54 protein-coding genes and 1 pseudogene (1 of these 55 cut by a window edge) are annotated in these 57671 nt (G+C 46.2%); 26 read left to right on the top strand and 29 right to left on the bottom strand.

The features are described 5' to 3' along the window. Together QUA56_RS14050 and QUA56_RS14060 are read right to left on the bottom strand one after the other, a co-directional pair. Positions 1 to 1058 (bottom strand): tetratricopeptide repeat protein (locus tag QUA56_RS14050; protein WP_445242907.1); only part of this gene is annotated, 1058 nt, incomplete at its 3' end. 443 nt (positions 1059 to 1501) lie between these two features. Next, positions 1502 to 2722, bottom strand: coding sequence for an FtsW/RodA/SpoVE family cell cycle protein (locus tag QUA56_RS14060; RefSeq protein ID WP_333358511.1), 1221 nt, complete (start codon positions 2720 to 2722; stop codon positions 1502 to 1504). Between the two features lie 216 nt (positions 2723 to 2938). Between QUA56_RS14060 and QUA56_RS14065 the strand changes: the two genes are divergently transcribed. Then, positions 2939 to 7117, top strand: a complete 4179-nt coding sequence (locus tag QUA56_RS14065) for a zinc-ribbon domain-containing protein (protein ID WP_333358513.1) — start codon at positions 2939 to 2941, stop codon at positions 7115 to 7117. Positions 7118 to 7316: 199 nt separating this feature from the next. Here QUA56_RS14065 and QUA56_RS14070 read toward each other — a convergent pair whose 3' ends face one another. Beyond that, positions 7317 to 7520 carry a phycobilisome linker polypeptide gene (locus tag QUA56_RS14070; RefSeq protein ID WP_006634929.1) on the bottom strand — a complete coding sequence of 68 codons (204 nt, stop codon included), beginning with the start codon at positions 7518 to 7520 and terminating at the stop codon, positions 7317 to 7319. A gap of 37 nt (positions 7521 to 7557) precedes the next feature. Here QUA56_RS14070 and QUA56_RS14075 point away from each other — a divergent pair, with 37 nt between their 5' ends. After that, the gene (locus QUA56_RS14075; RefSeq protein ID WP_333358515.1) at positions 7558 to 7776 is read left to right on the top strand and encodes a hypothetical protein; all 219 of its coding nucleotides are present in this window, start codon (positions 7558 to 7560) and stop codon (positions 7774 to 7776) included. A 3-nt stretch (positions 7777 to 7779) separates the two neighbouring features. Here QUA56_RS14075 and apcB read toward each other — a convergent pair whose 3' ends face one another. The 3 genes from apcB to QUA56_RS14090 form a co-directional block, all read right to left on the bottom strand. Further along, positions 7780 to 8265, bottom strand: a complete 486-nt coding sequence (apcB, locus tag QUA56_RS14080) for an allophycocyanin subunit beta (protein ID WP_333358517.1) — start codon at positions 8263 to 8265, stop codon at positions 7780 to 7782. A gap of 176 nt (positions 8266 to 8441) precedes the next feature. Beyond that, entirely contained in the window at positions 8442 to 8927 is a 486-nt protein-coding gene (gene apcA / locus QUA56_RS14085) for an allophycocyanin subunit alpha (protein ID WP_333358519.1), read from the bottom strand. Between the two features lie 83 nt (positions 8928 to 9010). Beyond that, complete coding sequence (locus tag QUA56_RS14090) at positions 9011 to 9220, bottom strand: hypothetical protein (protein WP_333358521.1); 210 nt, start codon at positions 9218 to 9220, stop codon at positions 9011 to 9013. A gap of 203 nt (positions 9221 to 9423) precedes the next feature. On the opposite strand from QUA56_RS14090, the gene QUA56_RS14095 reads away from it, so the two are divergent. Both QUA56_RS14095 and QUA56_RS14100 read left to right on the top strand, forming a co-directional pair. After that, positions 9424 to 9714 (top strand): hypothetical protein, encoded by a 291-nt coding sequence (locus tag QUA56_RS14095; RefSeq protein ID WP_333358523.1) that lies wholly within the window; start codon positions 9424 to 9426, stop codon positions 9712 to 9714. Positions 9715 to 9763: 49 nt separating this feature from the next. Then, positions 9764 to 10966, top strand: a complete 1203-nt coding sequence (locus QUA56_RS14100) for a hypothetical protein (RefSeq protein WP_333358526.1) — start codon at positions 9764 to 9766, stop codon at positions 10964 to 10966. A 260-nt stretch (positions 10967 to 11226) separates the two neighbouring features. Here the strand turns inward: QUA56_RS14100 and QUA56_RS14105 are convergent, their stop codons facing one another. Next, positions 11227 to 11811 carry an endonuclease dU gene (locus QUA56_RS14105; RefSeq protein WP_333358527.1) on the bottom strand — a complete coding sequence of 195 codons (585 nt, stop codon included), beginning with the start codon at positions 11809 to 11811 and terminating at the stop codon, positions 11227 to 11229. Positions 11812 to 11911: 100 nt separating this feature from the next. Here QUA56_RS14105 and glpK point away from each other — a divergent pair, with 100 nt between their 5' ends. Beyond that, positions 11912 to 13399 (top strand): glycerol kinase GlpK, encoded by a 1488-nt coding sequence (gene glpK / locus QUA56_RS14110; protein WP_333358529.1) that lies wholly within the window; start codon positions 11912 to 11914, stop codon positions 13397 to 13399. A 74-nt stretch (positions 13400 to 13473) separates the two neighbouring features. Next, entirely contained in the window at positions 13474 to 13845 is a 372-nt protein-coding gene (locus QUA56_RS14115) for a c-type cytochrome (protein ID WP_333358531.1), read from the top strand. A 122-nt stretch (positions 13846 to 13967) separates the two neighbouring features. Here the strand turns inward: QUA56_RS14115 and QUA56_RS14120 are convergent, their stop codons facing one another. Both QUA56_RS14120 and QUA56_RS14125 read right to left on the bottom strand, forming a co-directional pair. Then, positions 13968 to 15488 carry an NB-ARC domain-containing protein gene (locus QUA56_RS14120; RefSeq protein WP_333358533.1) on the bottom strand — a complete coding sequence of 507 codons (1521 nt, stop codon included), beginning with the start codon at positions 15486 to 15488 and terminating at the stop codon, positions 13968 to 13970. A 372-nt stretch (positions 15489 to 15860) separates the two neighbouring features. Continuing rightward, positions 15861 to 16766 (bottom strand): AraC family transcriptional regulator, encoded by a 906-nt coding sequence (locus tag QUA56_RS14125; protein WP_333358535.1) that lies wholly within the window; start codon positions 16764 to 16766, stop codon positions 15861 to 15863. Between the two features lie 314 nt (positions 16767 to 17080). On the opposite strand from QUA56_RS14125, the gene QUA56_RS14130 reads away from it, so the two are divergent. From QUA56_RS14130 to QUA56_RS14140, 3 genes are all read left to right on the top strand, one after another. Further along, a complete protein-coding gene (locus QUA56_RS14130; protein WP_333358537.1) occupies positions 17081 to 18070 on the top strand; it encodes a hypothetical protein in 990 nt (329 codons plus the stop codon). Positions 18071 to 18181: 111 nt separating this feature from the next. Continuing rightward, entirely contained in the window at positions 18182 to 18691 is a 510-nt protein-coding gene (locus tag QUA56_RS14135) for a DUF3122 domain-containing protein (RefSeq protein WP_333358539.1), read from the top strand. A 324-nt stretch (positions 18692 to 19015) separates the two neighbouring features. Then, entirely contained in the window at positions 19016 to 19231 is a 216-nt protein-coding gene (locus tag QUA56_RS14140; RefSeq protein WP_015176895.1) for a hypothetical protein, read from the top strand. Between the two features lie 177 nt (positions 19232 to 19408). Here the strand turns inward: QUA56_RS14140 and QUA56_RS14145 are convergent, their stop codons facing one another. Then, on the bottom strand, positions 19409 to 20038 hold the full coding sequence (locus QUA56_RS14145) for a pyridoxamine 5'-phosphate oxidase family protein (RefSeq protein ID WP_333358541.1): 630 nt from the start codon (positions 20036 to 20038) through the stop codon (positions 19409 to 19411). A gap of 49 nt (positions 20039 to 20087) precedes the next feature. After that, positions 20088 to 20690 carry a glutathione S-transferase gene (locus QUA56_RS14150; protein WP_333358543.1) on the bottom strand — a complete coding sequence of 201 codons (603 nt, stop codon included), beginning with the start codon at positions 20688 to 20690 and terminating at the stop codon, positions 20088 to 20090. 120 nt (positions 20691 to 20810) lie between these two features. On the opposite strand from QUA56_RS14150, the gene QUA56_RS14155 reads away from it, so the two are divergent. From QUA56_RS14155 to rpmA, 3 genes are all read left to right on the top strand, one after another. Continuing rightward, a complete protein-coding gene (locus tag QUA56_RS14155; RefSeq protein WP_333358545.1) occupies positions 20811 to 21362 on the top strand; it encodes a TetR/AcrR family transcriptional regulator in 552 nt (183 codons plus the stop codon). Positions 21363 to 21759: 397 nt separating this feature from the next. Further along, on the top strand, positions 21760 to 22152 hold the full coding sequence (gene rplU / locus QUA56_RS14160; protein ID WP_333358547.1) for a 50S ribosomal protein L21: 393 nt from the start codon (positions 21760 to 21762) through the stop codon (positions 22150 to 22152). Between the two features lie 27 nt (positions 22153 to 22179). Continuing rightward, on the top strand, positions 22180 to 22464 hold the full coding sequence (gene rpmA, locus QUA56_RS14165; protein ID WP_293122646.1) for a 50S ribosomal protein L27: 285 nt from the start codon (positions 22180 to 22182) through the stop codon (positions 22462 to 22464). A gap of 244 nt (positions 22465 to 22708) precedes the next feature. Here the strand turns inward: rpmA and thiS are convergent, their stop codons facing one another. Both thiS and QUA56_RS14175 read right to left on the bottom strand, forming a co-directional pair. Beyond that, entirely contained in the window at positions 22709 to 22921 is a 213-nt protein-coding gene (gene thiS, locus QUA56_RS14170) for a sulfur carrier protein ThiS (protein WP_333358550.1), read from the bottom strand. A 140-nt stretch (positions 22922 to 23061) separates the two neighbouring features. Beyond that, positions 23062 to 24144, bottom strand: coding sequence for a thiamine phosphate synthase (locus QUA56_RS14175; protein ID WP_333358552.1), 1083 nt, complete (start codon positions 24142 to 24144; stop codon positions 23062 to 23064). A 357-nt stretch (positions 24145 to 24501) separates the two neighbouring features. Here QUA56_RS14175 and QUA56_RS14180 point away from each other — a divergent pair, with 357 nt between their 5' ends. Continuing rightward, entirely contained in the window at positions 24502 to 26379 is a 1878-nt protein-coding gene (locus tag QUA56_RS14180; RefSeq protein WP_333358553.1) for a DUF1565 domain-containing protein, read from the top strand. 789 nt (positions 26380 to 27168) lie between these two features. Here QUA56_RS14180 and QUA56_RS14185 read toward each other — a convergent pair. Beyond that, a complete protein-coding gene (locus tag QUA56_RS14185; RefSeq protein ID WP_333358555.1) occupies positions 27169 to 27846 on the bottom strand; it encodes a peptidoglycan-binding protein in 678 nt (225 codons plus the stop codon). Between the two features lie 246 nt (positions 27847 to 28092). Here QUA56_RS14185 and QUA56_RS14190 point away from each other — a divergent pair, with 246 nt between their 5' ends. The 3 genes from QUA56_RS14190 (at position 28093) to QUA56_RS14200 (ending at position 34555) form a co-directional block, all read left to right on the top strand. Further along, positions 28093 to 30018: an SdrD B-like domain-containing protein gene (locus QUA56_RS14190; RefSeq protein ID WP_333358557.1), complete on the top strand. Its 1926-nt coding sequence runs from the start codon at positions 28093 to 28095 to the stop codon at positions 30016 to 30018. Positions 30019 to 30677: 659 nt separating this feature from the next. After that, on the top strand, positions 30678 to 33296 hold the full coding sequence (locus QUA56_RS14195) for an SdrD B-like domain-containing protein (protein ID WP_333358559.1): 2619 nt from the start codon (positions 30678 to 30680) through the stop codon (positions 33294 to 33296). Positions 33297 to 33694: 398 nt separating this feature from the next. Then, positions 33695 to 34555: an SDR family oxidoreductase gene (locus tag QUA56_RS14200; protein WP_333358561.1), complete on the top strand. Its 861-nt coding sequence runs from the start codon at positions 33695 to 33697 to the stop codon at positions 34553 to 34555. Between the two features lie 270 nt (positions 34556 to 34825). Here the strand turns inward: QUA56_RS14200 and QUA56_RS14205 are convergent, their stop codons facing one another. Beyond that, positions 34826 to 35854: a hemerythrin domain-containing protein gene (locus QUA56_RS14205; protein ID WP_333358563.1), complete on the bottom strand. Its 1029-nt coding sequence runs from the start codon at positions 35852 to 35854 to the stop codon at positions 34826 to 34828. 379 nt (positions 35855 to 36233) lie between these two features. Here QUA56_RS14205 and QUA56_RS14210 point away from each other — a divergent pair, with 379 nt between their 5' ends. The 3 genes from QUA56_RS14210 to QUA56_RS14220 all read left to right on the top strand — a co-directional run bounded on the left by QUA56_RS14210 (position 36234) and on the right by QUA56_RS14220 (position 39744). Beyond that, a complete protein-coding gene (locus QUA56_RS14210) occupies positions 36234 to 37499 on the top strand; it encodes a pitrilysin family protein (protein ID WP_333358565.1) in 1266 nt (421 codons plus the stop codon). Positions 37500 to 37885: 386 nt separating this feature from the next. Next, positions 37886 to 39154, top strand: coding sequence for a pitrilysin family protein (locus tag QUA56_RS14215; RefSeq protein ID WP_333358567.1), 1269 nt, complete (start codon positions 37886 to 37888; stop codon positions 39152 to 39154). A gap of 347 nt (positions 39155 to 39501) precedes the next feature. After that, on the top strand, positions 39502 to 39744 hold the full coding sequence (locus QUA56_RS14220) for a helix-turn-helix transcriptional regulator (RefSeq protein ID WP_333358568.1): 243 nt from the start codon (positions 39502 to 39504) through the stop codon (positions 39742 to 39744). A gap of 217 nt (positions 39745 to 39961) precedes the next feature. Here the strand turns inward: QUA56_RS14220 and QUA56_RS14225 are convergent, their stop codons facing one another. Beyond that, positions 39962 to 40150, bottom strand: a complete 189-nt coding sequence (locus QUA56_RS14225; RefSeq protein ID WP_333358570.1) for a hypothetical protein — start codon at positions 40148 to 40150, stop codon at positions 39962 to 39964. Between the two features lie 162 nt (positions 40151 to 40312). Further along, positions 40313 to 40510, bottom strand: a pseudogene (locus QUA56_RS14230) (BrnT family toxin); the annotation flags it as partial. A gap of 235 nt (positions 40511 to 40745) precedes the next feature. Between QUA56_RS14230 and QUA56_RS14235 the strand changes: the two are divergent. From QUA56_RS14235 to QUA56_RS14245, 3 genes are all read left to right on the top strand, one after another. Continuing rightward, a complete protein-coding gene (locus QUA56_RS14235) occupies positions 40746 to 42566 on the top strand; it encodes an efflux RND transporter periplasmic adaptor subunit (protein ID WP_333358572.1) in 1821 nt (606 codons plus the stop codon). A 304-nt stretch (positions 42567 to 42870) separates the two neighbouring features. After that, positions 42871 to 44136: an ABC transporter permease gene (locus QUA56_RS14240; protein WP_333358574.1), complete on the top strand. Its 1266-nt coding sequence runs from the start codon at positions 42871 to 42873 to the stop codon at positions 44134 to 44136. Positions 44137 to 44214: 78 nt separating this feature from the next. Further along, positions 44215 to 45042 (top strand): methyltransferase domain-containing protein, encoded by an 828-nt coding sequence (locus QUA56_RS14245; RefSeq protein WP_333358576.1) that lies wholly within the window; start codon positions 44215 to 44217, stop codon positions 45040 to 45042. 127 nt (positions 45043 to 45169) lie between these two features. On the opposite strand, the gene QUA56_RS14250 is transcribed toward QUA56_RS14245, so the two are convergent. The 12 genes from QUA56_RS14250 to QUA56_RS14305 form a co-directional block, all read right to left on the bottom strand. Then, positions 45170 to 45790: a Uma2 family endonuclease gene (locus QUA56_RS14250; protein ID WP_333358578.1), complete on the bottom strand. Its 621-nt coding sequence runs from the start codon at positions 45788 to 45790 to the stop codon at positions 45170 to 45172. An 85-nt stretch (positions 45791 to 45875) separates the two neighbouring features. Beyond that, the gene (locus QUA56_RS14255) at positions 45876 to 46205 is read right to left on the bottom strand and encodes a DUF4926 domain-containing protein (protein ID WP_333358580.1); all 330 of its coding nucleotides are present in this window, start codon (positions 46203 to 46205) and stop codon (positions 45876 to 45878) included. Next, entirely contained in the window at positions 46206 to 46463 is a 258-nt protein-coding gene (locus tag QUA56_RS14260) for an SPFH domain-containing protein (RefSeq protein WP_333358582.1), read from the bottom strand. A 122-nt stretch (positions 46464 to 46585) separates the two neighbouring features. Further along, positions 46586 to 47377 carry a Uma2 family endonuclease gene (locus tag QUA56_RS14265; protein WP_333358585.1) on the bottom strand — a complete coding sequence of 264 codons (792 nt, stop codon included), beginning with the start codon at positions 47375 to 47377 and terminating at the stop codon, positions 46586 to 46588. 244 nt (positions 47378 to 47621) lie between these two features. Further along, a complete protein-coding gene (locus QUA56_RS14270) occupies positions 47622 to 48662 on the bottom strand; it encodes a DUF6745 domain-containing protein (protein ID WP_333358587.1) in 1041 nt (346 codons plus the stop codon). Positions 48663 to 48752: 90 nt separating this feature from the next. Continuing rightward, positions 48753 to 49007, bottom strand: coding sequence for a hypothetical protein (locus tag QUA56_RS14275; protein WP_333358589.1), 255 nt, complete (start codon positions 49005 to 49007; stop codon positions 48753 to 48755). 48 nt (positions 49008 to 49055) lie between these two features. After that, a complete protein-coding gene (locus tag QUA56_RS14280) occupies positions 49056 to 49286 on the bottom strand; it encodes a hypothetical protein (RefSeq protein WP_333358591.1) in 231 nt (76 codons plus the stop codon). 50 nt (positions 49287 to 49336) lie between these two features. Continuing rightward, positions 49337 to 50590, bottom strand: a complete 1254-nt coding sequence (locus QUA56_RS14285) for an FAD-dependent oxidoreductase (protein ID WP_333358593.1) — start codon at positions 50588 to 50590, stop codon at positions 49337 to 49339. A 172-nt stretch (positions 50591 to 50762) separates the two neighbouring features. After that, the gene (gene vapC, locus QUA56_RS14290; RefSeq protein ID WP_333358595.1) at positions 50763 to 51170 is read right to left on the bottom strand and encodes a type II toxin-antitoxin system tRNA(fMet)-specific endonuclease VapC; all 408 of its coding nucleotides are present in this window, start codon (positions 51168 to 51170) and stop codon (positions 50763 to 50765) included. After that, entirely contained in the window at positions 51167 to 51421 is a 255-nt protein-coding gene (locus QUA56_RS14295; RefSeq protein WP_333358597.1) for a hypothetical protein, read from the bottom strand. The genes vapC and QUA56_RS14295 overlap by 4 nt, the downstream gene beginning before the upstream one ends. 47 nt (positions 51422 to 51468) lie before the next feature. After that, positions 51469 to 51699, bottom strand: coding sequence for a hypothetical protein (locus QUA56_RS14300; RefSeq protein ID WP_333358599.1), 231 nt, complete (start codon positions 51697 to 51699; stop codon positions 51469 to 51471). A 51-nt stretch (positions 51700 to 51750) separates the two neighbouring features. After that, on the bottom strand, positions 51751 to 51888 hold the full coding sequence (locus QUA56_RS14305; RefSeq protein WP_333358601.1) for a hypothetical protein: 138 nt from the start codon (positions 51886 to 51888) through the stop codon (positions 51751 to 51753). 55 nt (positions 51889 to 51943) lie between these two features. Between QUA56_RS14305 and dnaK the strand changes: the two genes are divergently transcribed. From dnaK to QUA56_RS14325, 4 genes are all read left to right on the top strand, one after another. After that, positions 51944 to 54040, top strand: a complete 2097-nt coding sequence (gene dnaK, locus QUA56_RS14310; protein ID WP_333358603.1) for a molecular chaperone DnaK — start codon at positions 51944 to 51946, stop codon at positions 54038 to 54040. 124 nt (positions 54041 to 54164) lie between these two features. Beyond that, the gene (locus QUA56_RS14315; protein WP_333358605.1) at positions 54165 to 55307 is read left to right on the top strand and encodes a J domain-containing protein; all 1143 of its coding nucleotides are present in this window, start codon (positions 54165 to 54167) and stop codon (positions 55305 to 55307) included. A gap of 194 nt (positions 55308 to 55501) precedes the next feature. Further along, positions 55502 to 56476, top strand: a complete 975-nt coding sequence (locus QUA56_RS14320; protein ID WP_333358607.1) for an Rpn family recombination-promoting nuclease/putative transposase — start codon at positions 55502 to 55504, stop codon at positions 56474 to 56476. 140 nt (positions 56477 to 56616) lie between these two features. Then, positions 56617 to 57671: the beginning of a dynamin family protein gene (locus tag QUA56_RS14325; protein ID WP_445242908.1), read on the top strand. It continues 1381 nt past the right edge of the window; the window shows 1055 of its 2436 coding nt (coding positions 1-1055); the start codon lies at positions 56617 to 56619; the stop codon falls past the right edge of the window.

The following is a 57671-nucleotide window of genomic DNA, read 5'->3' on the forward strand; positions in this document are numbered from 1 at the left end:
GCGTACTCGATGGCTTTGGCGTAGTCGCCGAGGTTACGGTAAGCATTTCCCAGATTTCCCAGAGCTGTCCCCTCGCTGTAGCGGTCTTTAATTTCTCGGGCGATCGCCAACTGCTGCTGAGCGTACTCGATGGCTTTGGCGTAGTCGCCGAGGTTACGGTAAGCATTTCCCAGATTTCCCAGAGCTGTCCCCTCGCTTTCGCGGTCTTTAATTTCTCGGGCGATCGCCAACCACTGCTGAGCGTACTCGATGGCTTTGGCGTAGTCGCCGAGAGAATCGTAAGCAATTCCCAGACTTCCCAGAGCTGTCCCCTCGCTTTCGCGGTCTTTAATTTCTCGGGCGATCGCCAACGACTGCTGGGCGTACTCGATCGCTTTGGCGTAGTCGCCGAGGGAATCGTAAGCAATTCCCAGACTTCCCCGAGCCCACCCTTCGCCTTGGCGGTCTTTTATTTCTAGATAAATTATTAGTGCCTGTTGCCAAGACTGCAATGCAGCTTGAAATTGACTAATATCATACTGCTGAATCCCTTCCTTTAACAGTCGGTCTGCTTCGGCTTGCTGAGCTTGGGTTTGAGCCAAGGCCTGAGAATTGATGATTTTAAATTGAGAATTAGGGATAAACCGAAACTCGCCTACAGTCAGCCCCGCTAAGATTGAGATGAGTCCCGACAATCCAATTTTTTGCAGTTTCATAACTTTTGAGAGGCCTCTGGTTTGAGCATCCGCTTGACACATCAAGATATTGCTAATGCGATTTGCATGACGCGGTTCTGTTGACTGTTGACTGTTGACTGTTGACTGCAAGATAGCGACCTCTAACTGGAAGGAAGAGGATTGGACTAATAAATAGTCTTCTTTTAATTTCTCCCTACAAGGGAGAGGCTTTAAACCAATTCTTTCTGGTAACAGTAACGCGAATGCTGGAAAAATTGCAGCAGCAAGGGTTAATCGTTCGAGCTCGCCATCTCGGCATTTAATTCTTAACAAAGGTGTTTTTGCGTCCGCCTCCGATTTGTTTGGCTGCAACCCTCCAGCAGTATAGCAAGCGACAGCCATTTGCATCTACATAATGCTGTCTAATATTAAAGCCCAAATCAAATTGTCTGTCTTGATTTTCCTCCCCCTATCTACAGCAATACATTTGTAGCCAGAAAAGATATCATTAAGCGGTGCATCTATTTAGGAAAAAACTCAATGGCTAACTCAACTCCAGAAACACCGCAACCCGACAAAAAAGAATTAGCTAACATCACAGCTAAACCTCAAGAAAAACAAGAAGAGCCGCCAAATAAGGGTGACGGGCGGAAATAGTCGATCGACCTTCATCTCCTGCGATATAACTCCCGAACCGCCTTAAGAGCGCCTACTTCTGCTTTTCTCAACATTCGTGTTCTTCGCTACCAGAGCGGTTGCTATAAATTGGTATTCTGCCAGTAGTTCGAGAGTAAATAAACAAACCCGGTTTTTTCCAAAAATCTGGTTTGTTTACTATTGACAAATTATTCAGTTTGTGAAGTGGCGTTGTTCGATCGCAAATTCGGCTTTCCCGGCTTCTCCCTGCGTCCATCCAAAGAAACCACATCAGCCTCAGAACTCTCCCTAGCCACCCGAATCAGCAACCCCGACAACAACAAACTCGCCAACATCGAAGAACCCCCGTAACTAAAAAACGGCAGCGGCAAACCCGTAGTCGGCAAAACCCCCGTCGCCACCCCAATATTCAGCAGCGACTGTCCCACCATCACCACCATTACCCCAATCGCCACCAACTGAGACTCAACATTCCGCGCCCTCATCGCCACCCTCAAAGCCACCGTACCGTAAGCCGCCAACATCAGCAACAGCGAGAAACCTCCCACCAAACCAAACTCCTCAGCAAACACAGCAAAAATAAAATCGCTGTACTGAATCGGCAAATAAAATAACTTTTGCTGCGACATCCCCAAACCCACACCCCAAATGCCCCCTGAACCCACAGCCAGCAGACTTTGAATCAACTGATAGCCGTCTTGCATCGGATCGGCCCAAGGATTGAGAAAAGACATAATCCGGCGGCGCTGGTATTCCCTAAAACTAATACTTAAAACCGCCAAAAGCATTCCGCCCATAGCCGTTGCGCCCAACTGCAAGTAAGGCAAGCCCGCCGCCAAAGCCACTAACCACAAAGTCATCCCGCACAAAGCCGTGGTACTCAAATTCGGCTGCAACAAAATTCCCAACAGCATCGCACCGAAAATTAACAGCCAAGTCAGCCGAACTTTATTTGTCAACCGGGGCCAGTTGCCGAAAATGCGGGCGCTTTGGAGAACGAAAAACGGCTTGATCAACTCAGAAGGTTGAATAATCGGAACCGGGCCCAGAGATATCCAGCGAGTCGCCCCGTTGATGGTGGTTCCCACTCCCGGAACTAAGGTCAGCCACAGCAATCCCAGCAGCAATAAAACGCCTAACTGAGATGTTTTCATGATGTAGCGCAGGGGGGAGTACACCATCAAGTTAAAGCCGGCCAGCCCGATCGCCACTGCGATTAGCTGTCGTTTAAAATAATAAAGTCCGTCTCCAAATTCTGAATTTGCAATGGGATAGGAAGCCGAAAACAATGCTGTCAGTCCTACAAACAGCCACAGGAAAGTCAGCCACCTCAGCCAGCGGGCCTCAGCCGCCCATTGAGACGCGCTGGGGTCAAAAAATGGAATGAAGCGTCGAATGTCATTAGTCATAGGATTTCATAGCATAAGGAAGAATAGGACTTACGCAATGTAACGAAATTATGTCATCCTGAGCAACAAATCGGGCAATTTGTCAAAAAAACAGACTGTTTTTGAGGTGTAGCTACAATAAGGATTTCACTGATTGGTGAATAATCTAGCTTAGATGCTAGCACATTTTTTTCAGACAAGTTAAACTGTCTATTAGCGTTAGTATACAAGTGCAATATGTCAGATATTCACCTCTTGTTAGAAAAACTGAGTGAGAGAGAGATTTACCTTCTTGATTTAATGAGTGAGTATCCACTACGAATCGATAATGGAATATGGATACTGTACGAGATACCTATAAATGTAGTTGCTCATGGCAGAAATTACCTCAGAACAAAAATATTTAGAGAGCTTAGGACTCTTGAGGATATAGGTTTAACTGAAAAGCAAAACAATGAAATACATCTTAATCACCTAGGACAACAACTAGCAGAATATGTACAAGAGAGGAATCAAAAGCTTTATGAGGAATCAAAAACTCAGAGGGAAGCAGAGAGTAATGCAATAATCGAACTATACAAACAAGGCTTCTCCTATCAAGATATTGGAACTCAGTATAATATAAGTATAATCAGAGTGCGTCAACAAGTAGCAGAATATATACAAAAGAGGGATCGAAAGCTTTATGAGGAATCAAAAAGTAAGAGGGAAGCAGAGACTAATGCAATGATCGAACTATACAAACAAGGCTTCTCCTATCAAGATATTGGAACTCAGTATAATATAAGTAAAAACAGAGTGCGTCAACTTCTCTCAAAGAATCGTGCTTTTCGTGATTATTTGAGAGAAATAGAACAAAAAAAACAGGCAGAAGCTGAAGCTCAAAAACAAGAACAAGAAGAGAAAAAGAGACAAGAACAGCTAGCTAAAAGCTTAATTGTAGTCTATCCAGAACGTGTTGCTGAATTGTGGGACTATGAAAAAAACGGAGACCTCAGTCCTGCGGATGTGGGTACAGGAACAGGAAGTCTATCTGCTTGGTTTAAATGCCCAATTGATGGACATTCATGGCAGAAAAAACCAAACCATATTAGTAAAAGTTGGCATAGAGGGTCTAGTGGATGTCCTCAATGTGCTGGTAAAAATAAAAAACCAGAGAAACAGCCGACTCTAATTGAAGAGTATTCTGAACTGATTTCCAAGTATTGGGACTACGAGAAAAATGATCGGCTAGGTCTTAACCCATCAGAAACAACTCTCAGCAGCAATAAGAGAGCATGGTTTAAATGTCCCCATGATGGCAATGTGTGGCAGTCAAGCATTGTTTCGACAGTAAAGCAGCAGTGGTCAAAGGATAATACTGGTTGTCGAGTTTGTAATGGCACTGCTGAGCGTAAACGAGGTGAATGGAGCCGTAGAGAACCGATAGCTCTTGAATTTCCTGATGAGATTGCTAACTATTGGTTTTACAAAGCAAATGATGAGCTAAAAATCGATCCTATGAAGCTCACAACTGGATCGGCAAAAGAAGCTTGGTTTAAATGTCCTATTGATGGACATGAATGGGTATCATCTCTTTCTCAAATTAAATCATGTTGGAAAAAAGGAAATAGCGGTTGTCCAGCTTGTAGAGGATTCATTGCCACTAAAACCACATCATTAATTTCTCTGTATCCTGATTATGTTAGCCAGTATTGGGACTACGAGAAAAATAATGCTTTGGGTGTTTTTCCTGACAAAGTAACAAAAGGTTCCAACAAAAAAGCTTGGTTTAAATGTCCTATTGATGGATATGAATGGGAAACAAGTATAACGAGTATTTCTAGAGCTTCTTGGAGTCATGGAAATAGTGGATGCACTCGTTGTTTTGGTTGGAGTCTGGAAGCAATTCGTCAATTTGTAGCAAGTTTAGAAGGATACATTCCCAACCTAACTCAAGCTGAATTGTATAAAATATTTGAACAATCAGGTGCTTTAGGCACGAAAAATGCTGAAGGTCTCAAAATTGTTAAAGACATTATCAAAGGCAAACTCTCAGGGCAAAAACTACGAGATTTGATTCAGGGTAAAGAAGTCACAACCTCTGGTGGTGACAGCAACTCCGATGATAATCTCAAAGCTGATGATGAATTGCAAGTTGTTGATGCTGCGGATTCATCTCAGGGAACTCAAGGTTTTGAAACTAGCAGTGACTCTTCAGTACAAAATGAAGAACCTAGTGAACTACCAAGAATCAAAGTCCAGAAAAGTCTAGAATTTTTGAACAGTCAAATAGTTGCGTCAGCCGATCGAGAAGCTATTGATTTCTTTATCGCTTCTAGACGTAATCGAATTTGGGCAGAAGTATTTGAAGATGAATCTGCCGTTGAAAGCGTAGAAGCTTTTACTGAAGAAGGTTATGGTCGTCAGGTGCGAGATCAGTTTCTCGATGAATATACCCAAGCCCAGAATATGCAGATTCCCACAGGCTGGGGATTTCGCATCAATGGCAAAATTACACCGCCAAACTTAATGCAAAAGCTATCAGCGGTGAGGCTTCGCAATCAACAGCGAATGTTAAACCTCTCCTTAACTGGAACGGGTAAAACCATTGGTGGGATTCTCAGCAGTCGAATTATTGACGCTCATCTCACCATTATTATTTGTCCACTAGACACGATTCCCAACTGGCATACAGAAATCAAAGAAGTATTTCCAGATAGTCTCGTCACAACCAAAAACTTTAACCCTCATTGGATCGATATTGAGAGTGGACATCACTACATTATTTTGAACCATGAAATGTTTCAGCAGCCCTCAACCCCTGCTGATATTTGGCAACTGCTAGACCGCTATCAAATTGATCTAATTATTGTTGACGAGATTCATCGCTGCAAACACCGCAATGACGATCCATCCAAACGTCGGCAGATGGTTCTCGCGCTAATCACCAATGCAACGGAGAAAAATCCTAATCTTCATGTACTTGGCATGAGCGCAACACCTGTGATCAACAATCTCAAAGAAGGTAAAAGCTTGGTTGAATTAGTCACAGGCGTAGAACGTAAGGATCTTGGCGAAAAAGCCACACTCAACAACTGTATGCGTCTGCATCAAGCATTTGCAACTGTGGGCATCCGTTCTAAAGTCAAGCCGAAAATTAAAATAAATAAATTCAAAATTCCCGTTGACTGCACTCACCTAGTTGACAAGATTCGGGAAGAGGGGACTTCCCTCCTCAAAATGGAACAGATTCTTACCAGTGCAAGGATTCCAGCGATTCTCAATGAACTTCGCCCAAAAACTATTGTTTACACTCATTACGTTGAGGGCATAGTCGATCAGCTAACAGCAGCAATTAAAGGCGCAGGCTGGACAGTAGGTTTTCATATGGGTGGCGATAAAAGTGGACGCAACGATTTTATTAACGGCTCAATTGATGTTCTAATTGCCAGCAGTGCAATGGCTACAGGTGTTGATGGATTTCAAAAAGTTTGCGATCGGCTGATTCTGAATATTCCACCTTGGACAAGTGCCGAACTTGAGCAGCTAGAAGGGCGGTTAAATCGTCAAGGTCAAGTCCATGATACGCTCACAATTCTTATGCCCGTTACCTATGGTTTAGATGACGGCGAACATTGGAGTTGGGATGAAGGGCGATTAGCGAGACTGCAAAACAAACAGACAGTTGCCGATGCTGCCGTTGATGGTGTGATGCCTGATGGACAACTGCGAACAGAATCTCAAGCATTCCGCGATCTACGCCAATGGCTAGAACGCTTAAAAACTGGTGAGCAAAAGCCAATCGTTCGCCCCAGAATCTTTGTCCCTCTTCCAGACGCAGATCCCGCCGATGTTCAGCGCCGTAATATTAACTATGGTGACTTTAGCCGCATGAATGCTCGTTGGAATACTAGCTATAGTCACACCAACTATGAACGCTTACAGAATAATCCCGAAGAGTGGATGCAATACCACACACTCTATCAAGAAGCCAGAAAAACATGGTCTGTTCTTCCCTATCAAGAATCTATTAAATGGCTTCAAAAGCGCTCTGGTCTAGTTGTAGGGGATTTTGGTTGTGGTGAAGCACTGATTTCTAAAGCCTTAGCCGATAAACACACATTTCACAACTATGATTTCATTGCCATCAATGATAATGTCATCGAATGCGATGTAGTTCAAGTCCCCTTGGAAGATAGCTGTTTAGACGTTGCCATATTTAATTTATCGCTCATGGGCTTAAACAGTGCTGATTACATCCGAGAAGCCGCCCGTACTCTTAAACTCGATGGACAGCTTTGGATTTACGAAGTAACTTCACATTTCAAAAATCTGCAAGAATTCCTCAGCTTGATTGAGAGACTAGGTTTTAGAATCATTGATTCACATGAAAATTGGAAATTCTGGCATATCAGAGCCATCAAATCAGAGTAAATTAACCTAAATTATTCACAATAAGCAAAAAAATGGAGAGGAAAAGAGCCTAAAGATTTATAGCAACCGCCAAAGTGATTAGGAAGTTTTCCATTGGTGAAACCATTAATTTTATTTAATTTCCCTTCTTCCTTTAAATAACAAATAAAAAAGAGGTCGCGATCGACCTCTTGCCCCTCTACCAATCCATCCTCGGATTTTAAAGTAGACCCGTATTAGCTCCGGGCTTACCGGTAGCCAGTTGCACTTTAATAATTCTGCCGCCCATTTTCATAATTCTTTGCTGTTCCCGGAACCAGTTGTCGTAGGGAACGAGCTTAGTAAAATAGGTATTTTGCAATTCGCGCTGGGTGCGGATGCGAGTTTGACTGGGGACGCAAGCAGTCACTTTAAACATTCTCATGGGAAACTAACTCCTGAGTAGGTTTACAGATTATTAGATGGATTTTTTAAAGATTGAAGGCAGGGAGTTAGGAGTCAAAACTAGCTCGTTAAAACTCGTCGGGCTTTCTCGACAAGCCTTTGACGGTCTAGCAATCACTCTCAACTTCCCTGACCTCTTTTCAAAGCCAAAGGTAACAAGTGCAAAGTTAAAAGAGGCAAGAAATAAATGTTATTCCTTCTTCTTTTTTCCTTCCTTCCTTCTTCCTTCTGCCTGAGTGTTAGCTCAAGCCAGAGCAGATGTAGTCGAAATAGACGCCCATTTCTTTACCAGCGTCAGAACCGACCAAACCGGCGGTGACTTCTTTGATTGCTTGGATAGCTTGTACGGTAGAACCGATGGGCACGCCCAAGGAGTTGTAGGTTTCTTTCAAACCGTTGAGCACGCGCTCGTCGAGGATGGAAGGGTCGCCAGCCAACATAGCGTAGGTGGCGTAGCGCAGGTAGTAGTCCAAGTCGCGGATGCAAGCTGCATAACGGCGAGTGGTGTACATATTGCCGCCGGGACGAGTTACGTCAGAGTACAACAGAGACTTAGCAACTGCTTCTTTGACGATTGTGGCTGCATTGGCGCTGATGGCGGTAGCGGCGCGGACGCGCAGTTCGCCAGAAGCAAAGTAGTTCTTGAGCTTGTCTAGAGCGCTGATGTCGAGGTACTTACCTTGAACGTCAGAGGAATTGATAACGGCGGTAATTGCGTCTTGCATGGTTGTCTTGTTTCCTTGAAAGTGGCTGAGTCAGTCCAATTTTGGAGCTAGAATTTGGGATTTGGGATTTGGGATTTCAGATTTTTAAGTAGCTGGTTATTTGCAAAAGCTTTTAACTTGTTGCCGGCAACCGTCAATTTTTCAATCTAAAATCGAAAACCTAAAATCGAAATTCCTTACTGCATCGCACCGATAACGTAGTCGAAGTAAGAGGAAGCTTCGGAAGCGTCTTCTCCAGAAAGCAGCGAACTTGCTGCATTTTTCATAGCGCGAACGCCTTCGGCGACGGCTTCAATCGGGGTGCCGAGAGATTTGTACATTTCGCGGACGCCGACAATACCGATTTCTTCGATCGGAGTAATGTCGCCAGCTACGATTCCGTAGGTGATCAAACGCAGGTAGTAGTCGAGGTCGCGCAAGCAAGTTGCGGTCATTTCTTCGCCGTAAGCGTTGCCGCCGGGAGAAACAACATCAGGGCGCTTTTGGAAAAGTTGGTCGCCTGCTGCCTTGACGATGCGTTCGCGGGATTCGCTCAAAATTTGGGCGATGCGGACGCGGCGTTCACCAGAGGTGACGAAGCTCTTGATCCGATCTAATTCACCTGGGCTCAAGTAGCGAGCTTCGGCGTCTGCGTTGACGATTGATTTGGTGACGATACTCATCTTGTGTGTACCCGCTGGATATTTTGCTATACGAACTGCTCCGCGCTGAGCGAGCGACGGCGGGCGCTTTCATCCCGTATCTTTCATGCTCGAGCAGGAGCTTTGACGGGGAAGGCCGGACTTTCCACAGCCAGCAACTGTTGAAGTTGTTGGCGGGTGGCTGCCTTCGGTGTTTGACGGCGCTGGTTCTTCACGCCGGTGCGCTTGTGAGTGCCCGCACTAAGCCTGTCGCTTACAATACCACAAATGACTGATGCGATCGTAAATTTACGATCGAGATTGCAGCAGGTCACTTAGCGGCGATCGAGTGACTGTCGGGCAGTTAGTAAGGATATTATTGCTCCTCTGACACAACTACCTCTCGCAAGTATTTTGAGGCATTATGTTCACATTCTGAGTGTTACTGTAATAGTTTGTAATATTCCTTTTCATTTTTGGGCCCCCGCTGGGGTCTGATCAGTTAAAATCTCACGGATTTAAAATAGCTGAAATTATCTTGCAGCAATGGTTACAGGCGATCGAGTATTCAGGGAGATTGGTGGCGGGCGAGGGCGCGAAGCTCAAAGACTTTTCCCTGAGAGGGAGGGAAGCGGGAGATGGGGGGAGACAGCGGGGAGACAGGGGGGAGATGTGCGATCGTCTCACACTCACATTTTGCACCATTCTCAAGAACAGGCAAGATGCCTGTGAAGCGAAGAGTAGATGTTCTTGTGGGGTGGGCATCCTGCCCGCCCGTGAAAGGCTTATTAACAATGATGCAAGATATCAGAATCATCGGAAATGGTGACTTTCGAGCTTGTAGCTAGATTTGACTCTCACTTTTAATCTGGTGTGCCGTGAAAAGAAATCTATCAGCCTTTAAAAAAGCTTTGCAGTTTGGGATTAGCGGTGCTGTCGGGGGTTTCGCCGGCAATCTCATCACCGAACCTTTCATGCAGGGACTCACTGGTTCGGAATCTTTTTTTGACAGTGTATTTTCCACAGGCCGCTGGTTTGGATTGGTAGGCGGTGGCATTGCTACTGCGATTATGTTCGGCTATTATTACTATATCAAAGGCAAGCCTCAAATTAAACAAGCTTTAAAAAATGGCGGATTGTTTGGTTTAATTGCAGGAGCCATTTCTGGGGCGATCGCGGAAGGCATTTATAGCGGGATTGGCGATGGCAACAACGAATTATTGCGAGTAATTTGCTGGGGAATAGCTGGCAGTTTGTTAGGACTTGGACTTGCACAGCGGATTCCTAATTTGGGAGCGCTTCGCGGCACGGGAGGCGGCGGTGTTGGGGGTGTCTTGGGAGGCTGTTTGTTTATTCTATTTGCTTACAATTTATCCGGTACGGCGGGCCGTTTAGCTGGCTGTGCTGCGATCGGTTTTTGGATTGGAATTATGCTCGTTGTAGCCGAAACTTTGTTCAACAAAGCTTGGCTGGTAATTAGTTACGATACCGGAACAAATCGCACTCTCACTCTGGGATCGGAACCGGTAACTTTTGGCAGCGATGAAAATTTGTCTATTATCTGCATTCCTAATGTTTCGCCCTTGGCAATGCGGTTTCAGTTGGAAGCAGGTCAAATTGTTTGCGAGAATGTTGATAGCGGGGCGGTGAGTTATTTGCGATCGGGCGACCAAAAGAGAATCGGCAACTGTACAATTACAGTAGGAAACTCTGACTTGCCCGCTGCAACTTCTGCTCAGGTTCCGCCTAGTATTATATCACAAAAATCCGCAGCAGATTCTTTTACCACCGGTCAATTATTCCTGAAATTAGGAAGTCGAGTTATTTCTCTGAGTGCGGGAACTCAACTATTCACCTCTGACATACCGAGTTTAACAGCCCCAGCATCTAACGGTCTTGTAGCTATAGTCACTTCTCGATCGAGAAACGAGCTTTCGTTAGGATTGACCAATTTGTGCGATCGCGCTTGGTGGGCTACAGACATTCAAGGCGATCTAAAAATGGTAGAACCTGAAAGTACCTTAACTTTGGCGTTGGGAACTAAAATCGAATTCGGTGAATTAGACGGCGAAATTGTGTAAGTAAGCGAATAGAAACTGAGATATTGCATCATTGTCAATCAGCCTTTCACGGGCGGGCAGGATGCCCACCCACAAGAAAATTCAGTCTTTGTGGAACGGGCATCTTGCCCGTTCTTAACAGGATATCCGGCCCACCCCACAAGAAAATTCAGTCTTTGTGGAACGGGCATCTTGCCCGTTCTTAACAGGATATCCGGCCCACCCACAAGAAAATTTCCTCTTTGTGGAACGGGCATCTTGCCCGTTCTATTCGTTCTTATTCAAGCAGAACTGCCGCTAACTCCAGTAATGACCGCCGCACCAATCAAATGAGCTAAACGCAAAGCTTCAGGAACTTTCCCAGTGTCTGTCAAACGCTGAAGCACCAGCGCAATTACTTCGGGTTTTTCGCCGCAAACTTGAAAAAAGAAAGGTTCAAAAGCGTGAATTTTACCAGCGCGGCGCAACAATTCTAAACGGTATTCCGAGTCGGGTAAATGGCCGAGGGCTTTTTCAACAGCAGCTAAATCTGGTTGGCGGCGCATGACAGCAACGCAAGGAATTTGCAGCCGCGATGCTAACTCGGGAAGGTCAATAATATTGAAGCCGCCGAAAGCAATTCCGTCAAGCAAAACCAGATGCAATTGCGGCAGAAATTTGCCTCCGAGGAGTAGCCCAGAAATAGCATCCGTGGCATCTAATCCGTCTGGGAGGACTTGTCCCCACACCATTCCTTCAAATCGAGTTCCCCCGCAGACTACGCCCGCGATCGACACCAGACTGCCGCTTGTCCGAGAAAACGGAGCGTCGTCAAAGCCAATAACCTTAATTGTGCGATCGAGTCTGAGCAAATCTGCCAGTTTCAACTTGTGGAGTTTCCTAAGCTAAAGTTTTTGAGATTAATTTGACTTCTCGATATAGTATCATATACGTTAAAGACCTCATTACTAAAAAATTTTTAGACAATTGGCAAAAAAATACGTAGCAGCGATCGATCAAGGAACCACTAGCACCCGATTTATCATATTCGATCGCCAGGGACAGATAATTTGCAGCAACCAACAAGAACACCAGCAGATTTATCCGCAACCGGGATGGGTTGAACATAATCCCGAGGAAATTTGGCAGCGCACCCAAAGCGTCATTAAAAATACCCTAGAACTAGGTAAAATCGACCCCAAAGATATTGCGGCCCTCGGCATTACCAACCAGCGCGAAACTGCAATTGTTTGGAACAAAAACACGGGCAAATCCTACGGTAATGCGATTGTGTGGCAAGATACCCGCACTCACCAAATTTGTACTAGCTTAGCAGAATTTAACGGCAAAGATCGATTTCGATCGCGCTGCGGTTTGCCGTTAGCAACTTATTTCAGCGGGCCAAAAATCAAGTGGATGCTGGACAATATCGCAGGATTGCGGGAAGCGGCAAATCGAGGCGAGGCGATTTTTGGTACTGTCGATACTTTTCTGATTTGGCACCTGACTGGCGGCGCGCACATTACCGATGTTACCAACGCCAGCCGCACGATGCTGATGGATTTGCAAACCCTCGATTGGGATGCCGAAACTTTGGAAATAATGGCAATTCCCCGCCAGATGCTGCCAGAAATTTGCCCTTCGAGTCATATTTTTGGTACTGCAAAAGGATTGTTAGATGGTGTTCCAATTGCTGCTGCTTTGGGCGATCAGCAGGCTGCTCTGGTGGGGCAAACTTGTTTCAATGTTGGGGAGGCGAAAAATACTTACGGTACGGGCTGTTTTATGCTGCTGAATACGGGTGAGGCGATCGTCCCTTCAAAGCAAGGGTTGCTGACAACTGTTGCCTACAAGATGGGAGAATCGCCCGCTGTGTATGCTTTGGAAGGCAGTATTGCGATCGCCGGAGCTCTAGTGCAGTGGCTGCGGGACAATTTGGGCATCATCAACACATCTGCGGAAGTAGAAACATTAGCAAATACAGTTGAAGATAGCGCAGGAGTTTACGTTGTCCCGGCTTTTTCTGGACTCTACGCACCTTATTGGAAAGACAGCGCCCGGGGAGTAATTGCAGGTTTAACTCGCTACGTGACTAAGGCACACATTGCCCGTGCAGCATTGGAAGCTACAGCGTGGCAAACGCGGGAAATATTGGACGCGATGAATCAGGATTCAGCAGTGCAGCTTTTGTCTTTAAAAGTAGACGGAGGTATGGTGGGCAATCACACGCTGATGCAGTTTCAGAGCGATGTTTTGGGAGTGCCTGTCGTGCGGCCTGTGGTAGCAGAAACTACTGCACTCGGCGCGGCTTATGCGGCGGGTTTGGCGGTAGGTTTTTGGAGTCAGCTAGCCGAATTGCGCGACAATTGGGCGGTGGATTTTACTTGGGAACCGAAAATGCCGATCGCACTTCGCGAGCAAAAATATCGCTTTTGGAAAAAAGCAGTTTCCCGCACATTTGATTGGGAAGAATGAATCGCTGAGTCAACCCCAAAATCCGTATTTAGTGATATCATTAAATCCAGCACTATTTTTCAACTTGCAAATAGATGATTTCCCTAACTAACTTAAAAAAAATCTTCACCGCCTTTCTATTAATACTGACACTGGCATTTGTAGAAATCGCCACTAATTCCCAAATGGCGATCGCAGATACAGCTACAAATCCCGCAACCGCAGCCGAACTTTTCAGCGCTAACTGTGCAGGTTGTCACATCAACGGCAGCAACATTATCAGGCGCGGCAAAAACTTGAAACAAAAAGCCTTAAAAAAATACGGCATGGATTCCATCGCCAACATTTCCAACTTAGTAACCAACGGCAAAGGTATTATGCCCGCTTACAAAGATCGTTTGACGGAACAACAAATTATCGATGTTTCAGCTTACGTGCTATCTCAAGCCGAAACCGATTGGAAATAGCACCTCGGTAGATTACAGCGTATTCCAGGTTTGTGAAGCGTAGGGACACGGCACTGCCGTGTCGAAAGGAGGGGAAGCTCACGATAGGCGGGTGTACTTCATAAATGTGGAATCTGCTGTATTTATATCTTAGGCAATCTTGCCACAGACATCAGATATTTCTTTACCGCAGGTTGAAGCGCGAACAGAGTTTCACTTTCGGCTTGGACTGTTTCAATTAGCGATCGTCTTAAAAGCGATTCCAGCGCCTTCAGCAATTCTGAATCCCGATCTTGCTGAATATTTGAGTACAAATTTTCATACCCAACAGGCTTGACTTCTTTCGCCATACTGTGTAATAGCTGAATTTCTAATGCTGATAAGCGATGAAACTGCCGAGATAACGTATCGCTATAATCTCCCAGCAACGGCCCATTTCTTAAAACGTTAGCAATGCTTCCGCCAAACATATCATTAATAGTTGTTGTTACTATTTTTAACGCTAAAGGATTGCCGCTGTAAGCCTCTATCAATTCTGAGTATTGACTTTCTTCAGACAAACCCTTATTTTTAAATATTTCCACTGTCGCTTGTCCCAGACTACCCAATTTTAATGACCGTACAGATTGATTTTGACCTTCTAACGCTGCAATTTCTTTAGGTTTTTCACAGCTAGTCAACACTAAGCAACTTTGATGCTGCAATTCTCCTACTTGTTTCAGAAGTTCCCCATATGCTTCATACCCTTTTCGATAGTTTCCTGTTAACTGCCCAGTGCAGAAAACAGCTTCCCACCCATCTAAAATTATCAAGCATCGATGCTTTTGTAAACAGTGAATCAGGCGCTGGATAGCCTCAGCGATGATTGTCGGTTCTATTACATTTGTGGAAGCAATTAGACTGTCCAGGGAAAATTCAAGCGGCTCTTGAAAAAAGTTTTTTTTATGGTGACTAAATAACCGCAATTTCTCTACATCGCTTAGCGGTCGATCGGATAAACATTCGATTAAATTTACCAGAGTATCTGCCAATAGAGGTGCATGACTGAGGTCGATCCAAATCAAGCACTCAAACTGGTCTTTAATCATATTTCTTAGCTTAGAGGCTAAAGCAGTTTTGCCAATGCCACCCATACCCAATATAGCAACTAAGCGAGAGTTTTCCTGTAAAATCCATTGCCTTAAGTTAGCAAGTTCTGTTGTACGCCCGTAGAAAATAGACGTATCTACCGCCAGCCCCCATTCAGTTCGATTTTCGATGGGAGATTGGAGAGTTTGGGCAGAATTTATCAATGTAGAATGCAATGTTTCTGGGCTACTCTTTTGTTTATAACCATATATTTCTAGCATACTTGGGACTTCTTTCCAGTCTTTAGGTTGTTGCAGCGTCAAAACTTCTATGTAGCGATACAGCCCTCTCGATAAATCTACTCTAATACCCGTGCATTTACGATGGAGTGCGGCGGCAATTTCCTGCGGACTATAATTGCAAAGCAATCCTCGCAGGTACGTTTTTTCTAAAGGGGTGAGTTGCTGATTTCTGCTGATAGCATATTCTTGCTTGGCCGCTGTCAAGTCTGCATATAACTGTTGGAGATTCCAGCAAGCCTCAGCTTCTATAAACTTCTGTGCTGGTATTTGTAAAGGTTTATTTTGCTGTGTCATGTATATTCATAATAAATAAACACCCCGTCAACTCGATTATTGTAGGATTTTGGAGAAATGGTATTACTTAGCGATCGCACCTTACCATTAGACTCCCACAGGACTTACGCACAGACAACGTAATTCTGTCATTGCGAGTGAAGCGAAGCCATCCCTTAGCCTTGCTACACCGTTGGAATGCGTAAGTCCTATCCCATTTGTTCCTAAACAAATTACCTAAGTGTCTAACTGCTGAGTACGCAAGTAGAATCTAAATGATTATCCCAGGCAAATGATTAAGCAAACGGGAGCATCCGAGTTTCTATGTAAGCGACTTTAATCTGTTTTGCCAGTCCAAGTCGAACACTTCCTTGCGATTTGAACATAATCTTGCTAAATCATGCGAAACTGTTTAGGTGAAATGCCTGTGTATCGGCGAAAGCACTTTGCAAAATGACTGGGATTGGCAAAGCCACACTCGATCGCAATATTGTTTATTGTCCATTCTGTCTGCTTCAGTAGTTGCTTCGCTCGCTCTACTCGTTGCTGAATTAAGTAGGCATGAGGAGTCATTCCAGTTGATTGCTTAAACAATCGACAGAAATAGTATTGACTCATAGCTAATTCGGCTGAAATTTCTGCTAACGATACATTTTCACTAAAATGCTCGTTGATGTATTCAATAGCTTGCTTCAGTTTGTATTTTGACAAGCCGTCTTCATATTCCCTCAGAGTATGCTTGCGGGTTGAGTAATATGTTAAGCAGTGAGCCGCTAGAGCCGTCGCCATTGAATCCGCATAAAAGCAACTATTATTTGGATCGTTTTCCAATACTGCTTGCAGTGCTAAGATAATTTGCCAAACTAACGGATCGGGTTTTTTAAGCGTCAGATTAACTTCAACTCGATCTGGGTTTACTGACTCGTAGGCGGCATGATTAAGAAATGTAGGATCGAGGTAGCAGTGAGTGATATCAACTTCCTGACTCCACCTAGCCTTAATAGGTGCGTAAGCAGGAAGTATTTCAATGCAACCCGTTTCATTCTGGTCATGCTGCACTAAGTGACGTTTACCATCAAAGGCTAATTCCACTTCTGTTGACTGCTTCAAAAATTGAACACAAATTATATGTTGAGAACCAGATGTTTCAGGAATTTCCATTGCAGGCAGTTGATAGCGTGCTAGATGAATATTTTTCCATCCCGCGTCATGACTGGAGTGAATGAGCGGGCGCGGAACAAACTTTGAAGTTGCATCTTGTTGAGAATAATCAATAGCTAAAGGTTTTTCTGTTAGCATCCTTTTCTGTCCTTCCAATACCTATGGATAAAATTTTTGTCCAGTAGCGACCTCATCGTTATAGCATTTCGATCTCTCATATGAGTTGCCGCTGGCCAAACCGGGCATACCTCACAACGCTTGAGAACCGCTATATAACTACGAGTTGTACGGAAACTTTCTGTATAATATGCCAAATTGAGTAATTCTCAGAAAAATACCTAATAAAAATACTAATAGCTGTTAGGTGACTTATCGGTCTTGAGTGTTTTATAAATGTAGAGAGCAGGATTTTCTAACACCTGCTGTCAAAAAAGTTAAGAGGACAGGTTAAAATGGCATCAGTTCAACTGACAAATCAGTTAACTACAAGTGACAAGAGTATCCCGACTCCTACTCCGAATGATTTCCTTCCAACCGCAACTCGCGCTAAAGATTACCTCTTAGAAGTAGAGTTAGTTAATCAGTCTATATCAATTGATCTTTTTAAAGGTCTGAACACTAGCTACGACCCTTACGTGCAAGTTTTTCAGATACCCAAAGGCACCAGGGGTGCGAATGTAGTAGCTGATTCGGGTACTCTTGTTGCTCAGGATGATGATGGCTACGGCGTCCCCGGAGGAAACTCAAAAATACCGAGTCCTACTGCCCAATACTTCAATGGTGCTCCTCCCCCGCTTAAAAGTGTGCCTGGTGTGGACTATGTAGTCCGCGTGACTAGCTATGATGCGTTAACATCACTTCCTCAGCCTTTCACATTACAGGTTTCAACTGACAGTGGCAATGTCGCCTTGAAAGACCCCGTAACAGGTGCGACTTTAAATGCACAAGGCAACATCATCGGGGGCGGTAGCGGGGACCCTCTAACAGGCAATCTTCCCGTCCGGCGTTTCTATGACAAGCAGGCAGGATCGCATTTTTATACCGCAGACCCGTCAGAGAAAGCTGACCGACTAAACAACCCTGCTCGTTACCAGAGTGAAGGCGATGACTTTATCGCTCCAGCCAACGGTAACGCAAAGGTTCAACGCTTCTTCAATACCGCATCAGGAACCTATTTCTATACGAATAAACCTACTGACATACAGTTTATTCGCGACAACTTACCCCAGTTCCGTGCTGAGGGGGAGGTTTTCAATTCATATAACACGGCAGTTTCGGGTGCAATACCCGTCTATCGTTTTACTAACCTGGCGAGGGAGCGGGAAAATCCGCAAAATATTACACACTTTTTCACCGCAAGCCAAGCGGATCGGGCGGCGGTACAGGTGAGGTCAGATTTCCGGGATGAGGGAGTTGCTTTTTATGCTCTTGCCCCCGTCTAAGCAGGCAGTTGGATTCATCTAGGTTTAAAATGAGTAGTAGGGTGCGTGCGACTCACCCTACTTTTTTTATCTATTAAACTTTTGAGTAACAAGCGATATTTTGGTCATCCTATGAACAATCTCAGTACAAAACCTTCCCTCTTCAAGGCTTTAACTGTAATTAGCTTGTGTTTGTATCTAATCTTAGCTGTCAACCCGCCCGCTTTCGCCTCGATTCACAAATATCCAGAAACAGCCGACAGAGTAATGTTTCGCTCGGTACAAAGCCTGCGCGATACTGACGATAAAGCCTGGCAAGTGGTTTTGTACAAGCGAGTAAAGTCGGGAGTAGTTAACTCTTTGAACCTGAGATTAGTAGGATTTCCCGGAACAGAATTGCAGCACCCGGTTCCGTTGAAAGTTGCTGCTGGCGATCGGGAAATTGGCACGGCAAAAGATATTTGGAACGAGTCGGATTTGCCGATTAATGTCGGAGAATACGATTTCAAATCAATAATTACAAAATTGGACAGTAATCGACCTTTGCGGTTTAATTTCCCCGTGAAAAATCAAAAAGAAACAGAATTGCTGGTTCCTCCTTTTGCTGTGAGAGAATGGCGGCTGTTGTTAGATAGAAACTAAATATACCAATTTAATCGCACTCTACATTTAATATCGATACAATTGCCAATGTCACAAATCGCTATGTTTAAATATGCCTTAAGGTAGATGTAAGGTATTTGAAGGATAATGTTATCTGACAAAAACTAAAGATCCCAATTTAATCGCACTCTACATTTAAAATCGCTACAGTTTCATTGATGTATCAAAAATAACTTTATTTACATAGACCTTAAGATAGATTTAACCTATTTGAAGGGTAATTATGAAACAAACTAAAAGTTGAGTTAGTCGGTTGACAAAACTTCAGTGTTTTAACGTAGGTGTATTCAGGGTGAAGCTACTATGACTTTAATCAGTAAAATTGTCCGAAAAGCTTTGGCAACAGGTTACTTAACGGTTGAGGCCGAAGAACAGTTGCGACAGCAGTTGCAGATGACTAAGTACGGCCTAGAAGATTTTGAGGCTTTTATTAATTTGCAAAAAGAGGTGATGGAAGGTAGGGTGAAACAGCAAGCTTTGGAATTGTTGCGATCGCGCAAATGTTCTGCGACGGCTTAAATCCAGTTCGATCGCCCTTTTGAAGATAATTAAGGGCGATCGTTGGCAGTCAGGACTTTACTCCTTATTGATGAGGACTCTTCGTGCTCACTACAAACCACACGGTAAACCACAGGGTCGATCGCACTTTGGGATAGCATCAGTATCGGCTACTTACTTCAATACTGTTCTTGCTTGTTAATTGATCGGCGCCGGTGGATCGGGAGTATTTACGTTATTAGGGTTTTTAGCTGCTAAAAGTTTCTCCAACTCTCTAATTCTGGTCTGCATTGCTTCTACTTCCGTTTCAGAATAGCGAATCGGAATATGCTGCGGACAGTTCCAATCCCAGCCATCAATTTCAAATACGATCGCTCTTTCCACAGTTGCATCATAGTCTGTATCCCGAACTCGGGCAAGTATTACTGGATCGTCTTCCACAACGCGGGCGCGACCGAGAATCTTGAGGCGCCGGCGATGACGGTAATCCATTAGGAACAAAAATGCTTTATCATTTTCAGCAAGATTTCCCACAGAGATATATTGCACATTGCCACGAAAATCCGCAAATCCCAAAGTTCTCGGATCGAGAATCTTTAAAAATCCTGCTTTCCCGCCGCGAAACTGAATGTAGGGATAGCCACTAGAACTCACAGTGCCTAGATAAAATCCTTCCATACTGGAAATAAATTGCTCTAGATCGGGATTGATGGAATTATTATCTGCACCTTTAGCCACAAAGCGTTCATAGTTCTCGCGGGAACCCATTTTTTCTTGCATGGCTTTCACTGCGGGAGTAAAAGCGATCGTACCAAATTGACGAGGCATAAAATCTAACTCCTTGTCTACTTATTTAACTCGGCGATGTTCAAAATGCCTAGATTCCCAACATAGGAATATAACCAGAGAGTTGCTTCACCCGATCGATCCAATTCAAAACATTGGGATAAGCATCGAGTTCAATCTTGCCATCTCTCGCTAAAGCGATATAGGGATAGATGGCCGCATCTGCGATCGTGGGATGCTCAAACTCTAGCCAAGTGCGCGTACTCAAATGCCGGTCAAGTTGCGTCAGAATAAATTCGGCTTTTTGGGTTGCCCGTTCAATATTGATGTTAGTTCCAGCCCCAAATAAATAGTAGAGACGAGCATTTTCTGGCCCTTGTCGCACTTCACCCGCAGCAGTTGACAACCAGCGAATTACTTGGGCCATCGGTAGTGCATCCAGAGGCAGCCACTGCTCACCACCGTATTGCCGCGCCATATATACGAGAATGGCTTGAGCATCGGCAAGTTGTGTCTCTCCATCCACCAGCAAAGGCACTTGCCCGAAGGGATTCATGGCTAGGTATTCTGGCGACTTGTGTTCGCCCCCCATCAGATCGACTCCGATCCATTCATATTCAAGGTTGAGCAGGGACAGCATCAAACGTGCTTTGTAGCTGTTACCAGAGATTTCATTACCGTAGAGCTTAATCATGGTGTTCCTCTTTTGATTGCGAATGTGAAAGGTTAGCCTTTTTTGTACCGTTCGTTCGGTACAGTCATTGTAGCGAACGAACGGTACAATTGTCAATAGATAAATTCCACGACATTGCCCATGTCTAAACAAACCTATATCCCATCTTTGCTCAAACTGTTTTGCCAATTTGGTTATGAGGGTGTCACCCTCTCCAAAATTTCCCAAGCCACGGGGTTGGGGAAAGCCAGTCTCTACCATCACTTCCCTGGTGGGAAGGCCCAGATGGCTGAGGCTGCCCTTGTTGAGGTTAATCATTGGCTAGAGACGAATATTTTGCAGCTCGTCGATGGCCCAGAAATGCCGATCGCCAAATTTCAGTTTATGTGCGAGGAAGTGAGTCAGTTTTTCGATCGGGGACAAAATTCTTGTCTTTGGGCAGTTTTGGTAATGCAACAATCGAGTGACGATCTCTTTCACCCACAAATTAGTTGGGGATTTTCTCAGTGGATTGAGGCGATCGCTAAAGTTCTGATTTCAGCAGGATTGGATGAAACTTTGGCCAAGGAACGCGGAGAAGATGCGATCGTTGCCATTCAGGGGGCATTAATTTTGTCCCGCGGATTGAAAGATTTTGCTCCCTTTGAGCGAGTTTTAAAGCAATTACCGCAACAACTCTGTCATGGCATTTGAAGCTGACAGAATTATTGTGCTTGTGCAAAATCAAAAATGCGCTGTCTAATGGTATGGATGGCGACCTGCTATCGCGCCGCCATCCGATGTTTGGGACTCCTATTTATTGGCATTGCTAGAGTTTTTAGCTGCGATCGCGATTAAAGCTATCAAAACTTTCTGTTCTCAAACTAACAATTAGAAAAGATTAAGTGCCTTTTACCTTGACAAAACTCCAACAATCCGCAATAATGATAGATTGTCTGTCTAAATCCGGCTCGGATCAGGTCAAGACATTCCAAAAGCTGGAAAACAGTCATCAGTCAAAAGTTCTCAACAATTGCCAACTGACAATTGCCAACTGACAACTGACAACTGACAACTCAGCTACCTGTACGGCAATCTCAACCACCATCCCATGACTTACGCAATCATTGAAACCGGCGGCAAACAATTTCGGGTAGAACCAGGCCGCTTCTACGACATCGAACTGCTTCACGTCGAAGCTGAATCCAAAGTCACCATTGACAAAGTATTTCTGATCCAGCACGAAGACGACGTTCACATCGGCCAGCCTCTAGTAGAAAATGCCACAGTCGAAGGAACTGTGCTGCGGCATTTCCGGGGCCGCAAAGTCCTCGTCTACAAGATGAAGCCGAAAAAGAAAACTCGGAAGAAAAAAGGACACCGCCAAGAAACAACTCGGTTTATGATTGACTCTATTACAGTCAATGGTGTTGTTTTGGCCGCGAGAGATTTGTCTCAAGCAGTTGTTGAAACTCCCCAAACCGGCGAAATTGAATCAGAATAAACAATAGTAAATAAAGTTGAGGATACTATGGCCCACAAGAAAGGTACAGGCAGTACACGTAACGGACGCGACTCTAATTCTCAGCGTCTGGGTGTCAAAAAGTACGGCGGTCAAGTTGTCAAAGCTGGCAACATTTTGATCCGCCAACGCGGCACTAAAGTTCACCCCGGTAACAATGTTGGTATCGGCAGAGATGATACTCTGTTTGCTTTGGTTGACGGCGTGGTGACTTTTGAAAGAAAAGGCAAGACTCGCAAGAAAGTGAGCATTTATCCTGTGGTTGCACCTGTGGCTGAAGCTGTCGCAGTTTAATTATATGCGTTCCTGGGTTCTGCCTGGGAACGCATCTCTAGAGGCCCTGCTTCCTGATTTTCTATCTCAATATACCAATGTCCCTGACTTCTTTAAGAAGTCGGGGATGTCGTGTTTGGTAGACAATTTTTGTGAGAAATTCGGAATGATTTAACCGCAGAGGCCACAGAGGGCACAGAGGAAGAGAAGAGAGAGATGAATCATTTGGATGCCAAGGGATTTGGTATGATTCGCTAATTTGTGGCTAGCCTCCTCCGACGATTGTGACAACTTCTAGGATGTCGCCATCTTTTATTTGTGTGGTTTCCCAAAATTGTTTGTGCAGGATTTCGCCGTTGTACTCCACAGCTATTAAGCGCGGGTTTAATCCTAGTTGTTCTAGTAATTTTGGTAACGGTGTGTCGATCGCACAATTGCGAGTTTCTCCGTTAACTTGCAGCGCAATTTGATTTATCATTAGTTATTAGTTATTTGTTATTTGTTATATCAAATCCGGTGGCATCGGTATTAATATTACCCACAGTCAGGACACCGCACCGTGCCGTTTCCCTACAATTATATCCGGGTAGGGAAACGGCATTGCAGTGTCCTCGGTTACTAGGTTTTTCCGTGCAAAGCTTTCTGAGCTTTCAGATTCTGCATCCGAATCAACTGCGAGATGAAAAACTGCGTGACTAAAGTAGGCTGTTCTGCTTCCATAATCGCCCGTACTGCGGCAACCCTTTGAGCTCCGGCATTCAATACTTCATCGAGGTTGTTGATATCAATTCCGCCGATCGCAAACCACGGAATCGGCGACTTATCAGCAGCATACCGCACATAATCCAAACCCGCCGCCTGTTTATCAGGTTTAGTAGGAGTGGAGTAAACAGGCCCAACTCCAATATAGTCGGCTCCCGCATCAACGGCTCGCTGCATTTCCTCGCCATTCGTAGTCGAACAACCGATGATGCGTCCCGGGCCGAGCAACTTGCGCGCTTCCGCCACAGGCAAATCTCCCTGTCCTAAGTGTACGCCGTCGGCATCGGCTGCGATCGCCAAATCCACGCGATCGTTCAGAATCAGCAAAGCATCGTAGCGGTGACAAAGTTCGCTCATTTTGCGCGCGTTGGCCAACTTTACCCCGTCGTCTGAGGTTTTGTCGCGGTACTGCACCAAAGTCAGTCCGCCTTGCAAAGCAGCTTCCACGACTCCCATCAAGTTGTCTCTCGGCGAAGTTACGAGGTATAACTGCGATCGAAGTAACTGCTGGTAGCGCCGGTAAGCCAGCAAATCGCTTTCGAGAGTATAAACCCGATAGCGCATCTGCTTAAAAGCCGCCCCCATATTCCGATCGTAAATTTTGCCATACTCTTCGAGTACCCGCAGAGCTTCTTCCACCCGACAGAAATTCGCCTCCAGTAGCTGCTGGATGCTCGAACGCTGCTCTTCCTGCGGGTGAGTCAACTCCGTACCCGGATCTGCCGGCGTATCCCTAGCACTGCGAAGTTCTGCGACGTGCCAAGCAGCCAATTCCTGGCGCAGTTGCTTGCACTCGCCAGCCAAATCGGCGCTGTTGAGACCAAACCTGCACCATTCTTCAATAATTCTCAACCCTTCGCGCGATCGATCTAAATTTGCATCTAAAATCCGGCAGAGGGCTGGCTGTGCCGGTAAAGTTCTGTTTTGTTTGTCGGTCATCAGAACCACCCTAATTATAATTAATCTTACCAATCAACCCGCTACATTCTCCCACGCCGTCATTCGATTTTAGATTTTAGATTTTGGATTTTGGATTGACCCCACGGATAAATTCGGGGGCTTGAGGATTTTAGATTTGAGATTTTGGATTGATTCCACGGATCGAGACGGGGGCTTGTACTATCAAGAAATTCTCGGTCAAGATCGTAGCAAAGCGATCGGCCTAATTTTTACTTCAACCGATTTAATTTAGACAAATTTTTAAGTTTTATTGAATTTGAGAAAAACGAAGCATAATAGATCAAACTTGATGAGAGTGAAATCGTTAAGCTGCATACCACACTTGGGAGGAGAGCCGTGAGGTTAGCAGAACAACACCAAAGATTAAGGGAGAACAACCCAAACAGGCGGGCGTATTTAAACTTCGATCGCGAAAACCCGACACGAAACATCGGAGGCGAAACTCGACTCACAGATAAGTTGCGTTTTTTTATGCTGATTTACTCACAACACACCGGGTGCAAAGAAAATCGATCGCAAAAATCTTGTCTGAGTTCTGGCCTTCTGCTCGTCTTTGCGATGACCGCCCTTTGCAACCATCAACCGTCAGTTATCGCTGCCGGAGTACCGGGAGTGCAGCTACTTTCTCAGATCCTGCAGAGCGACATCAACATACTGTACGTCAGTTCGACCGGGGGCAGCGACACAGGGGGCAACGGCAGCGATCGAGCTCCGTTCAAAACCCTTACCTACGCTTTGAGCGTGGCCCCGCCCAAGACAGCGATTTTGCTAGCGCCCGGTACTTACAGCGAGCAAACCGGCGAAAAATTTCCATTAATGCTCAGGTCCAGCGTGACAGTTCAGGGAAATCCCAACACTCGCGGTCAGAATATTGTCATCAAAGGCGGAGGATATTTTATCAGTCCGACTTCAGCGGGTCAAAATATTGCGATTTTAGGCGCAGACAGGGCCGGACTCAGCGGGGTGACGGTGACGAATACCAACTCTCGCGGTTACGCTTTGTGGATCGAATCGAGTTCTCCGATCGTTGTTAACAATACTTTTTCTGGCAGCACTCACGACGGCATTTCGGTAGTCGGTACTTCCAGGCCGACGATTGGCGGGAATGTTTTCTCGAAAAATGGAGCTAACGGCATCACGATTTTTGGCAGTTCCCAGCCGGAAGTTCGAGATAATGTGTTTGAAAACACGGGATTTGGGGTGAATGTAGCCCAGAACGCTTCGCCTCTGCTGATCGGCAACAAAATTACTCGCAATAAAGACGGCGTGGTGGTGCAAGCTGATGCTAGACCGGTGCTGCGTAACAATTATATCGAGAGTAACCGGCGGGACGGAATTGTGGCGATATCGAGAGCTCTGCCGGATTTGGGAACAGCAGCCGAACCGGGGGGCAATGTCATTCGCAACAACGGTCAGTACGATGTAAACAATGCGGCCAAAGGTCAAGTAATCCCAGCTTACGGCAATCAATTGTCGAGCAGCCGGACGACGGGCTCGGTTGATGTGGCGGGAACTTTTACCCCTGGGCCAATGGGGGCAAGTGCTTTGCAGCTAACGGCCGATCGACCTCCCAGCATCGGCGGCCCAGAAACTTCTCTCCCTGCTTACACTCCCGGGCGGCTAAGTCCCAGAGTAGAAATAGCGCCAATTTCGCCACCTGCGCCCGTTTCCAGGCGACCGGTGCAAAATCGACCCGCGCCGCGAAACGCCCAGTTGCGGCAAGAGCTTTCTCCGAGGAATGCCGCTGCTTCACCGGTAGTCCCAGGGGCGATCGCAATTCCCGTGCCCGAGCCTAATTCTCGATCGGTTTCGGAAATTTCGGTACAGCAACCAATTATTCCTCCCAATTTTGATAGTTCGACTGCGGTTTCTTCCGAGGGTAGATTGCCGGTTCCGGGCCGCAACATTCCTCTCGGAAGCGGCGGCTATGTACCTGCACTTTTAGGGGGGAATTCTTTGCCCGAGTCCCGGGAGAATTCGCTGTCATTCGATCGACCGTCTGCTTTGGGTTTGCGGTATCGAGTTGTGGTGGATGCCAACAGTTCGGGCGATCGACAAAAAATGAAATCTCTCGTTCCCGGTGCTTTTCGCTCTTTTTCCAGCGGACGACCGGTGATGCAAGCCGGTGCTTTTCGGGAACGCGAAAAAGCTGAGGAATTGGTACAAATGCTCTCCGCTAACGGTTTGAATGCTCGAATTGAGGACATTAAATAGTTATTGGAAATAGGGCATTGGGCATTGGGCATTGGGCATTGGGCATTGGGCATTGGGCATTGGGAATATCCTTTCCGGCTAATCACCGATAATGATTGTGAAGTGCGAGCTAGAAGCTCGCACTGTTAACCAATAACCAATAACCAATAACCAATAACCAATAACCAACAACCAACAACCAATAACCAACAACCAATAACCAACAACCAATAACCAATAACCAATAACCAATAACCAACAACCAATAACCAATCACCAATAACCAAATTTTAGGGCCTAGCATATCGGATGCCAGACCCTAAAAAGTTTGTAAATTAAGTTGATTCAAGTGGGTTTTTAGCTCTGCTGAGTTTCAGCAAACTACAACTAAGGTGGACTTTTTGGCAACTACTCTGCGGACGAGCTAGCTATCAGCGGAGTCTATTCAGACTTCTGTGTTTGACTGTGCGATCGCAACTTTTGATTTATGCAATAGCCTCAAGCCATTTAACAAATCTCGATCGCAATGTCAACCTTTCTTTGCTAATAAACTACACGGTTCAGGCGTTGCCTGCGGACTAGAGCCGATCGGGACAAATACTCTAATTCCAAATTTTTTATCCAAGTTTTTTGTGCTTCTTGGTTTTGCCCCTCATGTTTTTAAGTTAACACCAACTGCACGCATGACAACACTTTGTTTACCAAACTTGACACTTTTTGACGTGCAGAAATACTTCCAAAAGCGATTATTAACAATTTGTACGATCGCCCGATACCGCAACGTGCATAGCCGGCACTTTTCGCTTGCTGTCAACGCAGCAGAGCTTCCCAAGTTGCGCGGCCGACAATGCCGTCTGCTGGCAGTTGATATTGTCGCTGAGCCGCCTTGACAGCAGCTTGAGTTTCCGGGCCGAATACGCCGTCAGCACTCACGCGCAAAAATCCCTTGGCCCGCAGCCGTTCTTGCAAATCTCTGACTGCCGCCCCCCGCATTCGTCTTCTCAAAACTGGAAAATTTGTTGGCTGCGCTTGGGGGTTAATCTCTGAGTTGTCGGCAGTTGCAGGAGCGTTGGCGATCGGGTTTTCGATCGCGCTCGGAGCCGCCGGAAACAGCCGGTTCCAAGTATCTTGACCGACTATGGCGTCGGGAGCAAGGCCTGCTGCTTCCTGGAACTGAGATACAGCTCTAGCGGTGCTTTGCGAGAAAATCCCGTCTACAGTGTCAGGGTAAAAGCCCAACAATTTAAGAGCAGCTTGGAGTTCGATCACTTCCGAGCTGCGGCTGCCCAATTTGAGCGTGGGGCGGACGATCGCACCTGTTTGAGCGATCGGGCTGTTGCTGTTACTCTGTTCGGAGGTAGGTAGCTGTGCGGCAGCAGGAGTAGGGGCGATCGAGCCTATTGCCAATAAACCGCACAAACTCCAGCCGAAGAGCAAACTCGGAACCTCGCGGGCGTCATTCCAGCTTGCTGTCAAGTTTCGGGACATTGGGAATTCGACCTCTGCAAAACTGGTAGCGATCGTACATCAAATCTGGAAAAAATTTACGCATCGGGCATGGGGCATGGGGCATGGGGCATGGGGCATGGGGCATGGGGCATGGGGCATTTCTGATTCCCTGCCCTTCCCTCTCATAAAAAATTTTATCCTCTCAAATAGCTGCAATTGGCAAAAAAACTGCTAGATTGCCCTACAGAAAACATTGAACCGCGTTCATTGGGCCCCAGCAACACCATGTCCGAATCCACCCCCACCAGAACCGCCAGCCAAATAGACATCGGCAACGTCAACATCGGGAACTTCCAAGTCGGCAGCATCAGCGGCAACAAATACAACGACTTCAACGCCAACGGCCGCCCAGATCCCGGAGAAGTGCCAATTCCCAACTGGCAAATCTACCTCGACCTCAACAACAGCGGTCAGCCAGATTTTAACGAACCTTCCACCGTCACAAACGCGCAAGGCAACTACATCTTCGCCAACCTGCCGCCGGGCACTTACCAAGTTAGGGAAGTCCAGCAGCCGAACTTTCGCCAAACTACTCCAAATCCCGCACCCATCACGATTAGCAGCGGGACAAACGCTGGCAATATCAATTTTGGCAATAACTTCAACGCAGGGACGATCGCAGGCACAAAATTCAACGACATCAACAGCAACAGCCGCCCAGATCCAGGGGAACCACCGCTAGCTAACTGGCAAATTTACCTCGACCTCAACCGCAACAACAGGCTCGACGGCGGCGAACCTGTTACTTTGACAAACGTTCAGGGCAATTACGCTTTTGTCAATATTCCCGCAGATACATATTTGGTGAGAGAAGTCCAGCAACCGGGTTTTCGCCAAACCACGCCCGACCCCGCCCCGGTTAACGTTACTTCCAACGCCACTGTCAACAACATCAATTTTGGCAATGTCTTTTTTGTCGGCAGTATCAGCGGTCTCAAATACAATGACCTGAATGCCAACAGCGTCCGAGATGCGACAGACCCGCCTCTGACCAACTGGCAAATTTACATCGACCTCAACGGCAACAACAATCTAGACCCGGGCGAACCGAATACCATCACTAACCCCGAAGGCAATTATACTTTTGCGAATGTTTCTCCCGGCCGGTATTTGGTGAGGGAAGTCCAGCAACCGGGATGGGTACAGACTACGCCAACTCCAGGCCCGATCGACATTACCGGCAATACCAACGCTGTCGGCGTCAATTTCGGCAACAATTTTCCCACCGGCAGCATCAGCGGCTTCAAGTTCAACGACCTCAACGCTAACGGTATCAACGAACCGACGGAACCGAGAGTTGCTAACTGGCCGATTTACCTCGACCTCAACAACAACGGCGGCCGAGAGCCCAACGAACCTTCGACTTTAACAAACCCCCAAGGTAATTTCTCTTTTATCAACTTGCCCCAAGGCACTTATTTCGTGAGGGAAGTCCCGCAGCCCGGTTTTCGACAAACCACGCCAAATCCGACTCCGATCGCCGTGGGCAACGGCACAAATGCCACTAATCTCAGCTTTGGCAACGTGTTGGTAACGGGCACCATCAGCGGTGTGAAATTTAACGATTTTAACGCTAACGGCCGCCTAGATCCCGGGGAACCGCCGATCGCCAACACTCAAATTTACATCGACCTCAACAACAACAGCAGTTTAGATCCGGGCGAAGCGAGTACCTTCAGCGATGTTCAAGGCAATTACAGTTTCCGCAATGTTCCGGTAGGTGGTTATGTTGTCCGCGAAGTTCCGCCGCCCGGTTTCATTCAAACGACCCCGCCTGCGCTGGTTGTTGTCTCGGCAGACATTCGGGCTAGCAGCATCGATTTGCTGACGGGAGATACTGAGGATAGGTCGGCTAAATCCTTGAAGGACGACCCGCTGACGGATGGCAGCAGCTATGCGGGCGAACCTGCAGGCAATATTGGGGCGGATAGCTTGCTTTTGAGTTCGGGTCGTGATATTTATCGAATTAGTAAATTTTTGAGTGATGGATTTTTTGCGAATTTAGGCAATATTCCTAACTTTGGGCAACAGAATGTCGGTCTGGAGCCTAATCCACAAATTGGTACTTTTGTCAAGACAAATGAATTAATTAATGGGGCGATCGCTCACTCGTTTGTGCCGGTGGGCGCGAGAGATTTCTCGGTTATGTAGGGTGACACAAAACTCGATCGCCCCGCATCCCAAACCGCCGATAAAAATCAGGAAGAGGTTAAAGGGCGATCGCGTGATACCCTATTGTTGGCAACCTCCAACACTCAAGCCTAAGTTCCGGCAACTCCGAAGCTGGCTTGTATATTGGGTGCAATATTCAGAGGCAGTAGCATCTCTGTGAGTCAGAAACTATCAGACAGTTCCCCCAACCCCGATCGGCGTATTTCCAGGCAAAGCAAGTCATATCAAGTCCGGTAGCTCGATCGCTCATAGTTCGCTGTGCTTGGCAATCGCTGAGGCTGCGATCGCCAATGACAGCGAACCAGGACAAACAAGAACGATGCAGCCGGACTCGATCTCAGGGGGGAGAAGTCAGTCTTAGGCTTTTTAAAGCTCGAAACAGCAAGTATGTACGGACAGAGAAGGCGTGCAAATCTTGAAGATGTTGCCCTCAAATTGCCAGGGTTCTTCAAAACCTGATATACTTGCCAGCGACAAAGCTTGAGGCATTGTTGTGTGAGATGGGAACATTACCTCAAGTGCAGACGTATGTAAAATCGAGTAGCGTTTGTCAGCGACTAGCAAAAGCTACTCAGCTATTGACAAACCCATACAGTAGTCTGTAACTTACGTGGATTTAGGTGTGAAGGAGAGAAATCATGGCAGATTTAGATTTAACTAACGAAGAACGCATTGCCCAGCAATTACAGCCAGTTGTGGTTGGAAATACTGGCCCGGCAATTCTAGGCCTCAAGTTCAATGACCGAGACGCGGATGGCATCAGAGATTCTAATGAAGAAGGTCTCCGTGATATCACCATCCTCCTGGAACCAGCAAACACCAGCAACGGTGTATTTAATGCTAGTGCTGGGGAAGCCGAAGCCACGACGAACGTTAACGGTGCGTTCTCATTCATAAATCTTGTCCCTGGGAATTACGTACTCACCGAAACAAACATACCTGCTGGCTTCAGTCCTACTACTCCCAATCCCCTGGCTGTCACTGTTGTTGGAGACAGAAATGTCAACGTTTTATTTGGCAACACCGCAACTCCAGGCAGCCGGATCGTAGGATGCAAATACCTAGACATAGATGCCGACGGCTTCCGAGATGGGAATGAACCGGGCATTAAAAACGTCAGGATATATCTTGATTTAAATGGCGACGGTCAACTCCAAGCTGGTACGGAACCCAGCACCTTAACAGACAAAAACGGTCGATGGGAGTTTAATGTAGCACCCGGAACCTACAAGATTCGGGAAGAAAGGATCAGACGACAAGTTAATTCTGTGACCGGAGTAGAAGTTAACGATAACCCTCCGAACGCAGAACCTTTAGAAACACAAGATTTTCCCCAGAGCACTCCGCCCGACAACATTCCCGTACTGGACGTGACGGTAGCAGCCGGTCAAACCTTTGCCTGCGCTCAAGTTGGCGACACTCCGCTCTATCAAATTGAGGTTCAAAAATTTCGAGACATAGACCGCAACGGCTCGCGAAATATTGTTAATGGATCCTTGGAACCCGCCATTGCCCGAGTACCCTTCATTTTAGATGTGAACGGTGACGGTGACTGGGATTCAGGCTCAGAACCGATCGCAATCACTGATGCAAACGGAGTAGTTACCTTCAAAGATTTGCGAGCTGGCAATTACCAAGTGTTGGAAATTTTTCCATCTGTACTGCCGGCAGTAGTAGGTGGCGGTGTCCCAGGCAATTTAAATTTTCCAGTAGCAACCACTTCCAACCCCACTCTGGTTTCTGCACCAGGGCCGCAGGCGCGATTCCAGGCTACGATCAGCAAAGAGCAACCACTGATCGTAGCAGACTCAACCTATACACTGAAACCAAACGACCCTAAATTCGTAGACAACAACCGCGACGGCGTTCAACAAACAGGTGAAAGATCGATCGCGACCACTGGTGAGCGACCGATTTTTGCAGCGCCAACAAACACTTTGCCAGCGCCTAACCCCCAACCGTCACTTACCTTTTCTCCTGTTGGAGTTAATCAGGGCGTTGGAGATAATAGCGGTGTGGGCAACACTCGACCGAACATCAATATCTTCAAATACAATGACTTGAATGCCAACGGTCGCTACGAACCAACTCAGGGTGAATTGCCAATTAGCGGTGTTACCGTCTTCCTCGATGCCAACAATGATGGCACTCCCAGCGCTGGAGAACAGCAAATCCAAACAAATGCCCAGGGTAGAGGAGCCTTTACCAACTTGCCAACAGGCAACTATGTCGTCAGGGAAGTTGCACAGCCCAATTTCTCCCCTTCTACGCCCGATCGCGTCGATGTTACCCTCAATCTTCAGGACGCTAACGTTACCTTTGCCAACACACCCAACAGCACCATCACCGGTTGCAAGTTTGAGGACTTCAACCAGAACGGTTATCGAGATGGCAATGAGCCAGCTATTGCTGGTGTCACCATTGCTATCGATACCAACCGTGACGGTGTGTTGCAAGCAGGTGAACCCACTACTACTACCGATCAGTTTGGTACCTTTGCATTCACCAATTTGACCCCCGGCCTTTACAGCATTCGAGAAGTAACACCTTCTGGCTACTTCAAAACGACTCAACCGGTGGATGTTGTTCTCGGTGCGAATCAAACCTTTACTTGCGCTTTAGTAGGAAACTCTCGGTTTTATGATTTGTCGGTTCCTAAATTCCAAGACGACAACCGCAACGGTATACGGGATACGGGAGAACCGCCCCTTGCCAATATCCCATTTACTTTGGATTTGAACAAAAACGGCAAGTACGATCCTGCGACTGAGCCGCTGGTGAGAACTGATGCTAATGGTATTGCTCTGTTTCCTAATTTGTTGCCCGATACCTACTCGGTTTTGGAAGTTTTCGATGCGAGCGTTAGCAACCCGTTCCCGATCCCAACTGGGCCAAACCCTGTTAACTTTAACGTGCCGGGCCCTAACGCAGTGCCTACGACGCCTGTGACGACCCCAGACCCATCGGGAATAATAAGACTAAGCAGCCTCGATCCGGTGACTGGTCAATCTCAGGATGTGGCAACTGGTACCGATCCTCTGCTCGACGGCGGCTCGGTTGCTCAATCTGTTACCCCTACTAACAATTCGATCGTACTTGACGATCCTGGTCTGGCTTATGTTGATAATTTCGCCGCTTTGAAAGAGTCCGCACAGGCTTCGATCGTAACGTTTTTAGACGCTCAGAAGAAGGCTTTCGAGGAATCTGCATCAGTGTGGACTGATGCTACTCAGAAGGCTTCGCCTACCGGGTTTTAATGTTAGGTTGGGTTTCTAGTTTGAGACTCAGCAATTAGCAACTAGCTTGTTTAAACTGCACGTCAAATGATTTTTTGGCGTGCTTTTTGCTGTTTTGACAATAATTAGAGGCTCGCGCGGCGGGTTTATCGATTTCTTTAATTACCGGAAATATTTTTCGTGAAACCCGCCTCTACAACAAATATATCCCGATGCTCGTAGGCGCTGGTTTTACCGACAATCTTTGAGGAAAACTCACAATTTATATAAACCAGCCCGCCACAATCATGGGTTCGGCTGACGGGTTTATTTATCTGTTTAATTACTGTCTTTAGTCGTAGGGCGCGATCGGCAAAAAGAATGATTCCCTGCCCCAAGAAAACCTTTATTTATAGAGGTAGAAGTTAGAGGAATATGTTATGCCAACTCAACAACAAACCAATCCGGCTCAACATCAAGAACAGCAACCGGGTGTTGAATCCCAAATGACTCCGCAACCTCAATCCTTCGCGGAGGGATATCGCGGTAGCGACAAATTGCGGGACAAAGTAGCCTTAATTACCGGCGGAGACAGCGGAATCGGGCGGGCGGTGGCGATCGCATTTGCCAAAGAAGGGGCCGATGTGGCGATCGGCTATCTCAACGAAAATGAAGATGCTAACAAGACCAAAGAGGCGATCGAACAACAAGGCCGGCGCTGTATTTCCCTCTCCGGCGACATCGGCGAAGAAAGCACCTGTAAAAACCTTGTAGAACAAACAGTTAAAGAATTCGGGCACCTCGACATCCTCGTCAACAACGCCGCCGAACAGCATCCCCAAGTAAGCATCGAAGACATCACCGCCGAACAATTAGAGCGCACCTTCCGCACCAATATTTTCTCAATGTTTTACCTGACAAAAGCGGCTCTAAAACACCTAAAAGAAGGAAGTGCAATTATCAACACTACGTCTGTCACCGCTTACAAAGGCAACCAACAATTGCTAGATTACTCATCCACAAAAGGAGCAATTGTTGCCTTTACCCGCTCCTTGTCTCAAAGTTTAGCTGACAAAGGAATTCGCGTCAACGGAGTCGCCCCCGGGCCGATTTGGACGCCTCTAATTCCTGCAACTTTCCCTGAAGAAAAAGTTGAGAAATTTGGTGCAGACACGCCCTTGGGACGCGCCGGTCAACCCGACGAAGTTGCCCCCAGTTACGTGTTTTTAGCTTCAAAAGATTCGTCTTACATGACGGGTCAAATTTTGCATCCCAACGGCGGTTCTGTGATTAACGGATAAGATTTCGCTGTGAGTTTCACCAAAAATCTCTGATTCAGTCCAGGAAGCATCAAGCCAAAGAAACCGGGTTTTTTACCGAATCAGCGGGCTGGAACGAAGTGTTTTCGTAAAAAAAACCGGTTTCTGACCACCCGCGCGTCCTGGACTATAAATTAGAACATTTGTAAGTTCACACAAAACAGTAATCCCGCTACGTGGGTAGCGGGATTGATAGGTTGCAGTTTAACTATTCTCTAGTTTTGCTAGAGTGGAAATTAGCCGACTGCTGAATTAGCTCATGCTAGCCATTTCTTGCTGGAGCGTACTTTTGGCTGCTTTGAATTGAGTAGCCATTTGTTCCATTTGTGCTTCGCTAAAGTTGCGGCGAATTTGAGGGAACATATCGTTTTCTTCTTCTTTTACGTGATCCTGAACCGCTGTTTTGAGCAGTTTGATTTGGGATTTGAAATCAGAAGAACTGGGGTTGAGAGCCTTAATTTTGGCGAGCATTTGCTTCATTTCTGCTTGCTCGTCGTACAGTTCTTGAGTGTTGCTGTAGTAGCTCCGAATTGCTGGGTAAACAATTTGTTCTTCTGCTTCGGCGTGAACGCTGAGGTCTTTGTAAAGTTGACCGAAGAATTCTTGCAGTTTTTTCGGATCGTCGGTTTTTTCGATTTCCATAAATAGGGTATCGGCTTTGCGGTGATCCATTGTGATGATTTCGGTGATGTTCATCTCATTTTTGGTGCGGGTGACAGCACCGCCGATGATGCCGGTCATGGCTGCCATTGCATCTTGCACGCGGGCCCAAACGCCTTGGTCGGGGTCTTTGCCGGTCAGTTCGCGCACGCCTAAAATTTCGAGAACTCCTTTAAGTTGTTCTTGGTGAGCGCGGTTTTCAAAGTTAACTGTGTTGAGCGGGGTAATGGCGGCTTCGATGTCGGCGCCGACTACTTGAGCGGCTTTGTGAATTAACAAGCCGGCCATTGTTTGTTTGTGTTTGAGCAGTTCGTGCTGAGCGACTTTTTCAAACATGGTCAGTTCAGAACCTTTCATGAGTTTCTGAACTTCTTCGATCATTTTTGTGCTGGTTTCTTTGGGTTCGGTTTGAATTCCGTATTGAACGATTACGGTTTCTAATACGCCCAAGTTTTTGCGATCGTCCTCGAGCATATCCCGGAAGCGCTGGGCTAGTTCGGAGTCGTTGCAGGAATTGATGAACAATTGCTCGTTGGCGATCAGCAGGTTTTGCAGCGCTTTCATGTCTGCTAATTTAGTCGCGATCGCTTGGCGCTTGGTATCTTCTAAGGTAGCTACCATCTGTCGTTTCTCCTCTCAAGGTCTTTAGTGTTCTTACATCTCTTAATTTATTGATATATTCTGATAACATCCTCTTTCTCCCGACTGATTCATTAATATCCCGCGCAACCTATTGACTTTTGAGCAAAAAAATGGTAATAAATTAAGGCTAAGGTCGTTTTTTAAAAAAGCAAAAATTACCCTTAATAACTGCCAACTGACCACTGACAACTATTAAGTGACAACTACCAACTGTCAACTGCTTTCCTGCCAACTGCCAACTGCCCACTGACAACACTCAACAGTCAACTGACTTTTGTATCAATTAATCCCGATCGCATAGCTGTAAAGCGCTACCATAGTTGCAGCCGAAATTAACTAAAGTTTAAGAATAACTAGCTTGTCTCAACTGCTCACTGCTTTAGAATTCCCAGCCAATGTCTGGAAGCTGAATAATGGGTTAACGGTCATTCACCAGCGGATTTCGGCCACACCGGTGGTCGCGCTAGACGTGTGGGTGAGGGCTGGCGCTACGCTGGAGCCGGATTCTTGGTCGGGAATGGCTCATTTTTTAGAACACATGATATTTAAAGGGACGGATTCGATCGCCCCGGGAGAATTTGACCAAGTAATCGAAAATCGCGGCGGTGTCGCCAATGCAGCTACAAGTCACGACTACGCCCATTTTTTCGTCAACGCTGCGGCCGATTATTTAGCAGAAACAGCCCAGCCGCTGGCAGAATTGCTGCTGCGGGCTTCGATTCCCGATCGGGAATTCGATCGCGAGCGAGATGTGGTGCTCGAAGAAATCCGCCAAGCTCAAGACAATCCCGATTGGCTGGGTTTCCAAGCCATGATGGAAACAGTTTACCAGCGACATCCATACAGGCGATCGGTACTGGGCACGGAAGAACTGCTGATGTCGCGAACTCCCCACGAAATGCGCTGTTTCCACCGATCGCACTATCAGCCGGAAAATATGACTGTGGTGGTAGTCGGGGGAATTGATGAAGAACAGGCTAGGGATATCACGGGGAAAGCATTCGAGCAGTTTTCCGATCCGTGGGATTGTCCGAAATTAACCGCAGAGGCGGAACCGCCACTGATAGAAATTCGCCGTCAGGAATTGAGCCTCCCCCGATTGGAACAAGCGCGGCTGATGATGGCCTGGACGGGGCCGGGAGTTGAACATTTGCAAAGTGCTTGCGGCTTGGATTTGCTGTCGGTGTTGCTTGCAGACGGGCGGACTTCGCGTTTAGTCAGGGAATTGCGGGAAGAATTACAATTAGTAGAGGCGATCGACAGCACTTTCTCGCTGCAACGGGAATCGAGTTTATTTACTATCAGTGCAGTCTTGGACGCGAAGGATATCGAACAGGTGGAATCTCGGATTTGCGATCGACTTTGGGAATTGCAGTCCGAGCCGGTTTCCGAGGTAGAATTGCTCCGCTGTAAGCGTTTGCTGTGCAACGATTTTGCTTTCTCGATCGAAACGCCGGGACAGCTAGCCGGTCTTTACGGATATTACAATACGATCGCCAGTGCCGAATTAGCACTCAGCTATCCCACCAGGATTAAAGCTTTTGGGCAATTAGACCTGCTGCGCCTAGCTCAACAATATCTCTCTCCCTGGCGCTACACGGCCGTGGTGCTCAAACCAATCTAATTGGTAAACGGGTGAAAATAAATATCTTTTGTACCGGATGAGGTTCGGCGTTTGTCCCAGGTGAGCTGTACTTGTGGCGCATCCTACCGAATAGATGCTGTTATATTTAGATGTTGTTGGTCAGGCCGTGCCCGGTATGACATCATAACAAGATGCAAATGAAAAATAGAAAAATGGCGATCGAGTAATTACCAATTACGAATTATATCGTTTCCGGTTGCATCGGAATAATATATTTGGATAATGCCAGTGCGAGCGTCCCCGCTCGCGGCGTGGCTCGCGAGCGGGGACGACGTGAGCGCGCTCATAATTCCGATGCAACCGGATTTGATATTACCAATTACCAATTACCAATTACCTGTTACCAATTCCCAACTAAATTAACCATGAAAAATGAAATCCAGCGCACGGTTTTAGACAACGGTATTGTTGTCTTGGCAGCAGAAAATCCAGCAGCAGATATTATTGCAGCTAGGATATTCCTGCGGGCCGGCAGTCGCTGCGTGCAGCCGGAACAAGCAGGATTGTGTCACTTGCTGTCGGCGGTAATGACTAAGGGAACCGATCGCCTGTCTTCGCTGGAAATTGCCGAGCGTGTAGAATCGGTGGGAGCGAGGTTGAGTGCCGACTCTACTACGGATTATTTTTTAGTGAGTTTGAAGACGGTTTCTGCGGATTTTGAGGAGATTTTGGAGTTGGCGGCGCAATTGACCCGATCGCCCACTTTCCCGGAAGCTGAAGTCGAACTCGAACGCCGCATTGCCATATCGGCAATTCGATCGCAGCAAGAACAGCCGTTTGCGATCGCCTTCGAGCAATTGCGGCACGCGATGTACCAGGAACATCCCTATGCTTTCTCTCCCTTGGGCACGGAAGCTACTATGTCAAAGCTCACCAGAAACGAGCTCGAACAGTTCCACAAAACCTATTTCCGTCCCGATAATGTAGTTATTTCTGTAGCCGGCAGAATATCCACCGAAGATGCGATCGCCCTGATCGATCGAACTTTTGGCGACTGGAAAGCGCCTTTAACACCCCTGCCAACTTTAAGCGTCCCCCCCCTGTCCCCCTCCCCTCAATCTGTCGTTACGGCGCAAGATACCCAGCAATCAGTGATTATGCTGGGCTACCTCGCACCCTCTGTCAAAAACCCCGACTACGCAGCGATTAAGTTGCTGAATACTTATTTGGGTAACGGTTTGTCGAGCCGATTGTTTGTGGAATTGCGGGAAAAGCGGGGCTTGGCTTACGATGTTTCCGCGCTCTACGCGACGCGCTTGGACACGGCTCAGTTTGTCGCGTACATGGGTACGGCGCCGGAAAATACGGCGACTGCTTTTGAAGGATTGCGCGCAGAAGTCGATCGACTCGCCAACACCGAACTAAGCGAAGAAGAATTGCAAGCTTGCAAGAATAAAATGCTCGGTCAATATGCTTTAGGAAAACAAACTAATTCGCAAATTGCCCAAGTTTTAGGCTGGTACGAAATTTTGGGATTGGGAATTAAATTTGACCAACAATTTCAAGAAGAAATTGCACAGGTGACAGCTTCACAAGCGCGGGATGCTGCTAAGAAATATTTTGTAGAACCGTATATTTCTTTGGTGGGCCCGGAGGCGGCGATTACAGAGTTGGGTGTAGCGGCTGTTTGTTGAGGAAATTGGCGATCGCAGATAACGATTGCGTTCAACCGCGGCATTAGTTTTCGAGCCATCACTAGAGTGTTTAGACTGTGGCTAAATTTTAGGTATGTAGTTGCGCTTCAGCGCTCTTAGGAATGAAAAATAAATAACTTGCACAATTAAACCCCTGAAGCCTCGATCCAAGCTAAACTATTGCTCTATTAGTCACCTTATTTATTTTTCATTCCTTAGCTTAGGAAAGAGCGCTGAAGCGCAACTACATACCTTTAATAAGACCACTAGAGGTACACCGATCGACGTGATTGAAAACGGCAAGAAACGATTGAAGAAGTATGACACGGATAGGGAGGAGTAATGTTATGGAGCCAGCGAAAATAAAGCGTCTAGAAGATAAAGGCTGGAAGCTCGGCTCTGCCTCGGAATTCTTAGAACTTTCACCAGAGAAATCGATCCTAATTGACATTAAGTTAGGCCTCAGTCTTAATCTCAAAGAACGTCGGCAAAGATTGATGACACAGGCAGAGTTAGCTGAGAAAATCAACTCCAGCCAACCTCGTATTGCCAAAGCTGAAAATGGCGACGATTTGGTTTCAATTGAATAGTTAATACGTGCAATCCTGGCAACAGGTGCAACGCCTCAAGATATAGGGCAAATTATTGATCGAGCAGGATAGAAAGAGCGATAACTCACCCACTATACTATGCACGACCACTTAAAACGCACAGTTATGCTGAGTGCTGAGTTTTGTTATTTTTCTCTATATATTGGCGTAAAACGTTATTAATTAAAGTTTTATACTGTTCCCCTTGAGCCTCAAACTACTGCTTCACATCTGGATAGAGCTGAACTAAGTTGTGGGATCGATCTGCTGGAATACGTAAAGTCGATCGTTCAAAAAATTCATCGGTCAGCGGTGGAATATCTGAGTAGTCGATATTCTCTTCTGACCTTGACTCTAAGGCTGCCCAGTTAGTACCAGAGGTACTGTTCAAATCGTTTCTGCTCATGACGGTTGGCTCTTGGCGCTGAAATGATTCGGATTACATTGTTTTGACAATCAAGCATCCAGGATACAAGCCCCCGGATTCATTCGTCCAGAAATAAAAAACCTGTATCCGATCGAGGAGCCCCCGAATTTATTAGTGGGGTAAATGCTTTAATTCTAAAATCTAAAATCTAAAATCTAAAATCGATTGACGTTCTGTCCAAACTACTACCGCTATTCCAGAACCGAGAAAACCGATTCCAAACCAGCGATCTTCGCCATAATCAAAACGATCGTCTAGCTCAATCAGCATTTCACCATCAAACATCGCGGGAACATCGACAAAATCAATCTGATGTTTACGGATGTTTTCAAGGTTTTTCGCTTCGTCCCACTCAAATTGCCTGAAGGATTAGATATGCCAGATTAAACTATCTTCATTCACGATCGCGCATTTGGCCCAACAGGTTTTATGCTGCACTGGAGATCGATGTTGGACTCTAAAGTCGATCGCCCGCAAGCATTAAACACGGGAAAAAACCTAGTCTGACTTCAATTGAACCTTTTCTGTTCCCGATCGGTCTAAATTGAACAGACGCCCGATATGTCTAATTTATATGTACTTAGTAAAGCACTTTCAGATTAAAAAAGAGCTGACTCCGTGGGTTAGCGGACTCCTCGCCGCTTCCCTGCTTGCAGGAGTCGGCTACACAGCTTACAGCCAACTCACTGTCAAATCCAGCCGCGAAACCAGACGCAGGGAAAGAACCGTTGCTGTCGAAAGGGTGAACCTGCCGATTACAATTTCGGCAAACGGCACAATTGTCCCCGAACGTTCCGTTAACGTCAGCCCCAAAACTTCAGGAATGCTCAAAAGTTTGCTTGTCAAGGAAGGAGATAAGGTTGAAAAAGGGCAGATTCTCGCCTACATGGACGACTCCAACCTCCAAGGACAACTTACCCAAACTCGCGGACAACTCGCAGCCGCCGAAGCAAACCTGGAAAAATTGGTCAACGGCACTCGAACCCAGGACATTGCTGTGGCTAAGGCAGTGTTAGCAGAACAACAGGCAAGTCTGGAAAAATTGGTCAACGGCAATCGAACCCAAGACATTGCTGTCGCTGAGGCACAACTAGCTGAACAACAGGCAAATTTACAAAAATTGCTCAACGGCAATCGAAGCCAGGATATTGCCGTAGCTGAGGCACAATTAGCTGAACAACAGGCAAATTTACAAAAATTGCTCAAGGGCAATCGCCCTGAAGACATCGCCCAAGCAATTGCCAAACTCAGAGATGCCGAATACGCCAAAAACCAAGCAGAGGAAGACTTTCAGAGAAATCAGGAACTCTATAATGCCGGCGCCATTGCTTTGCAAGTTGTCAACAACTCCCGCACCGCGCGCGATCGAGCTCAAACGCAAGTCAGACAAGCCGAACAAGCTGTAGCTTTGCTGCAAGCGGGTACTCGCCCCGAAGAAATCGCTTCGGCGCGGGCTGCTGTCGAGCAAAAACGGCAAGCTTTGACCCTGGCCCGATCGGGCGCACGTCCCGAAGAAATTGCTGCCGGACAGGCCGCCGTCGAGCAAAAACGGCAAACTTTGGCCCTGGCGCGATCGGGCGCACGCCCCGAAGAAATCGCTGCGGGGCAGGCCGCCGTCGAGCAAAAACAGCAAGCTTTGGCGCTGCTAGAAGCCGGTTCCCGCCCCGAAGACATCGCCCAAGCCCGAGCCCAAGTTCTCGCCGCTAGAGGCAGCCTGCAAAGCGTTCAAGCGCAGATTAACGACACTGTGCTGCGGGCTCCTTTCACCGGCACTGTCACCCGCAAGTACGCCGATCCGGGCGCTTTTGTGACTCCCACGACTGCAGGTAGTGCGGTTTCTTCGGCGACTTCTTCTTCGATTTTGTCCTTAGCTTCAAAAAATCAATTAGTAGCAAACGTAGCAGAAACTAATATTTCTCAGATTAAGATCGGCCAGGCTGCGTCTATTCAAGCCGATGCTTTTGCGGGAAAGACTTTTGCAGGTAAAATCAGTCAAATTTCGCCTCAGTCGATCGTCCTGCAAAATGTGACAAGTTTTGAGGTAAAAGCGGCAATTATTAATGACGATAAAGAAATGCTGCGATCGGGCATGAATGTGAATGTTGAGTTTAAAGCCGGTGAACTTAAAAATGTTTTGGTAGTCCCGACTGCGGCAATTGTCCGCCAACAAAGGGAAACGGGGGTTTTTGTTCCCGGTGGAGAAGATGGCAAACCTGCTTTTATGCCGATTAAGACTGGTATGACGGTGGATGACAAGACGGAAGTGCGATCGGGTTTGAAAGGAAATGAAAAAGTGCTGCTTAGTTTACCCCCCGGATTGCGGCCTAGATCCCAAAATCCATCGCCGGGGGGGATTCCGGGTTTGCAACCGGGTGGTGGCGCGCGCTTGCGTTAGATCGGATATCATCTTGCACTATTTGCAATAATCCTTTTTTGGGCGGGCTAGAAGCCCACCCCACAAGAAGAAAATTGATCTATTGTGGAACAGGCATCTTGCCTGTTCATCAGAAGGGTGAAAGATGTGAGTAGGATGAATTTTCCCAACAAATAACAAACAACAAACAACAAACAACAAACAACAAACAACAAACAACAAACAACAAACAACAAACAACAAACAACAAACAACAAATAACAAACAACAAACAACAAATAACAAATAACAAACAACAAACAACAAACAACAAATAACAAATAACATGAAATTAAAGACTCGCCCCCGCACCAACAAAATCTCTAACGTTCAAATCGCTTTCATGGCGACAGAGGCGCTGTGGAATAACAAATTGCGTACCAGTTTAACTATGCTGGGCGTAATTATTGGGATATCTTCGGTAATTGCGATTACTTCGGTGGGACAGGGAGTACAAAAATCAACTGAAGAACAGTTAAAGGCTTTGGGTACAAATGTGCTGTTGGTTTTATCCGGCGCTGCGCGATCTGGCGGTGTCAGTCAGGGAAGCGGTTCTGCTACTACCCTGACTTGGGATGACGCTAGGGCGATCGGCAAACAAGCTCCTGCAGTTAAGGCGATTTCGGCTTATTTGCAGCGCCAAGTGCAAGTCGTTTATGGCGGACAAAATTCATTTACTGCTATTTTGGGAACAGATTTAAATTATCCCGATGTGAAGAACATTCAACCCCAAGAAGGACGGTTTTTTAACGAGGATGAATTGAATGCTGCTGAGCCAGTAGTTGTCCTCGGTTCTAAGGTTCGAGACGACCTGTTTGGAGTCGGCGCTAATGCGCTATCGGCGGATGTTCGCATTCAGGGAAACCGCTACAAGGTGATTGGAGTGATGGAAACCAAGGGGTCTGTAGGGGGAACCGATCAGGACGATCGAGTGTATATTCCCCTCAAAAATATGTCTTCGCGGATTGTGGGGAGAAATTCTTTAGCGGGGATTGCGATCTCGGGTTTTTGGTTGCAAACTAGCGGGGAAGCGGATTTAGCGGATGCTCAATTTCAAGTGGAAAATATCATGCGCTTGCGTCACAATATTTATCCCCCACAACCGGATGATTTTCGAGTTGTAAATCAAGCTGAGATCGTTAATACTTTCAGCAATGTGATAGGTTTATTTACGGTTATGGTGGGAGCGATCGCCGGAATTTCTTTGGTGGTTGGCGGCATCGGTATTGCTAATATTATGTTGGTGTCTGTTGTGGAACGCACTAAGGAAATCGGGATTCGCAAAGCGGTAGGTGCTACTAATGCGGCAATTCTGATTCAATTTATGGCTGAATCTATTTTAGTTTCCACGGTGGGGGGAACGGCGGGAATTGCGTTGGGAATTGCGATCGCCTTTGGGGCCTCGACAGCATTTAAGTTTCCGTTTGTGGTTTCTGTATGGTCGATTACAGCAGGTTTTGGGCTATCTTTTACCGTCGGGTTGTTAGCTGGAGTATTGCCGGCTCGGAATGCGGCTCGCTTAGATCCGATCGCAGCTTTGCGGAATGATTGAAAGGCCTCTCTGTCCGCCTTAAGCACCCTACAGGTGCTACAGGCGTCTCGCCTGTAAATTTCTACGGATAAAACCTAGATGAACAACCAACCTAAGCTAGACAAATACAAGCAAGAAATCGCAGATTTGTACAGCCGCAGAAGTCAAACCTATGACAATAGCGATTGGCATTTGCAGATTGCTCAGCGCCTCGTTGAATACGGGCGAGTTAGTCGCGGACAGCAGGTTTTAGACATTGCAACTGGAACGGGTCATGTGGCGATCGCAGCAGCTCAAATTGTGGGTTCTGAGGGTCGGGTTATTGGCATAGATATTTCGCCTGGAATGCTTGCTGTAGCCAGAAACAAAGCTCTAGAATTAAATCTCCACAATACAGAATTTTTGCTGGCGGATGCCGAAGCTCTAGACTTTCCAGAGAATAGTTGCGATCGCATTTTTTGCTCTTGTGCCTTCATTTGGATGTCGGATCTGCACGCAGCACTCACTCACTGGCACACATTTCTAAAACCAGGGGGAATCATCGGCATTCATGCCTTCGCCGACACCGCTTTTGTGGGCGGAGTTGTGACGCAGCAAGTAGCCCAAAAATACGGCATTGCCTTCTATATGAGCAAACCCACAGGCACTGTTGAAAAATGCCAAAACTTACTCGAACAAGCAGGATTTAAGGAAATAGAAATTAAGATTGAGCAAGACGGCAGCTATATCAGTTTAGAAAAAGCAAAAGCAATGTGGGCAGGAAATTCCCATCCCGCCCCCGGACAATATCCGCCACCTCTGTCAACACTTTCAACCGAGCAATTAGCACAAGCCCAGGCAGAATTTGAGGCAGAATTAGAAGCATTGCAAACCGAACAAGGAATTTGGAACGATATCACTACTTTTTACGTATTCGGTAAGAAATAAGTAGAATATGACTTAGGGACAAACTCTACTCGTAGGGTGCGTGGCTATGAGATATTCAATAAAACTTGCAGATTGTAGATGGCGACGCACCTTACCATTAAAATTTTCCAATCTCCAAGAGATTAGCTTATACTAAACCAGCTTGAAAAATCTGGTTTGCTGTGAGGTTTAAATCGGGAAAAGTTTGCGACACAATCCGATCGTTCTCTCGAAATTTGAGGATTTGATATTCACCATCAACCAAATTACAGACAGAAATTGTCGGTTGTTTGGGATTGCCAATAAAATTACGCCCGCCTAACGCAGCATAATCTACAATCCAATATTCAGGAATACCCATCTCCTCATAATCAGCATATTTCAAATAGTAATCATCGCGCCAATTGCTTGACACAACCTCGATCGCCAAAGGTATCGATGCACCCAAACTGAGGATAGATTGTTTTTGCCATAAAGTTTCGTTCACCAGATTTGCACGATTCAGCACCAACACATCAGGGAAATAACCAGAATCTTTTTCAGGAGGCCTGACTATCGCTTGGTTGGGGATACTGTATGGCAATCCCAGATGATTAATTTGAATAGCAATTGCGATCGTAAGAAAGCCTGTAACTTCTTGATGTTCGCCTACTGGTTGTATTATTTCAATAATATTTCGATTGTGCAGTTCGTAGCGTACCGCCGAATTTTCAGGCAGCCACTCCACAAATTCCTCGAAGTTTACGAGTTTGGGTAAAGCTTCAGTCATAGGTTTTCAGAATTACCGATAATATCAATTATATCTCTATCTATCTGCGTTTATCGGCGTGCATCTGCGGTTACAAATTTCCATTTTATATAAAGTCCGCAAGTTTTTGTGACGCTTGTGCTGTCACCATTTCGGCTTTGCGATCGGGTGATGCTGGCTCAAAATACAACACCATGATTTGCTGTGGATGCAGCCCGACAGATTCATAAGTGCGTCCGTTGCGATCGCTAAATTCAACCTCAAACGCTGCACCATCAGCCAACAGTTCAACCACAGTCCCTACTTGTCCGCGCCACAGGTTGTATTCAGGAATGTCAACTGTCAAGGTAACGACATCTAGTAATTTAATTGTATTCTTTGCCACTCTTACAGCGGTTCCCGCTGTTAAGAAGATATCTGCTAAGCTGTCGCGCATTTAAATTGAATCTAGATCCGGGATCTGGGGCCAGTTCCACAATAATTGTAGAAAATTGACTGTCAAATTAGATGCACAACAGCTTACTTGGCCTTCGCTGACAAAGACTGCTATTTGTCCGGGTCGTACAGTTAGTTTAGCACCTTGTTTAATTTCGTTTTGGTGGCGCTCGAATCGATAAGCGATGGTGTCGCTGGTATTGTCCAACCATTCGATGATATCGACAAATTCGCCGCGAATCTTGTCAAAGAGTCCCATAGATTTATTTTGGGTTGTTGTTCGATTTTAGCTTCAATAGAAGCGATCGATGTTCCCGATCGCCATTGTAAAGTTTTTACGTGAGATCGCTGGGGATGGGGGCGATCGCCCTTGCAGACAATTCACAATTCCGGTTCAATTCCAGCCGATCGCAACTGAGCGCGCAATTGCTCTAATTGGTCTTCTGCTTGTTGAGCTCTTTCTTGTTCGCGATCGGCTCTTTGCTGTTCTTGTTGAGCTCTTTCTGCTCCCGATAACAGCAAATTCCCTTCACTATCCCACCAGCGCAACCAAGGTAACTCAACATTTTGATACCTTCCTTGCCAAATTCCCAATTCCGCTCCTAACGGTTCAATGGGATAATGACCGCGCTCATTTGCAGCAACTAATTGATACCTATCTTCGATCAGGTGATAGACTTCAACGCTAGCCTTAGTTACTTCATAAATCCCGTAAAATGCCGGACGGATCACATTTTCATAAATCCAGAATTTACCCGGCTTAGTTTCCTGTTGACCCGATCGCAACAAAGGCGTTCTATCCCGTTCTTCTGTACCATTGCCCGATACAAATTCTAACACAATTAACGGTGCTACGAATTCTTGCCACATCACATAAGAACGGCGCAATTGACCGTCAATAGTTGGCGGGACATTAGGCACATAAAACCAGTCAGGCGCTTCTGCACCCCGTTCTAGCGGCTCAGTTAATCGCCAGTAAATACCGCTATCTTGACCGATACAATAGTTACCGTCAGTGTGGATTCTTTCTAAAACGGGAGTAATTGAATCGGTTAACAGAATGCTTTGAGGATGTTCTTGGAAATTTTTCACAAAAGTACCGTCGGATTCTGGTAGCTGAGTGTGGTCTGGCCAGCCTGTAGGGTTGTTTTCTACATCTAGGGTAAATTTCATAGTGTTATTTTGATTGGAGGCTTTTTGAGAGCAAGGGCGATCGAGCTTTTATTCTGGATTGTATCTGATATATTTCACACTTTCAGTCCTGGACGCACGGGTGGTCAGAAACCAGTTTTTTTGCCCAGAAAGGCGTTACAACCCGCAAAAACGGCCATAAACCCGGTTTCTTTGGTACTTATGCGTAAGTTCTGACTTTAACAAAATAAGTTCAGCACTTTTGTTTATAAAACTATAATGCCATTCAAGTCTGTACTGAAAATTCTTCAGAATCGACTCCCCAATTCACCCATTTAATCGCTTCTCTCGCTGAGTTGATATCGGGCGGCACTCGCAAAGCGTGAATAAATCCGGTGCTGGGACAAGTCATTTTTAACAGATAAATCGGCTCTAAGTCAACGTTTTTATCAATTTTTAATAGGGTGTATTCTTGCCAAGTATCTAATTCAACGGCTGCTAATTCCCGGGCTATGCGATCGTAACCAATTCCTTGAATTAGCACTCGCTTGAGTTCGGCGTTTTCTTCCTCTAAAAGCCATTGAGGTTGCCATTCATGCGGATGGATTTTTCCGTATTTTTCGGGTAAGGTGACGCCGTGATAGGAATAGATGCTGTATCCATCGGCAAATTGAATGGCGGGCCCTCCTTCGGCGTGGAGGCGGTGTTGGCTGTCGAAGGAGAGGATGCGGGGGCGATCGCACACAATGCAAACTTTTTCATAGGTAAAAATCCAGCCGCATTGAGTTGTCAAAGATTGAAGCGCTTGCCACTTTATGGGGTTGTATTTGCACTTTAAGACGGAGAAGCAGAAGTCACAACCTGCGGCAAATTCTGCCCATACTATAGAATCTAAAGGTTGATAATCTTTATCGTGAAAAAACTCTACTTCACCAATGCTTGCTTCCAATAGTTCCTGAAAAATATCAGAAAATCTATTCCATGCTTGCGGGTAAAACGTGCCCGACAACTCATCTGAAAGCTGTTCGCTTATATTTTCCCAAGTCTCGTTGTACAGTTGCTCTGCAAATTTCTCAAAAATGTTGGCTCCGAATTTTTCATATAGCTGAGTAAGTGATTCGCAGCTCATAAGAAGATTAGCGGCTTCGTAGGGGCTACCGCAAAAAATAATTTCGGGTTCTTTTTCGTCAATTGCGAGGTAAGCTTGTTTAACTGCCTCTGCTGCTTTTTGGCGATCGAGCGGCTCAGTGGAGTACATGATTTCCCACCACTTTTCATCATTAACTAGCATTAAATCTTCTTGTTCTGGAGTAAGTTTTTCAATCATCGCTGTTCTCTACAATCCATCGACACCTGCATACAGCAAGTAAGTCATTTACAGGTCTTGTTATCCAGCAAAGAAATCACAGCAAAGAAATCACAGCAATTCCTCTCGTTCCTCAAATTCCCCTTGTTCTCCCCGCACCAAAGGTTCATCCTGGAAGCACCCGCAAGTTCTCTCAAAAAAACCGGGAGACCAGCCTAAATCTTCCGGTGTTTTAGCTTCAGTTGCAGGTGATATGCGCTGGAAAACTACAATAACTTCCAAATCTGTATCTGTAATCCCAACCGGGACTTGCAAATGCAACATCCCGTCCCCACCGACGCGCGATCGTACTTTAATACTTTGCATAACTCTGGCTTCCTTAAGTTTGTACTGAAATTTAATCCTGTAATAACCTCAATCTTCATCCCATTTATCTTTAACTGCTTCCCATTTCAACCAACCGGCACGATCGCGATTTCCACCAGCAGCTTTTAACTCATTTAATGCTTGTTTGGCAATTTGCAAATCTTCTAAAGTCTCTAACCATTCGATGAGTGCTTGCCAATTTTCGACATCTAAGACAGCAACTTGTTTGCCTTTTATATTGAGAAATTCAACTGACTGCAATACTTCTAATCCGGTCATTCAGGCTACCTCTATGTTGATGATAGGTATAACTTAAGTATAGGTGTATCTCATTGATTTCGCACCCGAACCCGAGTAAATCCAAAACCAATTAATCGCGCTGGAATATTTCGCAAAATTGGTAACTGCAACAAAGCTGGCGGTGTAAACGGTCGATCGCTATTTAATGCCCCCTTAATAATTCGCTCCTGCATCAAGGACTGAAATGCTTGAATGAGGCGTGTGGGCAACTCCCGCTGTCGCTGCACTTCTGCCAAATCCCACAGATGCACGCGATCGTTTTTCAGGGGGTTACTGAGTACATTGGCCGCGACGACAGCATCTTGAATAGCATAGTTAATTCCCACGCCACCGACTGGCGACATGACATGAGCGGCATCCCCAATTAAGAGCAAACCGGGACGATACCAGCGGGGAAGGCGACTCGATTCCACGGACAGAAAAGAAATTTGCGACCAATCTTTCAGTTGCTCGACCCTATCTGCAAATTCTGGTGCTAATTCAGCAAGAGATTTTTGCAAAGCTTCTATTCCTGATTCGCGCAATTTCTGATAGCTGCCTTTCAGAATAATGTAACCTAGTTGCCAATAATCCAAGCGGTCGATCGTGACTAATAAATGACCTCCAACAGCTCGACCTCCTACGCCGGAATCTTTGACATCATCGGGACTGCGCGGCAAACGAAACCACAGGACATCCATCGGCGGGGAAGTTTTAATCGGTTCAAAACCTGCTAATTGGCGCAGGCGGGAAAAGCGACCGTCTGCACCGACAGTGAGGGTCGATCGCACTTCATGCCATCCCCCATGTCCCCGGTAGCGAATGCCGCACACAACCCCATTTTCGACGATCGTTTCTTGTACATTAGCTCCCGTTACTAGCTGAAAACAGGGGTAGCGCTGCGCTTCGGCAGTGATAAATTCGAGAAACTTGACTTGGGGAAGAATAGTGATGTAAGGATACTTTGTTTTGAGACTGGACAAATCTACGAGTGTGGCGGTATTGCCAGCAGCTTGGATGGTGAGTTGGCGCATTTTTGTATGGGGCAATTCCAGCAATTTTTCGGCTATTCCCAATTGATCCATAATTTCCATTACTGACGGATGCAGGGTATCGCCGCGAAATTCTCGATCGAAATCTTTGTGTACTTCTAGCAGCATGACTGGAATGTTTTGCCGCGCTAAAAGTAATGCTAAAACAGCACCCGCCGGCCCACCTCCGACAATACAGCAGTTGGTTTGCTGCACGTCAACGATCGAGTGTTCTTGAGAGGATTCTGAATTCTGAACAGAGTTGACAGTCATATTTTTATGTTCCTGTTTGCTCAACAAGCCTGCTAGCTGTTTTTAGTTTAGCAAAACGCGATCGTCAGCGGAGCGATCGCACCTATCCAACCGCACCCGCTTGTCCGAAGTGAGGCAATCCCCCGCAGCCCCTGGTTCTCGACACGGTACAATAAATGCGATCGTCTCTAACTCATGCCTCTATCTCCCAATCCTCCAGACGCAAACCCTCAACGCGACTGAACTCGCGGGTATTGTGAGTTACAAGAATTAGGTTGTTGGCAAGAGCTATAGAGGAAATCAAAAGGTCATTAGGGCCAATTGGTGTGCCAGATGCAGCTAGTTGAGCGCGAATTTGACCGTAAATTACGGCAGATTGGTCATCAAAGGGAAGAGATATAAAGCGATTCAAAAAATCTTGCTGTTGGGCGATCGAGCGTTCTGGATTTTTGCTTCTCATAGCTCCATAGAATAGTTCAGCTTTCACAACAGAACACACTGCTACCTCATCTGAAGGTAGAGCTTGTAACCTTCGTAAAACTCCAACTGCTCTACCGTTCAAGTAACCAATACAGGTATTGCTATCCAGCAAATAAATCACAGCAATTCCTCCCGTTCCTCAAATTCCCCTTGTTCTCCCCGCAATAAAGGTTCATCCTGGAAGCACCCGAAAGTTCTCTCAAAGAAACCAGGTTGCCAGCCTAAATCTTCCGGGGTTTTAGCCTCAGTTGCGGGTGCTATGCGCTGGAAAACTACAATAACTTCCAAATCTATATTTTTAATCCCAACCGGGACTTGCAAATGCAGCATCCCGTCCGCACCGACGCGCGATCGCACTTTAATACTTTGCATAACTCTGCCTCCTTAAGTTTGTACTGAAATTTAATCTGGTAATAACCTCAATTTTCATCCCACTTATCTTTAACTACTTCCCAATCCTGCCAACCGACACAATCGCGGTTTCCACCCGCAGCCTTTAACTGATTTAATGCTTTTTTAGCAATTTGCAAATCTTCTAAAGTCTCTAACCATTTGATGAGTGCTTGCCAATTTTCGACATCTAAGACAGCAACTTGTTTGCCTTTTATATTGAGAAACTCAACTGACTGCAATACTTCTAATCCGGTCATTCAGGCTACCTCTATGTTGATGGTAGGTATAACTTTTGCTCTCCATTCTAATCAATTTGCTCCTCGGTTGCTGCGCCAAACCGGATCGAAAAAAGGGCGATCGTACCCAGCAAACCCCAGCCTCAGCCGCAGGTGAGGCAATCCCCCTGCAGCCCCCGCTTCTCGACGCGGTACAATAAGTGCAATCATACTTAACGCTGATATTGAAAAAGCTACACACAACGCCACAGGAGACAACTGACGTATGGGAAAAGTAGTTGGCATTGACCTCGGAACGACAAACTCAGTAGTAGCCGTCATGGAAGGCGGCAAACCGGTTGTGATTGCCAACGCAGAAGGGATGCGGACAACTCCCTCGGTGGTTGCTTTCACCAAGGAAGGAGAACGCCTTGTCGGACAGATGGCCAGACGCCAAACTGTTCTCAACCCGCAAAACACGTTTTACGCCGTCAAGCGGTACATCGGACGCAAATATACCGAACTGACTCCAGAATCAAAGCGCGTCCCTTACACAACTCGCCGCGACGAAAACGGGAACATCAAAGTCAAGTGTCCCCGCCTGAAAAAAGATTTTGCCCCAGAGGAAATTTCGGCGATGGTGTTGCGGAAACTGGCCGATGAAGCCAGCCGCTATCTGGGACAAGAGGTGACGGGGGCTGTAATTACTGTTCCCGCTTATTTCAACGACTCGCAGCGACAGGCGACGCGGGATGCGGGACGAATTGCCGGACTTGATGTCAAGCGGATTTTAAATGAGCCGACGGCGGCTTCTTTGGCTTACGGTTTGGAGAGGCGAGAAAGTCAAACTATTTTAGTGTTTGATTTGGGCGGCGGTACTTTTGATGTGTCGATTTTAGACGTGGGAGATGGAGTATTTGAAGTTAAAGCAACTAGCGGCGACACTCAGTTGGGCGGCAATGATTTTGACTCCAAAATTGTGGATTGGTTGGCCGAACAATTCTTAGAAAAAGAAGGCGTGGATCTGCGGCGAAACCGCCAAGCTTTGCAGCGCCTGATCGAAGCGGCAGAAAAAGCCAAGATAGAGCTGTCGGGAGTCGGTGTCACGGAGATTAATTTGCCGTTTATCGATGCCAATGAAGACGGGCCTTTGCATTTGGAAACGCGACTAACTCGCGGTCAATTTGAGGGGCTGTGCACAGATTTGGTGCAGCGGCTGCGGCGGCCGGTGAAACAAGCTTTGGCTGATGCAAATTTGAGTCCTTCTCGCATAGATGAAATTGTGTTAGTAGGCGGTTCGACTCGCATTCCTTTGGTTCAGGAAGTTGTTCGCAGTTTGATCGATCGAGAACCGAATCAAAATGTCAATCCCGATGAAGTTGTGGCGGTGGGTGCGGCAATTCAAGCGGGGATTTTGGGTGGCGATGTCCGCGATGTGCTGTTGTTGGATGTGACGCCGCTTTCGCTGGGTTTGGAAACGATCGGCGGGGTGATGAAAAAACTGATTCCTCGGAATACTACTATTCCCGTCAGGCGATCGGACATTTTTTCGACTGCTGAAAACAACCAAACTGTGGTAGAAATTCACGTGATCCAAGGGGAACGGGAATTAGGCAGAGATAATAAGTCTTTGGGACGGTTTAAACTCACTGGAATTCCGCCGGCACCGCGAGGGATTCCGCAGGTACAAGTAGCTTTTGATATTGATGCTAACGGGATGCTGTTGGTGACTGCTTTAGACAAAACTACCGGCAGGGAACAAAGTATTACTGTGCAAGGTGCTTCGACGCTGAGTCAGCAGGAAGTGAATCAAATGATTCGCGATGCGGAACAGTTTGCTCAAGCTGATAAGTTGCAGCGGGAAAGGGTAGAAAAACGCAATCGCGCTGAAGCTTTAGCTTATCAAGCTGAACGGCAGTTGCGAGAGGTGGCGCTCGATCGCGGAATGCAGTTTGCTCAAAGAAGCCGCCAGCGAATTGACACTTTAATTCGGGAATTGCGAGACAGTTTGGAACGCAACGACGAGCGGGGAGTTGACCAAGTTGGCTCGGATTTACAAGATGCTCTTTACGATTTGAGCCGGGAAGTTTCCGCGTTTGCTGATGATGACGATGATGACGATTTCTTTGAGTCTGTGAAGCGCACTTTTACGGGCGACGGTACTAAGCGGCGCAGCGATGACAGCAGCTATTATACCAATGCTAAGCCGTACAGGCGATCGACTGTCGATCCAATTCCCGATCGTATGGGCGATCGGATGGGCGATCGGATGGGCGATCGGATGGGCGATCGGATGGGCGATCGTAGAAGCAGTGCTAATCGCCCGAGTCGCCCTTATCAAAATCAAAGTGACGATTGGGATGATGACGACGATTGGCTCTAATTAGTGGTTAGTCATTAGTCCCCAGTCATTAGTCCCTAGTTTGAACCAGGGAAGCACGATGACTAATGACTAATGACTAATAATTAATAACTAATGACTAATAACTAATGACTAATGACTAACTATGCAGAATTTTCGCAATTACTATCTAATTTTGGGAGTGCCCAAAGATGCCACGGCTGATGAGATAAAAAAAGCCTATCGACGACTGGCGAGGCAGTTGCACCCTGACGTGAATCCGGGGGACAAATCTGCTGAAGATAGGTTTAAGGATATTAATGAAGCTTACGATATTCTTTCCGATCTCGACAAGCGGGCTCAATACGATCAGTTTAGTAAATTCTGGAAACAAAAGGGATTTCAAGGCAAGCAAGGGGTGCGACTTCCCAATTTTAAAAGCTGGGGAAACAGTAAAGCTACCCGCAAAAAACCGGCGGAAGATGTCGATTTTAGCGATTACTCGGATTTTAATAAATTTCTCGACCAAGTGCTCGGAAGGCGCCGGGAAGTGAGGATGGCGACAGCGAATGATGCACCGGGAGTACCCTCCTCTGAACCGTGGAGTACAGCTTCTAAGAAAACGAGTTATGTTGCTAATTCTCGCCCACCTAGAAGGGATTTGGACGATCGCGAAATTCGACGGGATACAGTCGATCGCGAAATTCGACGGGATACAGTCGATCGCGAAATTCGACGGGATACAGTCGATCGCGAAATTCGACGGGAAATTAGGGAAACAGTCGATCGCGAAACCAGAAGAGACATTGAGGCCAGACTAACTCTGCCTTTGGAAAGGGCTTATTCGGGCGGTACCGAGCGAATTCGCCTGGAAGACGGGCGAGCGATAGAGGTGAATCTGCCTCCTGCTATGGTATCAGGCCAGCGGATTCGCTTGCGAAATCAAGGTATTGGCGGCGGGGATTTATATTTGAAAATCACGGTTTCTCCCCATCCATTTTTTCGATTGGAAATGTCGGATATTTGCTGCGAATTGCCACTGACTCCCAGCGAAGCGGTGTTGGGTGGAGATATTGAAGTGCCGACGCTGGATGGCCTGGTAAAGATGAAATTGCCGCCTGGAGTAACGTCTGGAAAGCGGTTGCGGCTTGCTAACAAGGGCTATCCGACGGGAAATGGCGATCGGGGCGATCAATTGGTAGAAATTCAGGTGTTAATCCCCAAAGAAATTAGTGACGAAGAAAGAGAATTGTACCAGAAGTTGCGAGAGGTTGAGTCTTTTAAACCACGCCATGATTTGTCTGTATAATAGAGTTGATGTCAATGGTTAATTACCTATTCTACCCGTTACTAGGCTCTGCCTGGTAACGCATATCCAGAGGCTCTGCCTCCAACTTTCCTCATAGAAGAGCGAGGCAGAGCCTCTAGAAATTGATTCCCAGGCAGATCCAGGGAACCAGTTAAACATTACGCCGGAGCTATCAAAAATAACCCATTACCTATATGTTCACATTCATCAATCCTAAGACTGATTTTGCCTTCAAAAAAATCTTCGGTTCTGAAAATAGCAAAGACATTCTCATTAGTTTTTTGAATGCCTTGCTGTATGACAATCAGCCCACCATCGAAAGTTTAGAAATCGTCGATCCTTATTCATTACCGCTAATTCGAGGTCTTAAGGATACTTACTTAGATATTAGAGCCAACTTAAATGACGGCACAACTGTCATTATCGAGATGCAGGTTTTGAACGTAGAGGCTTTTGAAAAGCGAATTTTGTACAATGCAGCTAAAGCTTATTCCACCCAATTAGAAACAGCCGATCGATATGTAATGTTAAATCCAGTGATTGCCTTGACAATCACTGATTTTGAGATGTTTGAGGATTTTGACAAAGTAACTTCGCGGTTTGTTCTGAAAGAAAGAGAGTTTTTAACTGATTATCCTATTTACGATATCGAATTAGTTTTTGTTGAATTACCCAAGTTTAAAAAAAGTCTGGAGGAGTTAGAAACTTTGACCGACAAATGGCTTTATTTTCTCAAAACTGCCAGAGACTTAAACACAGTACCTGAAACAATGCAAGTTGTACCAGAAATCAATAAAGCATTTGCAATAGCAAGTAGAGCTAATTTGAATCGTGACGAGTTAAGTGACTTGCTAAAACAGGAGATTTATATCCAAGATCGGCGAGGTGCAATCTCTAAAGCAGTGCAAATAGGAACAGAAAAAGGAAGAGAAGAAGGAAGAGAAGAAGGAAGAGAAGAAGGAAGAGAAGAAGGAATCAAAGTAGGACAAATAGCACTGATTGTTCGTCTGTTGGAACGCCGTGTAGGTGCTGTGACTCCCGAAGTTCAAAGTCAAATTGGGGAATTGTCGATCGACCAATTGGAAAACTTAGGAGAAGCTTTGTTAAATTTTAACGACATATCAGATTTAACAGCTTGGCTGCAAACACAAGATTTACCCGCCCAATAGCCGTTAGCGGAGCCCTCGAAGAGGATCGCACTTTTAGCAATCCTGGATAACATAAGTAAAATTACTGTTGTGATTATTCCTGAACTAGCCGAAAATTAACAATAAGGTAATTTTCCCAAAATCAGGAGCAGTCTGCCGCGATGACTCAAATGCCCCATCAATGCACAAACCTGCAAGAGCAAGTTGACTGTTTACTGCAACTGCTGCGTCAGGAATCGTCTTTGCGACAACAAGATATTACGGCGGTACAAGCTTCTCTGAAAAAGGCAATTTCTCCCCAATTTGAGATTGTATTTGCGGGTGCTTTCAGTGCCGGAAAATCGATGCTGATTAATGCTTTGCTAGAGCGAGAATTGCTCTACAGTGCAGAAGGGCACGCGACAGGTACTGAATGTTATATCGCCTTTGCTGAGCCGGAAAAAGAGCGCGTTGTTCTCACTTTTTTGAGCGAAGTTGAAATTAGCCAGCAAGCTTCTGTGCTTTGCGATCGGCTAGGTTTACCTACTGAACTTAATATTAATCAAACAGATGTAGTGTCGCTGTTGTCTCAGGGATGTAACATAATTATTGAAACGGAAGGCGGCGAGAATAAATCGGAGGTAGCCAAACAAGCTAAGGCTTTGATGCTGCTATTAGAAGGTTTTAATGCAAATCGCGATCGCATCCAAAGTGTAGAAAACGCTACCTACTCGATGGAACAGTTTAACTTTTCCAATCTCAAAGAAGCTGCTAGCTATGCCCGTCGCGGTAGCAACAGTGCTGTACTCAAGCGAGTAGAATATTACTGTTATCATCCGCTGCTGGAAGATGGCAATATTATTATCGATACGCCGGGAATTGATGCGCCGGTGCAGCGGGATGCAGAATTGACTTATGATAAGATTGAAAGCCCGGATACTTCGGCGGTTGTCTGCGTTTTGAAAGCGGCTTCGTCTGGGGAAATGACGACGGAAGAAACCGAGTTGATGGAAAAAACACGGGGAAATCCGGGAATTCGCGATCGGCTGTTTTACATTTTCAACCGCATCGACGAAACTTGGTACAACACTCAACTCCGACAGCGCTTAGAAAATCTGATTAATTCCGACTTTCGCGATACTGCTAGAGTTTACAAAACTAGCGGATTGTTGGGATTTTACGGCAGTTTGATTAAAAGCACAACAGGGCGCGATCGCTTTGGTTTAAATACAATATT

This window comes from Microcoleus sp. N3A4, assembly GCF_036701805.1.
Lineage (GTDB): Bacteria > Cyanobacteriota > Cyanobacteriia > Cyanobacteriales > Microcoleaceae > Microcoleus.

Bases quoted from the DNA above. Each gene is read 5' to 3' on its own strand.
- QUA56_RS14235 (WP_333358572.1), top strand. From the start codon at position 40,746: ATGTACTTAGTAAAGCACTTTCAGATTAAAAAAGAGCTGACTCCGTGG.
- QUA56_RS14285 (WP_333358593.1), bottom strand. From the start codon at position 50,590: ATGACTGTCAACTCTGTTCAGAATTCAGAATCCTCTCAAGAACACTCG.
- QUA56_RS14205 (WP_333358563.1), bottom strand. From the start codon at position 35,854: ATGGTAGCTACCTTAGAAGATACCAAGCGCCAAGCGATCGCGACTAAA.
- QUA56_RS14265 (WP_333358585.1), bottom strand. From the start codon at position 47,377: ATGAAATTTACCCTAGATGTAGAAAACAACCCTACAGGCTGGCCAGAC.
- QUA56_RS14250 (WP_333358578.1), bottom strand. From the start codon at position 45,790: ATGACTGAAGCTTTACCCAAACTCGTAAACTTCGAGGAATTTGTGGAG.
- QUA56_RS14060 (WP_333358511.1), bottom strand. From the start codon at position 2,722: ATGACTAATGACATTCGACGCTTCATTCCATTTTTTGACCCCAGCGCG.
- QUA56_RS14135 (WP_333358539.1), top strand. From the start codon at position 18,182: ATGAACAATCTCAGTACAAAACCTTCCCTCTTCAAGGCTTTAACTGTA.
- apcA (WP_333358519.1), bottom strand. From the start codon at position 8,927: ATGAGTATCGTCACCAAATCAATCGTCAACGCAGACGCCGAAGCTCGC.
- QUA56_RS14305 (WP_333358601.1), bottom strand. From the start codon at position 51,888: ATGATTGCACTTATTGTACCGCGTCGAGAAGCGGGGGCTGCAGGGGGA.
- QUA56_RS14240 (WP_333358574.1), top strand. From the start codon at position 42,871: ATGAAATTAAAGACTCGCCCCCGCACCAACAAAATCTCTAACGTTCAA.
- QUA56_RS14320 (WP_333358607.1), top strand. From the start codon at position 55,502: ATGTTCACATTCATCAATCCTAAGACTGATTTTGCCTTCAAAAAAATC.
- QUA56_RS14140 (WP_015176895.1), top strand. From the start codon at position 19,016: ATGACTTTAATCAGTAAAATTGTCCGAAAAGCTTTGGCAACAGGTTAC.
- QUA56_RS14245 (WP_333358576.1), top strand. From the start codon at position 44,215: ATGAACAACCAACCTAAGCTAGACAAATACAAGCAAGAAATCGCAGAT.
- QUA56_RS14150 (WP_333358543.1), bottom strand. From the start codon at position 20,690: ATGATTAAGCTCTACGGTAATGAAATCTCTGGTAACAGCTACAAAGCA.
- QUA56_RS14280 (WP_333358591.1), bottom strand. From the start codon at position 49,286: ATGACCGGATTAGAAGTATTGCAGTCAGTTGAATTTCTCAATATAAAA.
- QUA56_RS14215 (WP_333358567.1), top strand. From the start codon at position 37,886: ATGAAAAATGAAATCCAGCGCACGGTTTTAGACAACGGTATTGTTGTC.
- QUA56_RS14115 (WP_333358531.1), top strand. From the start codon at position 13,474: ATGATTTCCCTAACTAACTTAAAAAAAATCTTCACCGCCTTTCTATTA.
- QUA56_RS14145 (WP_333358541.1), bottom strand. From the start codon at position 20,038: ATGCCTCGTCAATTTGGTACGATCGCTTTTACTCCCGCAGTGAAAGCC.
- rplU (WP_333358547.1), top strand. From the start codon at position 21,760: ATGACTTACGCAATCATTGAAACCGGCGGCAAACAATTTCGGGTAGAA.
- thiS (WP_333358550.1), bottom strand. From the start codon at position 22,921: ATGATAAATCAAATTGCGCTGCAAGTTAACGGAGAAACTCGCAATTGT.
- QUA56_RS14195 (WP_333358559.1), top strand. From the start codon at position 30,678: ATGGCAGATTTAGATTTAACTAACGAAGAACGCATTGCCCAGCAATTA.
- QUA56_RS14120 (WP_333358533.1), bottom strand. From the start codon at position 15,488: ATGACACAGCAAAATAAACCTTTACAAATACCAGCACAGAAGTTTATA.
- QUA56_RS14190 (WP_333358557.1), top strand. From the start codon at position 28,093: ATGTCCGAATCCACCCCCACCAGAACCGCCAGCCAAATAGACATCGGC.
- QUA56_RS14295 (WP_333358597.1), bottom strand. From the start codon at position 51,421: ATGCAAAGTATTAAAGTGCGATCGCGCGTCGGTGCGGACGGGATGCTG.
- QUA56_RS14225 (WP_333358570.1), bottom strand. From the start codon at position 40,150: ATGAGCAGAAACGATTTGAACAGTACCTCTGGTACTAACTGGGCAGCC.
- dnaK (WP_333358603.1), top strand. From the start codon at position 51,944: ATGGGAAAAGTAGTTGGCATTGACCTCGGAACGACAAACTCAGTAGTA.
- QUA56_RS14130 (WP_333358537.1), top strand. From the start codon at position 17,081: ATGGCATCAGTTCAACTGACAAATCAGTTAACTACAAGTGACAAGAGT.
- QUA56_RS14175 (WP_333358552.1), bottom strand. From the start codon at position 24,144: ATGACCGACAAACAAAACAGAACTTTACCGGCACAGCCAGCCCTCTGC.
- QUA56_RS14065 (WP_333358513.1), top strand. From the start codon at position 2,939: ATGTCAGATATTCACCTCTTGTTAGAAAAACTGAGTGAGAGAGAGATT.
- QUA56_RS14220 (WP_333358568.1), top strand. From the start codon at position 39,502: ATGGAGCCAGCGAAAATAAAGCGTCTAGAAGATAAAGGCTGGAAGCTC.
- QUA56_RS14255 (WP_333358580.1), bottom strand. From the start codon at position 46,205: ATGCGCGACAGCTTAGCAGATATCTTCTTAACAGCGGGAACCGCTGTA.
- QUA56_RS14270 (WP_333358587.1), bottom strand. From the start codon at position 48,662: ATGATTGAAAAACTTACTCCAGAACAAGAAGATTTAATGCTAGTTAAT.
- QUA56_RS14300 (WP_333358599.1), bottom strand. From the start codon at position 51,699: ATGACCGGATTAGAAGTATTGCAGTCAGTTGAGTTTCTCAATATAAAA.
- QUA56_RS14275 (WP_333358589.1), bottom strand. From the start codon at position 49,007: ATGCAAAGTATTAAAGTACGATCGCGCGTCGGTGGGGACGGGATGTTG.
- apcB (WP_333358517.1), bottom strand. From the start codon at position 8,265: ATGCAAGACGCAATTACCGCCGTTATCAATTCCTCTGACGTTCAAGGT.
- QUA56_RS14155 (WP_333358545.1), top strand. From the start codon at position 20,811: ATGTCTAAACAAACCTATATCCCATCTTTGCTCAAACTGTTTTGCCAA.
- rpmA (WP_293122646.1), top strand. From the start codon at position 22,180: ATGGCCCACAAGAAAGGTACAGGCAGTACACGTAACGGACGCGACTCT.
- QUA56_RS14075 (WP_333358515.1), top strand. From the start codon at position 7,558: ATGGATTTTTTAAAGATTGAAGGCAGGGAGTTAGGAGTCAAAACTAGC.
- QUA56_RS14315 (WP_333358605.1), top strand. From the start codon at position 54,165: ATGCAGAATTTTCGCAATTACTATCTAATTTTGGGAGTGCCCAAAGAT.
- QUA56_RS14200 (WP_333358561.1), top strand. From the start codon at position 33,695: ATGCCAACTCAACAACAAACCAATCCGGCTCAACATCAAGAACAGCAA.
- QUA56_RS14125 (WP_333358535.1), bottom strand. From the start codon at position 16,766: ATGCTAACAGAAAAACCTTTAGCTATTGATTATTCTCAACAAGATGCA.
- QUA56_RS14260 (WP_333358582.1), bottom strand. From the start codon at position 46,463: ATGGGACTCTTTGACAAGATTCGCGGCGAATTTGTCGATATCATCGAA.
- QUA56_RS14185 (WP_333358555.1), bottom strand. From the start codon at position 27,846: ATGTCCCGAAACTTGACAGCAAGCTGGAATGACGCCCGCGAGGTTCCG.
- QUA56_RS14070 (WP_006634929.1), bottom strand. From the start codon at position 7,520: ATGAGAATGTTTAAAGTGACTGCTTGCGTCCCCAGTCAAACTCGCATC.